Origin of the sequence: Streptomyces sp. NPDC020807 (assembly GCF_040641575.1) — a bacterium.
GTDB lineage: Bacteria > Actinomycetota > Actinomycetes > Streptomycetales > Streptomycetaceae > Streptomyces.
On the sequence record NZ_JBFADU010000010.1, the window covers coordinates 1 to 56,471 of the forward strand.

Consider the following 56,471-nt stretch of genomic DNA (forward strand, 5'->3'; position numbering starts at 1 on the left):
CGCCCGGTTACATTCCGAACCCGGAAGCTAAGCCTTTCAGCGCCGATGGTACTGCAGGGGGGACCCTGTGGGAGAGTAGGACACCGCCGAACAATATTTCAGGACCCTTGGTCCCAGCGTTCACGCTGGGACCAAGGGTCCTTTTGTTTTTCCTTGGATCTTTTCCGATGCGCGGCGGAGTGCCGGCTGCGCGAGAATGACTGCAGTACCCGAAGACAGGAGTCACCCACATGTCCACCAACTCTCCCGACGGCCGTCCGGAGCGCGAGCCGCGTCGCAACGACGGGGGCGGTGGCGACCGGGGCGGCTTCCGTGGGCCGCGCCGCGACGACAACCGTGGCGGCGGTGGCGGCGGGTACCGTCGCGACGACCGGCCTTCGTACCAGCGGGACGACCGTCGGGACGACAACCGTGGCGGTGGCTTCCGTCGGGACGACCGTCGGGACGACAACCGTGGCGGTGGCGGCGGCGGTGGCTTCCGCCGTGATGACCGGCGCGATGACAACCGTGGCGGTGGCTTCCGCCGCGACGACCGTCGTGACGACAACCGTGGCGGTGGCTTCCGCCGCGACGACAACCGTGGCGGTGGCGCCGGCGGTGGCTTCCGTCGCGACGACCGTCGCGACGACCGTCGCGACGAGCGTCCCTCGTTCCGTCGCGACGACCGGCCTTCGTACCAGCGGGACGACCGTCGGGACGACAACCGTGGTGGCGGCGCCGGTGGCGGCTTCCGTCGCGACGACCGTCGTGACGAGCGTCCCTCGTCGTTCCGCCGTGACGACCGCCGGGACGACAACCGCGGTGGCGGTTTCCGCCGTGACGACCGTCGTGACGACAACCGCGGCGGTGGCTTCCGTCGGGACGACAACCGTGGCGGTGGCGCCGGCGGTGGCTTCCGTCGCGATGACCGGCCCTCGTCGTTCCGTCGGGACGACCGTCGTGACGACAACCGTGGTGGCGGCGCCGGCGGTGGCTTCCGTCGCGACGACCGTCGTGACGAGCGGCCTTCGTTCCCGCGTGACGACCGCCGGGGTGACAACCGTGGTGGCGGTTTCCGCCGTGACGACCGTCGGGACGACAACCGCGGCGGTGGCTTCCGCCGTGACGACCGTCGTGACGACAACCGCCGTGACGACAACCGTGGTGGCGGCTTCCGTCGTGACGAGCGTCCCTCGTCCTTCCGTCGGGACGACCGGCCTTCGTTCCCGCGTGACGACCGTCGTGACGAGCGTCCCTCCTCCTTCCGTCGTGACGACCGTCGGGACGACAACCGTGGTGGCGGCTTCCGTCGGGACGACAACCGTGGTGGCGGTTTCCGCCGGGACGACCGTCGGGACGACAACCGCGGCGGGGGCTTCCGCCGGGACGACCGGCGTGACGGCGACCGAGGTGGGTTCCGTGGGCGGGACGACCGGGGTGGGTACGGGCGTCGGGACGACCGCGACCGGGACCGTGGGGACCGCGCGCCGCTCAAGCGGCTGCCGATCCCGCCGGAGGTCACCGGTGACGAGATCGACGACGATGTGCGCCAGGAGCTCATGAGCCTGCCCAAGGGGCTGGCCGAGGACGTTTCGCGCAACCTCGTCATGGTCGCCCAGCTGATCGATGAGGACCCGGAGCGGGCGTACGAGTACTCCCGCGTCGCCCTGCGGCTCGCCTCGCGTGTCGCGGCCGTGCGCGAGGCCGCCGGCTTCGCCGCGTACGCCACGCAGAAGTACTCCGAGGCGCTGGCCGAGTTCCGTGCCGCGCGTCGGATGAGCGGCGGTGTCGAGCTCTGGCCCGTCATGGCCGACTGCGAGCGCGGCATGGGCCGCCCCGAGCGAGCGCTGGCCATGGCCGGTGAGCCCGAGGTGCAGAAGCTGGACAAGGCCGGCCAGGTCGAGATGCGTCTCGTCGCCGCCGGTGCCCGCCGTGACATGGGTCAGCTGGACGCCGCCATCGTGACGCTCCAGAGCCCCGAGCTCGCCTCCGGCGCCGTGCACCCGTGGACCGCGCGTCTGCGGTACGCCTACGCCGACGCCCTCCTCGCCGCCGGGCGCGACGCCGAGGCGCGGGAGTGGTTCGCGAAGGCCCTGGAGGCCGACAAGGACGGCGCCACGGACGCCTCCGACCGGCTCGCCCAGATCGACGGTGTCGAGTTCGTCGACGCGTTCGACGACTCGGACGACGAGGACGAGGTCGAGGACGTCGAGGACGACCGTGACGAGGACGTCGAGGACGACCGCGAGGACGCGTCGGACGTCGTGTCGGACGACGACGTCGACCCCGACGAGCGGTGATCTCGTAGGACTGTGAAGAAGGGCGGCACCCGGTCGGGTGCCGCCCTTCTCGCGTTTCCGGCTCAGTCGAGCGCGAGGCTTCTCAGGACCAGGCCCGTCGCCGGCTTGGGGCCGAAGGAGGTCGACTTGCGGGGCATCGTGACGCCCTGGCGCGCGAGGTCCCGTACGACCTCCTCGCGTACCGGGTGCATGAGGACCGCCGTACCGCCGCGGCGTTCCGCCTGGGCGACCGCGGCCTCCGTGTCGTGGATGTAGGCGATGTCCTCGGGGGCGTCCGGGATGTGCCAGACGTGGTCCAGGAGGGTGGAGTGCAGGACCGTGGCGTCCAGGGTCCGCCAGGCCTCCGGGCGGTCCGCGCGGATCGTGCGGCTGAGCAGGTCCGGGTCCGGGCGGTCGACCAGGTGGAAGGCGCCGTCACCCGCGAGGAGGAACGCGTTGCCCTCGGCGGAGGCGGACTCCAGGGCTTCGAGGGCCGTCGGGAGCGGGCGCTCGATGCGGCGCACCCGGAAGGAGTCGCCGAGGGCCGCGAGGGCGTCGGCGACCGGGAGGCGGTTGAGGAGGCGGTGGATCGCGCGGACCCGCAGGGGGTAGCGGGCCGTGTCGATCAGGAGGACCAGACCGTAGTTCCAGGGGCCGGGCGCGGTGTGCTCCTCGCGCAGGCGCAGGTAGGTCGCCCAGCGGTGGTGGCCGTCGGCGATGAGGGCCTGGTGGCGGCGGAGCTCGCCGGCGGCGGCGGCCTGTTCGGCCGGGTCGGTGACCGCCCAGAGGCGGTGGTGGAAGCCGTCCTCCGTGGTGGTGGAGAGGAGGGGCTCCCCGAGGACCGCGCGGTCGATGACCTGGTCGGCGTCGTTGCCGGTGTCGCCGACGTAGGTCAGGAGGAGCGGTTCGAGGTTGGCCGCGGTGGTGCGCATCAGGGCGGCGCGGTCCTCGACCACGTGCGGCATGACGTCCTCGTGGGGGAGGACCACGCCCTCGTCCGGGGTGGAGAGCTCCAGGGCGCCGATGATCCCGCGCTGGAGGATGCCGTCGCCCTCCTGCTCGTACACGTAGAGCGCGGGCTCCCGGTCCGGGGCGAGGACGCCGTCCGCGAGCCAGCGGTCGAGGGTGACGGCGGCCTTGCGGTGGCGGGTGCCCGCGGTGATGGCCTGCGGGAGGATCAGGCGGACGATGTTGTGCGGGTCCGCCGACTCCAGATGGAGAAGGCCGTCAGGTCGTACGACGACGTCGTAGGGCGGGGACATCACGGCGGAGAGGCTGCCGACCCGCTCGGGGACGTAACGGAGTCCGCGGAACGGCGCCAGGCGCAGCCCGTCTGCGGCGTCGCGGACGTCTTCGGCCGCGTGACCTGAGGTGTTCATCTCGACATCGTATGTGTGCGCGGGCATGGGAGATGATCGGGGGAGCGGGGGAATTTCACCCGGTGATGTGAGGAGTGAGCGGTGACGACGCGAATCGGCCAGGAGCAGCGGAGCGGTGGCGGCAGGAGGGCTCCGGGTGGTAGCGCGACGCCGTTGAGCGAGGCGTACGACACGGCGCTGCTCGACCTGGACGGTGTCGTCTACGCGGGCGGTGAGGCGATCGCGCACGCCGTCGGCTCGCTCGGGACCGCGCGGGACGGCGGGATGCACCTGGCGTACGTCACCAACAACGCGCTGCGGACGCCTGACGAGGTCGCCGCGCACCTGACCGAGCTCGGGATTCCGGCGGAGCCCGGTGACGTCGTCACCTCCGCGCAGGCGGTGGCGCGGCTGGTCGCCGAGGACGTGCCGGCGGGGTCGCGCGTGCTGCTGATCGGCGGCGAGGGGCTGCGGGTGGCGCTGCGGGAGCGGGGGCTCGTGCCGGTCGACTCGGCGGACGACGACCCGGCGGCGGTCGTGCAGGGGTACGGCGGTCCGGGGATGCCGTGGGCGAGGTTCGCCGAGGCCGCGTACGCGGTCGGGCGGGGCGTGCCGTGGTACGCCTCGAACACGGACCTGACGATTCCCGGCGCGCGGGGGATCGGGCCGGGGAACGGTGCCGCCGTGGAGGTCGTACGGATCGCCACCGGTCACGCGTACGAGCCGAAGGTAGCGGGGAAGCCGCAGCCGCCGATGCACCGCGAGACGGTGCTGCGGACGGGGGCCGCCCGGCCGCTGGTGGTGGGGGACCGGCTGGACACGGACATCGAGGGCGCGTTCAACGGGGGTGTGGACTCGCTGCTCGTCCTGACCGGGGTGACGGACGTGGCGCGGCTGCTCGCCGCGGTGCCGGAGCACCGGCCGACGTATGTCGCGGAGGACCTCCGGGGGCTGTTGGTGGGGCAGCCGGAGGTGGTGGAGGGCCCGGACGGTGTCTTCGCGTGCGGCGGATGGCGGGCTTCCGCGAGCGGGGGCGAGCTGGTCGTGCAGGGTGCCGGGGGCGACGACATGGACGGCGTACGGGCGCTCTGCGGGGCCGCCTGGGCCGCCGCCGGCGACGGGGCCTGCGCTCTCGACGCGGGGAAGGCGCTCGCGCGGCTCGGACGGTGAGCTCCCGGGGGATGGTCGCGAGAGTTGGGTAGGCTAACCTAACCGCGTGTTGGTTGAGAGCACCACTTCCCGAGCGAGCGCGCCGTCGACGCCCGCCGCCCCGTCCCCGACGCGCCGGAACTCCGTGCGCGCCGTCGGGTTGGGGGCAGCCGTCCTCGCGCTGCTCCTGGTCTGCGTCCTGAGCATCATGATCGGCGCCAAGCCGGTGCCGCTCGGGGACGTGTGGCACGGCCTGTTCCAGAACAGCGGCGTCGGCAACGACATCGTCGTCCACGACGTCAGGGTGCCGCGCACCCTGCTCGGTCTGCTCGTCGGCCTCGCCCTCGGGCTCTCCGGGGCCGTGATGCAGGGGCTGACCCGCAACCCGCTCGCCGAGCCCGGGCTGCTCGGGGTGAACGCGGGGGCCGCGGCCGCCGTCGTCTCGGCCATCGCCTTCCTCGGCGTGGTCGACGTCAGGGACTACGTCTGGTTCGCCTTCGTGGGCGCGGCCGTCGTCGCCGTCGTCGTCTACGTGCTCGGCGGCAGCCGCAGCGCCACCCCCGTGCGGCTCGCGCTCGCCGGGACCGCCGCGACCGCCGCGCTCTACGGGTACGTCAACGCCGTCCAGCTGCTGAACTCGGCCGCCCTCGACCGGATGCGGTTCTGGACCGTCGGCTCGCTGGCCTCCGCCGACATGGCGACGGTCCGGCAGATCGCCCCCTTCATCCTCACCGGCGCCGTCCTCGCGCTGCTCATCGCGCGGCCCCTGAACGCCATGGAGATGGGCGACGACACCGCCCGGGCGCTGGGCGCGAACATCAACAGGACCCGGGCCGTCGCCATGGTGGCCGTGACCCTGATGTGCGGCGCCGCCACGGCCGCCTGCGGCCCCATCATCTTCCTCGGCCTGATGGTCCCGTACATGGTGCGGGCGGTCACCGGGCCCGACATGCGCTGGATCCTGCCGTACGCGGCCGTCCTCGCGCCCGTCCTGCTGCTCGGCTCCGACATCGTCGGGCGGCTCGTGGCGCGGCCCTCCGAGCTCCAGGTCGGCATCGTGACCGCGCTCATCGGCGGGCCCGTCTTCATCCGACTCGTCCGCCGCAAGAGGATGGCCCAGCTGTGACCACCAAGACCCTGCGGGCCGGCGGAGGCTTCTCCGTACGGTACGAGCCGCGGGCCGCGCTCTCCGTCCTCGGTCTGCTCGTGCTCACGGTCGCCGCCGCCGTCGTCCTCATCGGCACCGGGGACTTCCCGATGACGCCGACCGAGGTCGTCGACACGCTCCTCGGCAAGGGCACCGCCGTCCAGGAGTTCGCCGTCATGGACCTGCGGCTGCCGCGGGTCCTCGTCGCCGTCTTCGTCGGCGCGGCGCTCGCCGTCGGCGGGGCCGTCTTCCAGTCGATCTCCCGCAACCCGCTCGGCAGCCCCGACGTCATCGGCTTCGGTCAGGGCGCCAGCGTCGGCGCCCTCCTCGTCATCGTCCTCTTCCAGGGCAGCGCGGCCGCCGTCGCCGGCGGGGCCGTCGTCGGCGGGGTCGTCACCGGTCTGGCGATCTACCTGCTCGCGTGGAAGAAGGGCGTGCACGGCTACCGGCTCGTCCTCGTCGGCATCGGTGCCGCCGCCATGCTCACCTCGGTGGTCAACTACCTCATCACCAAGGCCAGCCTGGTCGACGCGACCCGCGCCACGGTGTGGCTGACCGGCTCCCTCGACGGGCGTGACTGGGCGCAGTTCTGGCCGCTGCTCGCCGTCTGCTGCGTCCTGCTGCCGCTCGTCCTCGGCCACGGGCGGGCCCTGCGCATGCTGGAGATGGGCGACGACGCCGCGTACGCCCTCGGAGTGAAGGTCGAGCGGACCAGGATCGTCCTCATGGCCTCGGCGGTGGTGCTCGTCGCCGTCTCCACCTCGGCCGCCGGGCCCATCGTCTTCGTCTCGCTGAGCGCGCCGCAGCTGGCCCGCCGCCTGACGGGGGCGCCGGGACCCAACCTCGCCGCCTCCGCCCTCATGGGCTCGGCGCTGCTGCTCGTCGCCGACTGGATCGCCACGAACGCCTTCGGCGACCGTCAGCTGCCCGTCGGCGTCGTCACCGGCATCCTCGGCGGCTGCTACCTGCTCTGGCTGCTCGTCACCGAACGCAAGGCGGGCCGGATATGACCACGAACAAGGAAATGGGGAGTACGGGTATGGGCGGTCGGCAGAAGCAGCGGCTGAGCGCGGAGTCGGTCACCCTCGCGTACGAGCAGCGGGTCATCGCCCGCGACCTGTCCGTCGAGATCCCCGACAACTCCTTCACGGTCATCGTCGGACCCAACGCCTGCGGCAAGTCGACCCTGCTGCGGGCGCTCTCCCGGATGCTCAAGCCCTCTCAGGGGCAGGTCCTCCTCGACGGAGCGTCGATCCACTCGCTGCCGGCGAAGAAGGTCGCCAAGACCCTCGGCCTGCTCCCGCAGTCGTCCATCGCCCCCGACGGCATCACCGTCGCCGACCTCGTCGCCCGCGGCCGCTACCCCCACCAGGGGCTGCTGCGCCAGTGGTCGCCGGAGGACGAGCGGGTCGTCCAGGAGTCGATGGCGTCGACCGGTGTCGCCGAGCTCGCCGAGCGGTACGTCGACGAGCTCTCCGGCGGACAGCGCCAGCGCGTCTGGATCGCCATGGCGCTGGCCCAGCAGACGCCGCTGCTCCTCCTGGACGAGCCGACGACCTTCCTCGACATCCAGCACCAGATCGACGTCCTCGACCTGTGCGCGGAGCTGCACGAGACGCAGGGGCGGACGCTCGTCGCCGTCCTGCACGACCTCAACCACGCGGCCCGTTACGCGACCCACCTCATCGCCGTGCGGGACGGCGAGGTCGTCGCCGAGGGCCCGCCGTCCGAGATCGTCACCGCCGAACTGGTCGAACGGGTCTTCGGGCTGCGTTGCCAGGTCATCGAGGACCCGGAGACGGGGACGCCGCTGGTCGTCCCGGCGGGGCGCCAGGCCAGGGCCCGGGGCCGTGCCGCCGCTGCCGCTGCCGACGCCGCCCCGGCCGTCGACCCGGCCGTAGGACAGGCGCCCGCGCTACAGAAGTGACCGCAGGCGCATCAGGTCGCGGAAGCCGGCCTCCAGCCTGACCCGGCCGGAGGCCCAGGCCTTCGCGAAGTTCAGCTCGCCGCCGACCATCGCCACCAGGTCGTCGCCGGTCATCGCGAGCCTGATCTGGGCTTTCGTCGCGGGCGGGCCGGCCGCCGTGTCCACCACCTCGATCCGGCCGTCGGAGAGACGGCCGGTGAAGGTCGTGTCCAGGTCCGTGACGTGGCAGCTCAGGGTGCGGTCGAACGCGGCCGCGCCGCGCACGCCGTCGTCGGCCCGCGCGAGGTTGTCCGACAGCCGGTCCAGTGCGTCCCGGCACTCAGTGATCGTCGCCATGGCCGTCGACCGTACCCCAGGGCTTCGCGATAGCGTCGTGGCATGAGCGACGAGACGCCCGAACCCGCCGGCCAGACCCCGGAACCCGCCGACCGGGCCCCGGAGCCGGAGACGCACGAGCCCGCCGCGCCCGCGCCGCTCGGCGTCCCGCGGGAGGCCACGGGGCACGAGGCCGTCGACGCCCACCTCGCGCGTCTCGCCGAGGTGGACGACCTCCCGGCGGACGGACACCTGGCGGTGTACGAGGATGTACACCGTGGACTGCGCGCCGAGCTGACCTCGCTGGACGCGCACCCCACCCCCCGTACGCACGACAACAGGAGCTGAACCGAACGTGGCAGGAGTGGCACGCCGCCGTCTCGACGCCGAGCTGGTCAGGCGCAAGCTCGCGCGCTCGCGCGAGCACGCCAGCCAGCTGATCGCCGCGGGTCGGGTGACCGTCGGCAAGACCGTCGCCACCAAGCCCGCCACCCAGGTCGAGACCGCCGCGGCCATCGTCGTCGTCCAGGACGACTCCGACCCCGACTACGTCTCGCGCGGCGGCCACAAGCTCGCCGGGGCCTTCGCGGCCTTCGTGCCCCAGGGGCTGCGGGTCGAGGGCCGGCGCGCCCTGGACGCCGGGGCCTCGACCGGCGGCTTCACCGACGTGCTGCTGCGCGCGGGCGCCGCGCACGTCGTCGCCGTCGACGTCGGCTACGGCCAGCTCGCCTGGTCGCTCCAGAGCGACGAGCGCGTCACCGTGAAGGACCGCACGAACGTCCGCGAGTTGACAGTCGACGCGATCGACGGCGTTCCCGTCGACCTCGTCGTCGGCGACCTTTCGTTCATCCCGCTCGGCCTCGTCCTGCCCGCCCTCGCGGCCTGCACGGCGCCCGACGCCGACCTCGTCCTGATGGTGAAACCCCAGTTCGAGGTGGGCAAAGAGCGGCTCGGCACCGGCGGAGTGGTCCGTTCCACCGAGCTGCGCGCGGACGCCGTCAAGAACGTGGCGCGTCAGGCCGCCGAGCTCGGTCTCGGTGTTCTGGGCGTCACCGCCAGCCCTCTGCCCGGCCCCTCCGGCAACGTCGAGTACTTTCTGTGGCTGCGGGCGGGTGCGCCCGCGCTCGATCCGGCGGATGTCGACCGCGCCGTGGCGGAAGGACCTCGTTGAGCTCAACGGCAGCACCACCAGAGACAGCAGCACCAGAGACAGCAAGCCGTACCGTCTTCCTGCTCGCGCACACCGGCAGACCCGCCGCCGTGCGCAGCGCCGAACTGGTCGTCCTGGGGCTGCTGCGCTGTGGCATCGGCGTCCGGGTCCTGGAGGCCGAGGCCTCGGACCTGCCGCTGCCGCCGTCCGTCGAGAAGGTGCCGGAGGCCTGCTCCGACGCCCTCGACGGCTGTGAACTCCTCATCGTCCTCGGCGGGGACGGGACGCTGCTGCGCGGCGCCGAGTTCTCCCGCGCCTCCGGGGTGCCGATGCTCGGCGTCAACCTCGGCCGCGTCGGCTTCCTCGCCGAGGCGGAGCGCGACGACCTCGACAAGGTCGTCGACCGGGTCGTGACGAAGGCGTACGAGGTCGAGGAGCGCATGACCCTCGACGTCGTCGTGTACGAGAACGGCGACGTCCTCCACCGCGACTGGGCGCTCAACGAGGCCGCCGTCCAGAAGGTCTCCCCGGAACGGATGCTGGAGGTCGTCCTCGCGATCGACGGCCGGCCGGTGACCGGATTCGGCTGCGACGGCGTGATCTGCGCGACACCCACGGGGTCGACCGCGTACGCCTTCTCGGCCGGCGGACCCGTCGTGTGGCCGGAGGTCGAGGCGCTCCTCATGGTGCCGATCGGCGCCCACGCGCTCTTCGCCAAGCCGCTGGTCACCACCCCCCAGTCGGTCCTCACCGTCGAGGTCGAGCCGCACACCCCGCACGGCGTGCTGTGGTGCGACGGGCGGCGGACCGTGGAGCTCCCGGCCGGGGCGCGGGTCGAGGTGCGGCGCGGAGCCGTCCCCGTCCGGCTCGCCCGGCTGCACCACGCCTCCTTCACGGACCGGCTCGTCGCGAAGTTCGCGCTGCCGGTGTCGGGGTGGCGGGGCGCTCCGCACTGACCCGCCCGGGCGCCGCGCAACGAGCGGCGCGCGGGAGGGTTACGCCCGGCCCGATGTCGCATCCGACCCGGGAAACCTCGTATGGTCTGGGGCGTGCTGGAGGAGATGCGGATACGGTCGCTCGGGGTCATCGACGACGCGGTGGTCGAGCTGTCGCCCGGCTTCACCGCGGTGACCGGTGAGACCGGCGCGGGCAAGACCATGGTCGTGACCAGTCTGGGCCTGCTGCTCGGCGGACGGGCCGACCCGGCCCTCGTACGGATCGGCGCGGGCTCCGCGGTCGTCGAGGGACGGATCAGCGTGCCCAGGGGCGCGCCCGCGGCCGTGCGCGCCGAGGAGGCGGGGGCCGAGCTCGACGAGGGCGTGCTCCTCGTCAGCCGCACCGTCTCCGCCGAGGGACGCTCGCGCGCCCACCTCGGCGGGCGTTCCGTGCCCGTCGGGCTGCTCGCCGAGCTCGCCGACGAGCTCGTCGCCGTCCACGGCCAGACCGACCAGCAGGGCCTCCTCAAGCCCGCCCGGCAGCGCGGCGCGCTCGACCGGTACGCGGGCGAGGCCGTCTCCGGGCCCCTCGCCTCCTACGGGGAGGCGTACCGGCGTCTGCGGGCCGTCACCGGCGAGCTGGAGGAGATCACCACCCGGGCGCGCGAGCGGGCCCAGGAGGCCGACCTGCTGCGGTTCGGGCTCGGCGAGATCGAGGCCGTCGCCCCGCTGCCCGGCGAGGACGTCGAGCTCGCCGCCGAGGCGGAGCGGCTCGGCCACGCCGAGGCGCTCGCCTCCGCCGCCGCGCTCGCGCACGGCGCGCTCGCGGGCAACCCGGAGGACCCGGAGGCCGTCGACGCGACGACCCTCGTCGCGGGCGCGGGACGGGCCCTGGAGGCCGTACGGTCGCACGACGCGGCCCTCGCGGCGCTCGCCGACCGGATGGGGGAGATCTCCATCCTGCTCGGCGACGTGGCCACCGAACTCGCCGGGTACGCCGACGACCTCGACGCCGACCCGCTGCGGCTCGCCGCCGTCGAGGAGCGGCGCGCGGCCCTCACCCAGCTGACCCGGAAGTACGGCGCCGACATCGCGGGCGTCCTCGCCTGGGCCGAGGAGAGCGCCGGACGGCTCGGCGAGCTCGACGGCGACGACGACCGCATCGAGGAGCTGACCGCCGAACGCGACCGGCTCCGCGACGAACTGTCCGTCCTCGCGCAGGCGCTCACCGACGCCCGCACGGAGGCCGCGGACCGGTTCGCCGCCGCGGTCACCGAGGAGCTCGCCTCGCTCGCCATGCCGCACGCGCGCGTGTCCTTCTCGCTCGCGCAGACCGAGGACCCGGAGGGCGTCGAGGTCGGCGGCCGGCGGGTCGCGTACGGGCCGTCCGGCGCCGACGAGGTCGAACTGCTGCTCGCGCCGCACCCCGGCGCGCCGCCGCGGCCGATCGCCAAGGGCGCGTCCGGCGGTGAGCTCTCCCGCGTGATGCTCGCCGTGGAGGTGGTCTTCGCCGGGGTCGACCCCGTGCCCACGTACCTCTTCGACGAGGTCGACGCGGGCGTCGGCGGCAAGGCGGCCGTGGAGATCGGGCGCCGGCTCGCCAAGCTCGCCAGGACCGCGCAGGTCGTCGTCGTCACTCACCTGCCGCAGGTCGCGGCCTTCGCCGACCGGCAGCTGCTCGTCGAGAAGACCCACGACGGCTCCGTGACCCGGTCCGGCGTCACGGTCCTGGAGGGCGAGGAGCGCGTACGGGAGCTGTCCCGGATGCTCGCGGGCCAGGAGGACTCCGAGACGGCCAGGGCCCACGCGGAGGAGCTGCTCGCGGCGGCCCGGGCCGACGCGTGAGGCGGGAGCCCGGGCGCATAGGCACCTTCGCCCTGGCGTTCGGGGCCACCCGGCTCGCGTACGCGGGGCTGCGGCAGCGGCCGCCTGGGAACTCCGACGGGTGGGAGCGGACCAATTTCGCCGGGCGGAAGGTCGCTCTCCAGGCCGGTCCCGCCGCCGCGTTCGGCTCGGCCGTCGCCGTGCTGCCCGGCGCTCCGGCGGCCGCGCTTGCCGTCGCCGCCGGGGCCGTCTGCGGGCGGTACGACGACCTGCGCGGCGACCACCGGCGGGGATTCCGTGCGCATCTGACGGCGCTTCGGGAGGGGGAGGCGACCAGCGGGGCCGTGAAGCTCCTCGGCATCGGGGCCGCGTCCCTGGTGGCGGGGGCGCTGCTCAAGGAGCGGCCGGTGGACAAGCTGCTCGCCGGTGTCGTCATCGCCGGCAGCACCCATCTGGTGAACCTCGTGGACGTACGGCCCGGGCGTGCCGGGCTCACCGTCCTCGCGCTCGGCGCGCCCGGGCTGCTGCGCGGCTCGCTCGCCGCCGCGCCCATGGGGGCCGCGGCGGCGGTCCTCGGCGACGACCTCGCGGAGCGCGCCATGCTCGGCGACGCGGGAGCGCACGCGCTCGGCGCGGCCGTCGGCGCGGCGATCGCCGTCGGGAACGGCAGGGCGGGGCTCGCCGCGCACGCGGCGGGGCTGGTCGCCGCGGCGGTGTGGGGAGAGCGGGCGACGGGCTCGGGCGTCTGAGGGGAGCGGGCGACCGGCTCGGGCACTCACTCGAGTGGGTGAACCCGTAACGGTGTCTTCGCGCCACGCCCCTTCCGTACAAGGGAACGACGCCGTTTCGGTGCCGGAACGTGCGTACGGTCGCGGGTGCGGGCTGGCATCCTGTGCACGTGACACAGCTCCGTACGGTTCAAGTGCTGGGCGGCGGCAGCGCTGGCAGTAGCGCGCACGTCCGATCACTCGCCTCGGGGCTGGTGGCGAGGGGCGTGCGGGTGACCGTGTGCGCCCCGGCGGCGCTCGACCGCGTCTACGACTACCTCGGCGCCGGCGCCCACTTCGTGCCGCTGCCGCGCCTCGGCGATCCCGCGACCGTCACCGCGCTCCGCAACGCCTGCATCGGCGCGCACGTCGTCCACGCGCACGGCCTGGCCGCGTCCGTACGGGCCGCGCTCGCGCTCTCCGGGGAGGCGCGCCCGCCGCTCGTGACCACCTGGCACAGCCGGAGCCATCTGGCGGGTGCGCGGGGCGGGATGCGGCGGCTCCTGGAGCGGCGGACCGTGCGCGCCTCCACCGTCGTCCTCGGCACGTCCTCCGAACTCGTCGACCGGGCCCGGCGCAGCGGCGCGCGGGACGCGCGGCTCGCGCCCGTGACCGTACCGCCCGCGCGCGGGCCCGTCTGCCTGCACGACGGCAAGGCGCGGGCCGAACTGGGCGCCGTCGACCGGCCGTTGCTGATGGCCGTCGGCGCGCTGGAGCGGGGGCGGGGGTACGACACGCTGCTCGACGCGGCGCGGGTGTGGCGGGACCTCGATCCGCAGCCGCTGCTCGTCGTCGCGGGGGAGGGGCGCGAGCGCGCCCCGCTGCAGCGGCGGATCGTCGCGGAGGGCCTGCCCGTGCGGCTCGTCGGGCGGCGCGACGACGTCGCGGAGCTCCTGGCGGCGGCGGACGTCGCGGTGCTGCCGTCGCGGTGGGAGGCGCGGTCGCTGCTCGCGCAGGAGGCGCTGCGGCTGGGGGTGCCGCTGGTCGCCACGGCGGTGGGCGGGGTGCCCGAACTCGTGGGGGACGCCGCGGAGCTGGTGCCGTACGGGGACGCGGAGGCGCTCGCCGGTGCGGTGCGAGGGCTGATGGAGGACGTGGAGCGGCGGATGGACCTCGCGGCCGCGGGGCGGGTGCAGGCGGGGACCTGGCCGACGGAGGACGAGACCGTCGCGCATGTCCTGAGCGTGTACGACGAGTTGGCGGGGCGGTAGCCCGTAGCGGGCGGTGGTGCGTCCGTCCGTCCGTGCCGGTTGCGGGGCGGGGATTCTTCCCCCCGCCCCTTCCCGTAACCCTGCCGGGGGCTGTTCGCGGGTGCGGGCCGGTGGGTGATTTGTGCCCACCCGTTCCGCCCCGGCGGAACGCATGCCCACAAACCGCCTACGTCGTGTGGCGGCGGGCCCTGAGGGCCAGGGAGAGGGCCAGGACCGTCTGGGGGTCGTCCAGGTCGGTGCCGAGGAGTTCGGAGATGCGGGCCAGGCGGTTGTAGAGGGTCTGGCGGTTGAGGTGGAGTTCGCGGGCCGTCTCCGCCTTGCGGCCCGCGTGGGCCAGGTACGTCTCCAGGGTGGGGAGCAGCGGCGGGCGCGAGGTGCGGTCGTGGTCGCGGAGCGGGCCGATCGCGCGGTCCACGAAGGCCGCGAGGTCCGGGTGGTCCCGCAGGCGCCACAGGAGCAGGTCGATGTCGAGGCGGCGGGCGTCGTGCCAGGGGCGGTCCGAGAGGCCCTGCGCGGCCGTCGCCGTCTCCGCCGCGTGGCGCAGGCCCGCCGAGGCGGCCGCCCAGCTGCCGGCGACGCCGACGACGACCACCGGCGGGTTGGCGCCGGAGCGCTCCAGGCCGGCCCGTTCCACGCCCGCGCGCAGCGCCGCCGCGACGCGGTCCGCGACCGCGGTGCGCTCGGACTCCGAGCGCAGGCCGAGGAGGAGCGGGACGCGGCCTTCCACGGGCCGTACGCCGAGGAGGACGGGTACGCCGACGGAGGAGAGCTCCTCCAGGACGGCGCGGGCCAGGAGGGCCCAGTTCCCCGAGGGGGAGAGTTCGGAGGCCAGGCGCATGACGACGGGGAGGAGGGGGCCGTCGCCGGGGCGGAAGCCGAGGACGCGGGCCTGGGCGGGCGCGGCCTCGGTCGTGATCCGCCCCTCGGCGAGGTCCGTCAGGAAGTCGCCCCGGCCGCGCGCGGCGAGCTCCTCCTCCTGGCGGGCCTGCATGAGGACCACCGCGAGGATGCCGGCGGCCCGTTCGGCCGCCATGCGGTGCACGGGGGAGAGGGCGCCGGAGACCGCGAGGAGGACGAGCCGGGCCCGTACCGAGCCCGTACCGGGTCCGCCGCCGGGGACGTCGACGATGACCGTGCCCGCGGGCGGGCCGGACTCGCGGGCCGCGCGCTGGCCGCGCATGCCGTCCCACACCTGGAGCGGGTCGGCGGGACCGGACTCGGTGCCCGCCGCGTACAGGAGCTGGCCGTCGGCGGTCTCCAGGAAGACGGGGTTCGCGGCGAAGTCGGAGAGGATCCGCAGGACCTGCGGGACGCCGCCGCCGCCGAGCAGCGCCTCGGTGCACTGGCGGTGGACCTCCTCCGCCTGGCGGAGGAGCGCGTAGTGCCCGTTGACGATCTCGGTGTGTATCTCCTCCGTGACCGCGACGAAGGGAACCTCGCGGTGCAGCTGGACCAGGGGCAGGCCGGCGGCCCGAGCGGTCTCCACTATGGTCGCCGGCAGCCGGGCGAAGCGCGGGCCGAGCTCGACGACGAGGGCCGCGATGCCCCGGTCCGCGAGGCGCCGGACGAAGGAGCGCTGCTCGGCCGGGCGGGTGCCCAGGCCGAGTCCCGTGGTGAGCAGCAGTTCACCGCCCTTGAGGAGCGACGCGATGTTCGGCACCTCGCCCGCGTGCACCCAGCGCACGGTGCGGTGCAGCCGGTCCGCGCCGGCCACGACCTCCGGGAGTCCGCCGCGCAGCCCCGGAAGCTCCAGCGCCCGCTGCACGGTGATCCCGCCCTGATTGTCCATGGGCCCGGACGCTACCCGCGTCTGTGTTCCGGGGACATCACCTCACGGTTACGGGAGGGGACACTTCGTACACCAGCGCGACAACTCGTCGTCCTGTGGCCGGAATTGTTTGACCGCATGTCGATTGTGGCTTGTGTCACACGCGAGGATGCTCCTGCGCCATGGCAACCAACTCCACCCCAGAGGTCAACCGACTCAAGGCGAACTCGGTCGGTCTCGTCGGCGTCGTCTTCATGGCCGTGGCCACCGCGGCCCCGATCACGGCGATGACCGGCAACCTCCCCATCGCCGTCGGCTTCGGCAACGGCGTCGGCGCTCCCGCCGGTTACCTCTTCGCGACGGTCGTCCTCACGGTCTTCTCGGTCGGCTACGTCGCCATGGCGAAGCGGATCACCGCCGCCGGTGCGTTCTACGGCTTCATCTCACACGGTCTCGGCCGCATCGCCGGCATGGCCTCCGGCATGCTCGCGGTCCTCGCGTACATCGTCTTCGAGGCCTCGATCGTCGGCGTCTTCGCGTACTTCGCCAAGACGACCGTCGTCGACCAGCTCGGCGTCGATCTGCACTGGATGGTCTACGCGGCGGTCATGCTGGCCGTCACGGCCGTCCTCTCGTACTTCGACATCAACCTGACCGCCAAGGCGCTCGGCGTGATGCTCGTCGCCGAGATCGCGGTCCTCTTCGCGGTCGCCACCGCCGTCCTGATCGCCGGGGGCGGCCCCGACGGCATCCCGACCGAGCCGATCAACCCGAAGAACGCCTTCACCGGCACCTCCGCGGGCCTCGGTCTCTTCTTCGCCTTCTGGTCCTGGGTCGGCTTCGAGTCGACGGCCATGTACGGCGAGGAGTCGCGCGACCCGAAGCGGGTCATCCCGCGCGCCACGCTGATCTCCGTCATCGGCGTCGGCCTCTTCTACATCTACGTCTCCTGGATGACGATCGCCGGCAACGGCCTCGACGAGTCCGTGAAGCTGTCCTCCTCCAGCTCCCCGCTCGACCTCTTCTTCGCCCCGACCCAGTCCTTCATCGGCGCCTGGGCCGTCGACGCCTTCCAGTGGCTGCTGCTCACCGGCTCCTTCGCCTGCGGCATGGCCTTCCACCAGTGCGCCTCCCGCTACCTCTACGCCATCGGCCGCGAGGGCTTCCTCCACCCGGCGCTCGGCCGCACCCACGCGAAGCACGGCTCGCCGTACATCGCCTCCTACGTGCAGAGCGTCATCGCGGTCGGGCTCGTCGTGGCCTTCTGGCTCACCGGCCAGGACCCGTACCTCCACCTGTACACCCTGCTCGCGATCCTCGGCACCATGGCGATCCTCATCGTCCAGACCCTCTGCTCCTTCGCCGTCATCGGCTACTTCCGCAAGAACCACCCCGAGGACCGGCACTGGTTCAAGACCCTCGTCGCCCCGCTCCTCGGCGGCGTCGGCATGGTCGCCGTCGTGATCCTCCTGATGATCAACATGGAGACCGCGGCCGGCGCCGCCGCCGACTCCTTCTTCTTCAAGGCGATCCCGTGGATCGTCGGACTCGTCTTCTTCGGCGGCCTCGGCCTCGGCTTCTACCTCAAGGCCCAGCGGCCCGAGCGCTACGAGATCATCGGCCGCATCGTCCTGGAGGACGCCGCCGAGCGCTCCGAGGACACCCCCGACGGGGCCCCCGACGCGACCCCCGACACCGATGCCGACGCCGCGACCGCCGCCGTGAAGAGCTGATCTCCCCAAGGGTTTCCCCACCCCCCACTTTCTTTCGTCTTCTTCTTCCTCGCAGGAGCGCCCCATGGCACGCACCAACCCGATGCACCTCCTGAAGCGTCTCGCCGCCGAGCACGCCGACGCACGACGACTGAACATCCCCGTGGACGAACTCCGCGGCATGAGGGCCGACACCCTCGGACGCCGCTCGCTCCTCAAGTACGCGGCCGCCGCCGGTGTCGCCGTCGGCGCCGGCGGAGCCGCCACCCTGGGCGGGGCCGTCCCCGCCCGCGCCGCCACCCTCGACCCGCCGATCAACAGCACCGCCCGGATCGCCGTCGTCGGCGCCGGCATCTCCGGCCTCACCGCCGCCCTGACGCTCCAGGACGCGGGCCTGCGCCCGACCCTGTACGAGGCCAACCCCTCCCGGGTCGGCGGCCGCATGTGGACGCAGCGCGGCCACTGGGCGTACGGACAGACCTCGGAGATCGGCGGCGAGCTGATCGACACGAGCCACAAGAAGATCCTGGAACTCTGCCGCCGCTTCGACCTCCAGGTCGAGGACTTCCTCGGCGGCGGCCCCAACGGGGCCGAGGAGGTCCTCTGGTTCGACGGCGCGTACTACCCGCGCCACCAGGCCGACGAGGACTTCAACGCCGTCTACCAGGCCCTGCGCCGCGACCTCTCCGAGGCCGGCGAGGTGTTCTGGAACCAGACGACGCCCACCGGCACCGCCCTCGACAACATGTCGATCCACCAGTGGATCGAGAGCCGCGTCCCCGGCGGACACACCTCCCCGCTCGGCAAGTTCATCGACGTCGCCTACAACGTCGAGTACGGCGCCGACACCACCGAGCAGTCCTCGCTCGCCCTCGTCCTGCTCATGGGCTACCAGACCAATCCCGGCAACTTCAACATCTGGGGCCTGTCCAACGAGCGCTACCACATCGTCGGCGGCAACGACCAGCTCCCCAACGCCATAGCGGGCGCGCTGACCGCCGGCACCCTGCGCCAGGGCTGGTCCCTGACGGCCGTACGGGCCAACGCGGACGGCACCCAGACGCTGACCTTCACCGAGGCCGGCGCCACCCGTACCGTCACCGCCGACAAGACGGTCCTCTGCCTCCCGCTGCCGATCCTCAAGCAGCTCGACCTCTCCCTCGCGGGCTTCGACCCGCTCATGAAGAACCTCCTGCGGGACGCCCGCATGGGCTACTGCACCAAGCTCAACATGCAGTTCGGCACCCGCCCCTGGCGCGGCACCGGCGCCTGGCCCGGCGTCTCCGCCGGTGACTGCTTCACCGACTCCGAGGTGCAGCAGACCTGGGACACCACGAAGATCCAGGGCGGCACGGGCGGCATCCTCATCCAGTACGGCGGCGGCAGCCTGGCCAAGAACCTGAACCCGGCCGGGCCGTTCTCCACCGAGTCCGACCCGTACGTCCGCTCCCTCGTCACCCGCTACCTGGCCGGCATCGACGCCTTCTTCCCCGGCACCTCCAAGGCGTACAACGGCCGCGCCCAGCTCTCCGCCTGGCACAAGAACCCGTACGCCCTCGGGGCGTACTCCTGTTGGCCCGTCGGCTACCTCCACCGCTACGCCGGGTACGAGGGCAAGGCCCAGGGCAACGTCCACATCGGCGGCGAGCACTGCTCGTACGACTTCCAGGGCTTCATGGAGGGCGGGGCCACCGAGGGCGAGCGGGCCGCCAAGGAGGTGATCGCCGCCCTGCGGTGAGCCCGGCGCGCCGGCTCACGAGGCAGGAGCGATGTTCTGGTTGAACCGGAACACGTTGTCGGGGTCGTAGGCGGCCTTCACGGCGGCGAGCCGGCGGTGGTTCTCCTCACCGAAGGAGGAGACGATCCGCTGCTCGCCCTCGGCCCCGACGAAGTTCAGATAGGTCGCGTCGAGCGCCCAGGGCCGTACGTCCTCCCGCACGTCGTGCACCCACTGCCTCGCGCGGTCGTCGTACGCCGGGTCCTCCCAGGTCGCGAACGGGTGCACCGCCCACGGAGCGGTGCGCCACGGCTGCGGGTACACGGAGGGCCCGGCGGCCACGGCCCCGCCCATCGGGAACAGCACGTGCTGGGTCGCCGTCGACGCGGGGATCCGCGCGCCCCGCTCGCAGAAGACGTCCACGACGGCGTCGGGGCACTCCCTCAGGTACTCGGCCGACCAGTAGTTCCGCAGTCCGGGCGGGTCGTCGATCATGCACTGCAGGTCGGCGTACGGGATGTCGGTGACCATCTCCACCACGGGGCCGACCGGGAACAGCGGCGCCGTGAGCTCGCGCACCTCGGAGACCGGGCCCGCGTACGTGAACAGGACGCCGCAGAGCAGCTTCCCGACCAGCTCCTCGGGGATGAACGGCTCCGGCGGCGCGGGCAGGTAGAGGGCGCCGCCGCCGATCCCGTCGGGCGCGGCCTCGATCAGGTCACGGTAGATCCTGACCACCTCGGGCGCCTTCTCCGGGGTGAAGAACAGCATCACCATGCTCATCCGGGGCAGCGGATGCAGCCGCAACGTCAGCGAGGTCGCGACCCCGAAGTTCCCGCCGCCGCCGTGCAGCGCCCAGAAGAGGTCCGGGTTCTCGTCCGCGTCCGTGTGGACGTGCTTGCCCTCCGCGGTGATCAGGTCGGCCGCCAGGAGGTTGTCGCTCGCGAGCCCGAACTTCCGCTCCAGCCAGCCCGAACCCCCGCCGAGCACGAACCCGCCGATCCCGGTCGTGGAGACCCGGCCGCCGGTGGTCGCCACGTGGAAGGGCTGGCACGCCCGGTCCAGGTGGGACATGGTCGCCCCGCCCTCGATGCGTACGGTCATGGCCTCGGGGTCCACGACGACGCCGTGCATCCGGCGGAGGTCGACGACGAGGGCGCCGTCGATCACCGAGGTCCCGGCGACGCTGTGGCCGCCGCCGCGCACCGCGATCGGCAGCCCGGTCTCCCGGCCGAAGCGGACCGCGTTGGAGACGTCGTCCTGGCCGGCGCACTGCGCGATCACCGACGGGCGGCGGTCGATCATGCCGTTGTGCACGGCACGGGCTTCGTCGTACCCGGGATCGCCGGGGAGGAGGACCTCGCCGGCCAGGTCGTCGACCAGTCCGGCCAGAGCGCTTTCGGAGACCTGGGGAGCCATGGGAGCCCCCCTTTCCGTACGGGGGACGGGACCCTCTCATCGTAGGTCCGGGTCCCGTCCCCCCGCGCCCCGTGGGCGGCGCCTCAGCCGCCGTACGCCCCGCTTGCCGTCAGGCGCAGGGCGGTGTCGATGAGGGGGACGTGGCTGAACGCCTGCGGGAAGTTGCCCACCTGCCGCTGGAGGCGGGAGTCCCACTCCTCGGCGAGCAGGCCCAGGTCGTTGCGGAGCGAGAGCAGCTTCTCGAAGAGCGTGCGGGCCTCGTCGACGCGGCCGATCATCGCCAGGTCGTCGGCGAGCCAGAAGGAGCAGGCGAGGAACGCGCCCTCGTCGCCCTCCAGGCCGTCGACGCCGGCCTCGTCGCCGGCCGTCGGGTAGCGCAGCACGAAGCCGTCCTCCGTGGACAGCTCCCGCTGGATCGCCTCGATCGTGCCGATGACCCGCTTGTCGTCCGGCGGCAGGAAGCCCATCTGCGGGATCAGCAGCAGCGAGGCGTCGAGCTCCTTGGAGCCGTACGACTGCGTGAAGGTGTTCCGCTCCTTGTCGTAGCCCTTCTCGCAGACGTCCCGGTGGATCTCGTCGCGCAGCTCGCGCCAGCGCTCCAGGGGGCCGTCGGCGTCGCCGGACTCGATGAGCTTGATCGTGCGGTCGACGGCCACCCAGGCCATCACCTTGGAGTGGGTGAAGTGGCGGCGCGGGCCGCGGACCTCCCAGATGCCCTCGTCGGGCTGGTCCCAGTGGGTCTCCAGGTACTTGATCAGCTTCAGCTGGAGCAGGGAGGCGTAGTCGTTGCGGGACAGGCCCGTCATGTGGGCGAGGTGCAGGGCCTCGGTGACCTCGCCGTACACGTCCAGCTGGAGCTGGTTGGCGGCGCCGTTGCCCACCCGGACCGGGCCGGAGTTCTCGTACCCGGGCAGCCAGTCGAGCTCCGCCTCGCCGAGCTCGCGCTCGCCGGCGATGCCGTACATGATCTGGAGGTTCTCCGGGTCGCCCGCGACCGCGCGGAGCAGCCAGTCCCGCCAGGCGCGGGCCTCCTCGCGGTAGCCGGTGCGCAGCATCGAGGAGAGGGTGATCGCCGCGTCCCGCAGCCAGGTGTAGCGGTAGTCCCAGTTCCGTACGCCGCCGATCTCCTCGGGCAGCGAGGTCGTCGGGGCGGCCACGATCCCGCCGGTCGGCGCGTACGTCAGCGCCTTCAGGGTGATCAGGGAGCGGATCACGGCCTCCCGGTAGGGGCCGTGGTACGTGCAGTGCTCGACCCACTCGCGCCAGAACTCGGCCGTCGCCTCCAGGGAGCCCTCGGGGTCGGGGAGCGGCGGCGCCTCCTTGTGGGAGGGCTGCCAGGAGAGGGTGAGGGTGACCCGGTCACCGGGGGAGACGGTGAACTCGGAGTACGTGGTGAGGTCCTCGCCGTGCGTCTCCGCGTCCGTGTCGAGCCACACCGAGTCCGGTCCCGCGACGGCGACCGTGCGCTCGCCGACCTTGTGGACCCAGGGGACGATCCGGCCGTAGCTGAACCGCATCCGCAGCGCGGAGCGCATCGGGACCCGGCCCGAGACGCCCTCCACGATCCGGATCAGCTGCGGGGCGCCGTCGCGCGGGGGCATGAAGTCCGTCACGCGGACCGTGCCGCGCGGGGTGTCCCACTCGGACTCCAGGATCAGCGAGTCGCCCCGGTAGCGGCGGCGGTCGGCGGGGGCCGGATCGGTGTCCCCGGGCCCGGCCGGGCCCACCCGCCAGAACCCGTGGTCCTCCGTGCCGAGGAGTCCCGCGAAGACCGCCTGGGAGTCGAAGCGTGGGAGGCACAGCCAGTCCACGCTGCCGTCCCGGCAGACCAGGGCGGCGGTCTGCATGTCTCCGATGAGTGCGTAATCCTCGATGCGCCCGGCCACGTGCTTCACTCCAGTCGAACGGCCACGTCCGCCCCGAGCGGGGCGCTTGCTCCAGTTACCCGAATGTCAGCGGTCTAAGGGGTCGTCGCCGAGCTCGCGGTCCGGTTGACGGGCGGGGTGGTGCCGCTGGCCGGCCGGCTCGGCGGGCAATGTCCGAGCAGGATACGACGCACCCTAGTGACCCGGTGATCACTCGGGTAACGGCGCTGCTCCGATCGGGTGAACACGCTCTCGGCGGTGAAAACCGAACTTCGCCGAACATACTCCGAACATATTCCGAACGTATTTCGTCCGGTCGCCGAGCCGTCGGAGGCGGGCGTTCCCGCGGGTCTCCGCGCGTGTCGCGGACCGCGGCCACCCGACTGCCACGCGTGGCCGGAAGCGGCCTCCCGATGTCGCTGATACCCTGGTACCCCGTGGACCGGTGGGAAACGGCGACAGCCGAGGACCCCGAAACCGCAGCGACGGCACCCCCCGATTCTTCCGGAGGGGACGCCGGAACGCACCTCCAAACGCGACCACGGGAGCCCCCTCTTGGCGATGCCGCCCAACACCACGACGACCAAGCACATCTTCGTCACCGGGGGTGTCGCCTCCTCCCTCGGCAAGGGCCTGACCGCCTCCAGCCTGGGTGCGCTCCTCAAGGCCCGCGGTCTGCGGGTCACGATGCAGAAGCTCGACCCGTACCTGAACGTCGACCCGGGCACGATGAACCCCTTCCAGCACGGTGAGGTGTTCGTCACCAACGACGGCGCCGAGACCGACCTGGACATCGGCCACTACGAGCGCTTCCTCGACGTCGACCTCGACGGCTCGGCCAACGTCACCACCGGCCAGGTCTACTCGCAGGTCATCGCCAAGGAGCGGCGCGGCGAGTACCTCGGCGACACCGTCCAGGTCATCCCGCACATCACGAACGAGATCAAGTCCCGGATCCGCCGCATGGCGACCGACGACGTCGACGTCGTCATCACCGAGGTCGGCGGCACGGTCGGCGACATCGAGTCGCTGCCGTTCCTGGAGACCGTCCGCCAGGTCCGCCACGAGGTCGGCCGCGACAACGTCTTCGTCGTGCACATCTCGCTGCTGCCCTACATCGGCCCCTCCGGCGAGCTGAAGACCAAGCCGACCCAGCACTCGGTCGCCGCCCTCCGCAACATCGGCATCCAGCCCGACGCGATCGTGCTGCGCGCCGACCGCGAGGTCCCGACCGCCATCAAGCGCAAGATCTCCCTGATGTGCGACGTCGACGAGGCCGCGGTCGTCGCCGCGATCGACGCCAAGTCGATCTACGACATCCCGAAGGTCCTGCACACCGAGGGCCTGGACGCCTACGTCGTCCGCAAGCTCGACCTGCCCTTCCGCGACGTGGACTGGACCGTCTGGGAGGACCTCCTCGACCGCGTCCACAACCCCGTCCACGAGGTCACGGTCGCGCTCGTCGGCAAGTACATCGACCTGCCCGACGCCTACCTGTCGATCACCGAGGCCATGCGCGCCGGCGGCTTCGCCAACAAGGCCCGCGTCAAGGTCAAGTGGGTCACCTCCGACGACTGCAAGACGCCGGCCGGCGCGGAGAAGCAGCTCGGCGACGTCGACGCGATCCTCATCCCCGGTGGCTTCGGCGACCGCGGCGTGAACGGCAAGATCGGCGCGATCCAGTACGCCCGCGAGAAGAAGGTGCCGCTGCTCGGCATCTGCCTCGGCCTCCAGTGCATCGTCATCGAGGCCGCGCGGAACCTGGCGGACATCCCCGAGGCGAACTCCACCGAGTTCGACCCGGCGACCGCGCACCCCGTCGTCTCGACGATGGAGGAGCAGCTCGCGTACGTCGAGGGCGCCGGCGACCTGGGCGGAACGATGCGCCTCGGCCTCTACCCGGCGAAGCTCGCCGAGGGCTCGGTCGTGCGCGAGGCCTACGGCGACGAGCCGTACGTCGAGGAGCGCCACCGTCACCGCTACGAGGTGAACAACGGTTACCGCGCCGAGCTGGAGAAGAAGGCCGGTCTGGTCTTCTCCGGCACCTCCCCGGACAACAAGCTCGTCGAGTTCGTCGAGTACCCGCGCGAGGTCCACCCCTACCTGGTCGCCACCCAGGCGCACCCGGAGCTCAAGTCGCGTCCGACCCGCCCGCACCCGCTCTTCGCGGGCCTGGTCAAGGCGGCCGTGGAGCGCAAGACCGCCAAGTAGCACGGCGCGTTAACGTAGCCGGGGTACGGGTCCCTCACCGGGACGCGCACCCCGGCTTTCGTGTGTTTTCGTAGGTCACGTTCGGAGGACAGTGATGCAGGTGCAGGACACCCCGGAGCAGTGGCAGGTCGTCGCCACCGCGACCCCCTTCCAGGGCAACAAGACCAGCGTCCGCACGGACGACGTCGTGATGCCGGACGGCTCCGTCCACCGTCGCGACTACCAGGTCCACCCCGGGTCGGTCGCCGTCCTCGCCCTCGACGAGGAGGACCGCGTCGTCGTCCTGCGCCAGTACCGGCACCCCGTGCGGCAGAAGCTCTGGGAGATCCCGGCCGGCCTCCTCGACGTGCCCGGGGAGAACCCGCTGCACGCGGCGCAGCGGGAGCTGTACGAGGAGGCGCACGTCAAGGCGGAGGACTGGCGGGTGCTGACGGACGTCTACACGACGCCGGGCGGGTGCGACGAGGCCGTGCGGATCTTCCTCGCGCGGGACCTCGCGGAGGCGGAGGGGGAGCGGTTCGAGGTCGCCGAGGAGGAGGCGGACATGGAGCTGGCGCGGGTGCCGCTCGCGGAGCTCGTCCGCGGGGTCCTCGCCGGCGAGCTCCACAACAACTGCCTGGTGGTCGGCGTCCTCTCGCTCGCCGCGGCCCGGGCGGCCGACGCCCTCGACACCCTCCGCCCGGCCCAGGCCCCCTGGCCGGCGCGCCCGTTCGAGGCCTAGGGCGTGTGTGGTGTGACCATCGGCTGATCCGATCGGGGGACGTGTCCGTCGTGCTCCGCCGGGGCGCGCGCGGGGGCTGAACTACGCTCGGGAACGCCCGGGAGGAGATCCTCGCGGGATCGGCTCGTGCGCAGGTGGACGGGAGCGTGGCCCGTGACGGATCAGGCGGTGGCGGCGGCCGTGGGTCGCCGGTTCTTCGGCCGGCAGCGGGAGTTGAAGGCCCTGCGCGCCGACATCGAGCGCACCGGCCTCGACACGCTCACGGGCCGCAAGGCCCCCCGCGCCCGGGTCCTGCTCGTCGCGGGGAAGCCCGGCTCGGGCCGTACCGCGCTCGCCGACGAGCTCGCCGCGGCCGTCGCCGACCGGTACCCCGACGGGGTGTTCCGGGCCCGGCTGAGCGAGCCCGGCGGGGAGCCGGTCCCCGCGGCCCGGGTCGCGCAGGAGCTGCTCGCCGCGCTGGGGGTCGCCGAACCCCCCGGAGCCGCCGAGGACGAGCTGACCGAGCTCGTGCGCGGCGCGCTCGCCGAACGGCGGGCGGTGCTGATCCTCGACGACGCCGTCGACGCCGAACAGGCCGACCCGTTGATCCCGGACGATCCCGGCGTGCTCGTGGTCGGGGTTTCCACGGGGCCCCTCACCGGCATTCCGGACGTCCGCCCCTGCACGCTCGGCGGCCTCGACCCCAAGTCCGCCATCGAGCTGCTCACCGGCTTCACCGGCTCCGTACGCGTCACCGTCGACCCGCAGGCCGCCGAGTCGCTCGTCGAGGCCTGCGGCGGACTGCCCGGGGCCGTCGTCCTCGCGGGCGGCTGGCTCGCCGCCCGGCCGAAGGCCTCCGTCGCCGATCTCGCCAAGCAGCTGCGCGGGCTCACCGGCGATCCGCTCACCCGGGCCTTCCTCGTCGCCCACGAGGGCCTGCCGGGGACCGCCGCCCGGATACTGCGCTACCTCTCCCTCGCCCCGCTCGGCCGCGCCGACGCGCACACCGCCTCCGCCCTGGCCGGCTGCTCGGTCTCCGCCGCGGCGACCACCCTCGCCGACTTCGCCGCCATGGGGCTCGTCTCCGCCGGCGAGGACGGGCAGTACGAGGTCCCCGGCCACCTCGTCCCCCTGCTCCGCGCCCAGCTGGAGGAGCGCGACCGGCCCGCCGAGGTGCAGCTCGCCCGGGCCCGGATGCTGGAGCGGACCGTACGGCTCCTCCAGTCGTGCCGTGCGGTCACCGAGCCCGAGGGCTCGGCCGCCCACCGGAAGCTGGCCGGGCTGCCCCGCGCCCTGCGCTTCGCCGGCGCCGAGGCGGGCGCGGAGTGGCTGCGGTCTCGCCAGGCCGTCCTGCTCGCCTCCGCCCGGATCGCCGTCGCCGACGGCGAGCTGGACACCCTGGCCCGCCGCCTCATCGCCTCCCTGGTGCGCGCGCTCGCCGCCCACCGCGGCGCCGAGGCCGCCGCACCGGAGCTGTACGGCCTCCACCGGCTCGTCCTGGACGTGGCCGAGCGGCGCGGGCTGCACCGGGAGCGGGCCGCGGCCCTCCTCAACCTCGCCGATCTCGATGCGGGCACCGGACGGACGAAGGAGGCATTGCTGCGATATCGGTTGGCTTTGGAGGCCGGAAGAGAAGCAAATGATCCGTACGCCACCGGTCGCGCAATGGAATCCGTAGGTGGCGCGTACCAGGAGCTGGGAGACTGGATGCGGGCCGGCGACTGGTACGGGCGGGCGCTCGCGCAGCGCCTCGCCCGCGACGAGCGCGCCGACCAGGCCCGGCTCTACGCCCGCCTCGGCGCCGTGCAGACCTACGCCGGGCGGTACGGCGAGGCGCTGCGCCACTGGCGGGCCGCCGCGGCCGGGTACCGCAGGCTCTCCGATCTCCCTGGATACGCGCGGGCGTTGAGCGAGGCGGCGCGCGTGCAGGAGTACGCGGGCCGTCCCGAGGAGTCGCTGCGGACCTGCGAGGAGGCGGTGGAATGGGCCCGCAGGGCCGAGGACGTACGGCTCCAGGCAGCGCTCCGGATGAGGCTCGCGGACACGCTGGACAGGCTCGGCGACCCCGCCGCGGCCCGGCTCCACAGGGTCGCTGCCGAACGATTGCTGGAATCTGACGCCACAGCCTGCGAAATCCGCAGTGGGTTCGAGAAAGATTAGTACTTTGAAAGGCTAGACACCGGGAACTCCTTCATTAAACTGGGTCCGCCGCGTTCGAACGTGGTCTGCCCCGGTGCGCCGCAGTGCATCCGGGTATGTATCGCAGTACCCCAGTTGTCCCCCCAGATTCAAGGACCGTGATCGACGATGAAGGTCGGCATCCCCCGCGAGGTCAAGAACAACGAGTTCCGCGTGGCCATCACCCCTGCTGGTGTCCACGAGCTCGTCCGCAACGGCCACCAGGTCTTCATCGAGCAGAACGCCGGTGTCGGCTCCTCGATCACGGACGCCGAGTACGTCGCCGCCGGCGCCGAGATCCTCGCCACCGCCGACGAGGTCTGGGCCACCGCCGACCTGCTGCTCAAGGTCAAGGAGCCCATCGCGGAGGAGTACCACCGCCTCCGCAAGGACCAGACCCTCTTCACCTACCTGCACCTCGCCGCCTCCCGCGAGTGCACGGACGCGCTGCTCGAGTCCGGCACCACCGCCATCGCGTACGAGACGGTCGAGACCGCCAACCGCGCGCTCCCGCTCCTCGCCCCGATGTCCGAGGTCGCGGGCCGCCTGGCCCCGCAGGTCGGCGCCTACCACCTGATGCGCTCGGCCGGCGGCCGCGGCGTCCTCCCCGGTGGCGTCCCGGGCACCCACGCCGGCAAGGCCGTCGTCATCGGCGGTGGCGTCTCCGGCTGGAACGCCGTGCAGATCGCCGTCGGCATGGGCTTCCACGTGACCCTGCTCGACCGTGACATCAACAAGCTCCGCGAGGCCGACAAGATCTTCGGCACCAAGGTGCAGACGGTCGTCTCCAACGCCTTCGAGCTCGAGAAGGCCGTCGTCGAGGCCGACCTCGTCATCGGCGCCGTCCTCATCCCGGGCGCCAAGGCCCCGAAGCTGGTCACCAACGAGCTCGTCGCCAAGATGAAGCCCGGAAGTGTCCTTGTCGACATCGCGATCGACCAGGGCGGCTGCTTCGAGGACTCGCACCCGACCACCCACGCCGAGCCGACCTTCCAGGTCCACAACTCGGTCTTCTACTGCGTCGCCAACATGCCGGGCGCGGTTCCGAACACCTCCACCTACGCCCTCACCAACGCCACGCTGCCCTACATCGTGTCGCTGGCGAACAACGGCTGGGTCGAGGCGCTGCGCCGCGACTCCGCGCTCGCCCTGGGCCTCAACACCCATGACGGCAAGGTCGTTTACAAGGAGGTCGCCGAGGCCCACGGTCTCGAGCACGTCGAGCTGAGCACCCTCCTCGGCTGACCGTCAACGCGAGTCGTCAATGCCACACACCCGGCCGGACCTTGTTCGACAAGGTCCGGCCGGCTGTGTCTCCGGCCACGCCAAAACGTTCGGCCAACTCGCCTCGAACGTAACTGTTTAACCGTTTCGCGCACCCCTGAAACGTACGGATGCATGCCCGCGCACCCTTGACAGAGGGGTGTTCGGTTGCCGACACATCGGGCCGGGTCCGGCGGATTGTGTTGCTGCGGACCGGTGACACGCCATAGAGTCGCCAACCGTCGGCATGGTGCCACGCTGACCTATCGATAAATGTTCCTGGTGACATCCAAGGAGGTAAGACGACTTGTGAATGAGTCGACAATTACTCCCGGGAGCCGCGCGCCAGGTGCCCACACGATGAAGACGATGGACGGCCTACACGTGAACGCCACGGCCGGCAACGAGATGGGCCGAGAGTCCACCCACTTCGCCGCCTTTGACGAGGTGCCCGAGGGGCACTTCTACGACCCCGACGCCGAGTACGAGCCCGACCCGGAGTACGCGGCCACCCTCGCACCCGACGCTGCCCGCCAGCGCCGCGAGCGGATCGGCCCCACCGGACGGCCGCTGCCGTACTTCCCGATCCCGGGTCCGCTGACCGACCACGGACCCGCGAAGATCATCGCGATGTGCAACCAGAAGGGCGGCGTCGGCAAGACCACGTCGACCATCAACCTGGGTGCCGCGCTCGCCGAGTACGGCCGACGGGTGCTGCTCGTCGACTTCGACCCGCAGGGAGCCCTGTCGGTCGGCCTCGGCGTGAACCCGATGGAGCTCGACCTCACCGTCTACAACCTGCTCATGGAGCGGGGCATGTCGGCCGACGAGGTCCTCCTGAAGACCGCCGTCCCCAACATGGACCTGCTGCCGAGCAACATCGACCTCTCGGCCGCCGAAGTCCAGCTGGTCAGCGAGGTCGCCCGCGAGTCGACGCTCCAGCGTGCCCTCAAGCCGCTGATGAACGACTACGACTACATCGTGATCGACTGTCAGCCCTCGCTCGGCCTGCTGACCGTGAACGCCCTGACGGCGGCTCACAAGGTCATCGTGCCGCTGGAATGCGAGTTCTTCGCCCTCCGCGGCGTGGCCCTGCTGACCGAGACCATCGAGAAGGTCCAGGAGCGGCTCAACCCCGAGCTCGAACTCGACGGCATCCTCGCCACGATGTACGACTCCCGGACGGTGCACAGCCGTGAGGTCCTGGCGCGCGTCGTCGAGGCCTTCGACGACCACGTCTACCACACGGTCATCGGGCGGACCGTGCGCTTCCCGGAGACCACGGTCGCCGGCGAGCCCATCACCACCTACGCCTCCAACTCCGTGGGCGCCGCCGCGTACCGCCAGCTCGCCAGGGAGGTGCTCGCCCGGTGTCACGCCGAGTGAGTCTGCCCGGCGCCGACGAACTCTTCCGTACGACCGGGGGGATGGCGCTCCAGTCGTCCTCACCCCGCCGGGCCGTCCCGGCCCCGGCGGGCGAGAGCGACACGGCGGCGGCCGAGGGACCCGCGGAGCACACGGCTGCGGACTCCGAGGCGGCCGAGCCGCGCGCCCGGACGGCGGAGCCGGAAGGCCCCGCCCCCAAGGCCGCGCCCGCTGCGGCGGTCCCCGCCCCGGGCACCCGGCGGCGCGGCGGCCGGACCCCGAGCAGGCGGCCCAGCGGCCGCGAGCGCCACGACGAGAAGATCACGGTCTACGTCTCCGCCGAGGAGCTCATGGACCTGGAGCACGCCCGGCTCGTGCTCCGCGGCGAGCACGGGCTCGCCGTCGACCGCGGCCGGATCGTCCGGGAGGCGGTCGCCGTCGTCCTCGCGGACCTGGAGTCCCGGGGCGACGCGAGTATCCTCGTCCGCCGTCTGCGCGGCCGCTGACGGTAGCCTGCGGGCTGCCGCGCTCCCCGTACCACCTGGACATCCATGCACCACGCCTCTGACGAAACGTCCCGCCCGCCGGGCCGCCGCCCCCTGGGCAGCGGCCCGGGCGAGACGCCGGGGGCCGTGCCCCCCGCCGCCGACGAGCGGTTCACCGTCCGGCTCGCGAACTTCGAGGGCCCCTTCGACCTGCTCCTCCAGCTGATCACCAAGCACAAGCTGGACGTGACCGAGGTCGCCCTCTCCCAGGTCACCGACGAGTTCATGGCGCACCTCCGCGCCCTGGGCCCCGACGGCGACCTCGACCAGACCACCGAGTTCCTCGTCGTCGCCGCCACCCTGCTCGACCTCAAGGCCGCCCGCCTGCTGCCGGTGGCCGACGTGGAGGACGAGGCCGACCTCGCCCTCCTGGAGGCCCGCGACCTCCTCTTCGCCCGCCTCCTCCAGTACCGCGCCTACAAGCGGATCGCGGAGATCCTGGACGACCGCTGGGACGGCGAGGCCCGCCGCCGTCCCCGTACCGTCGGCCTCGAACCGCACCACGCGGCCCTCCTCCCCGAGGTCGTCATCTCCATCGGCCTGGAGGGCTTCGCGAAGCTCGCCGCCAAGGCCATGCAGCCCCGGCCCGCGCCCGAGGTCTACGTCGACCACATCCACGCCCCGCTCGTCAGCGTCCGCGAGCAGGCCTCCGTGGTCGTCGCGCTGCTCCGCGAGCGCGGCACGGCCGTCTTCCGCGAGCTGATCGAGGACGCCGGGGACACCCTCACCGTCGTCGCCCGCTTCCTCGCCCTCCTGGAGCTCTACCGGGAGCGGGCCGTCGCCCTCGACCAGGAGACCGCCCTGGAGGACCTCACGGTCTCCTGGACCGGCGGCGAGACCGACCCCTCCGGCGCCGTGACCGACGAATTCGACCAGGAGGCCACCGCAGCGTGAGCGACCTCAAGCCCGCCCTCGAAGCCGTCCTCATGGTCGTCGACGAGCCGGCCACCGAGAAGGACCTCGCCAAGGTCCTCCACCGCACCCCCGACGAGGTCTCCGACGCCCTGCGCGAGCTCGCCGACGAGTACACCGCCCAGAACCGCGGCTTCGAGCTGCGGTACGTCGCCGGGGGCTGGCGCTACTACACCCGCCCCGCCCACGCGGCGGCCGTCGAGGCCTTCGTCCTGGAGGGCCAGCACGCCCGTCTCACCCAGGCGGCCCTGGAGACCCTCGCCGTCGTCGCGTACCGCCAGCCCGTCAGCCGTTCCCGCGTCTCGGCGGTCCGCGGAGTCAACTGCGACGGCGTCATGCGGACCCTCCTCCAGCGGGGTCTGGTGGAGGAGGCGGGCGCGGAACCCGAAACAGGTGCGATCCTGTACAGGACGACGAACTACTTCCTGGAGCGGATGGGCCTGCGAGGCCTGGACGAACTCCCCGAGCTCGCGCCCTTCCTCCCCGAGGCGGAGGCGGTCGAGCCGGACTCCCTCGAAGGCGTACCGTCGTTCGATCCGGACGCAGACGTAGACGACAAGACGGAAATGTGATGCGAAGCAGCAGCGGCAGGAACAGCAGCGGAAACAACGGCGGGAGCCGTGGTGGCAACAGCGGCGGCCGCGGCGGCAGCAGCGGCGGAGGCCGTGGCAACAGCGGCGGTGGCGGCGGGCGCGGGAACTACCGCGGCGCCGGCAACGGCCGCGACGACCGCCAGGGCGGCGGCCGTCCCGGTCAGGGTGGCGGCCGTCCGGGCCAGGGCGGCGGCGGCCGTCCCGGTCAGGGCAGCGGGCGCCCCGCGCAGGGCGGCGGCCGGCCGACCGGCGCCGGCTCGCGCAACGCGCGCCCGGAGGAGCGTACCTACGACGAGCGCTACAGCCCCGGCGGCTCCTCGCAGGGCCCCAAGAGCGGCCGCGGCGCCTCGGCGCGCGGTGGCGCCAAGGGCGGCCCCCGGCAGTCCCCGCAGCGCGGCGGCGGCCGCACGGCCCCGGCCCGCTCGCGCGAGTACGACGCCCGTACGGAGGAGCGGAACCGGGAGCGGTACGCCGGCAAGCCCGAGATCAAGCTCCCCAAGACCTTCCCCGGCGCCGAGCAGGAGGGCGAGCGCCTGCAGAAGGTCCTCGCCCGCGCCGGCATGGGCTCGCGCCGCACCTGCGAGGAGCTGATCGAGCAGGCGCGCGTCGAGGTCAACGGCGAGATCGTCATGGAACAGGGCATGCGCGTCGACCCGGAGAAGGACGAGATCAAGGTGGACGGCCTCACCGTCGCCACCCAGTCGTACCTGTTCTTCGCGCTGAACAAGCCGGCCGGCGTCGTCTCCACCATGGAGGACCCGGACGGCCGCCAGTGCCTCGGCGACTACGTCACCAACCGCGAGACCCGGCTCTTCCACGTCGGCCGTCTCGACACGGAGACCGAGGGCATCATCCTGCTCACCAACCACGGCGAGCTGGCCCACCGCCTCACGCACCCCAAGTACGGCGTGAAGAAGACCTACCTCGCCGCCATCACCGGCCCGCTGCCCCGCGAGGTCGGCCGCCGCCTCAAGGACGGCATCGAGCTGGAGGACGGGTACGCCCGCGCCGACCACTTCCGCGTCGTCGAGCAGACCGGCAAGAACTACCTCGTCGAGGTCACCCTCCACGAGGGCCGCAAGCACATCGTCCGCCGGATGCTGGCCGAGGCCGGCTTCCCGGTCGACAAGCTGGTCCGCACGGCCTTCGGCCCGATCGGCCTGGGCGACCAGAAGTCGGGCTGGCTGCGCCGCCTGACCAACACCGAGGTCGGCATGCTGATGAAGGAAGTCGGGATGTAGTTCCCGCCTCCCCGCAACCTCCTTGCGGTTCGGGCCCACCCCCCTTAGAGTCAAACTGACGCTAAGGGGGGTGGGCCCCTTTGGCGACCGGAAGGGCGGCCCCGCATGAACCTCGCACGCACCGCGACCAAGCAGGCCGCGACCGGGGCCCTGATCGGGCTCGCGCTCGGCGACGCCCTCGGGTTCCCCACCGAGTTCAACGACGTCCCGGCGATCCTCGCGAAGTGCGGACCCTGGCGGGAGATGGCCCTGCCCGTCAAGAACAAGAAGGCGTACGTCACCGACGACACCCAGATGACCCTCGCCTTCGCCCGGGGCATCCGCACCGCCATGGACCGGGGCGTCCTCGCCCCGCTGCGCCTCGCCCGGCCCGTCCGCGACGAGTTCGTCGACTGGTACCACTCCCCGGAGAACAACCGCGCCCCCGGCAACACCTGCCTGCGCGCCTGCATGCTCCTCGACGGCGACCGGCCCTGGCAGGACGCCAGCCAGATCCACTCCAAGGGCTGCGGCGCCAACATGCGGGTCGCGCCCATCGGCCTCGTCCCCGGACTGAGCGAGGAGCAGCGGGCCGGTGCCGCGCAGCTCCAGTCGGCGCTGACCCACGGCCACCCCACCGCCCTCGCCGCCTCCGACCTCACCGCGCGGGCCGTGTACCTCCTCGCCCAGGGCGTGGACCCGGCCGGGCTCGTCGGACAGCTGCGCTCGTACGCGTACGAGAACCGCGACGTGTACCACGAGCACTGGCTCGGCGACCTCTGGACCCGCTCCCAGGACCCGAGCGCCCTGTCCTTCGTCCGGCGGGGCTGGGACGAGTGCCTGGCCGTCCTGGAGCGGCTCGACGCCGTCCAGCGCACGGCCGACCCGGAGCTCGACCCGTGCGAGTACACCGGCGACGGCTGGATCGCCGAGGAGGCCCTCGCGACCGGTCTCCTCTGCTTCCTGCTCTTCCCCGACGAGCCGCTCACCGCGCTCCGCCGGGCCGCCTGCACGCGGGGCGACTCCGACTCGATCGCGGCCCTCGCGGGCGCGTTCGCCGGGGGCCACCTGGGCGCGGCCGCCTGGCCCTCCGAGTGGGCGGACGTCGTCGAGTACCGGTCCGAGCTGGTGACCTTCGGGGCGCTCTGGGACGCGTGACCCTCAGGCGAGGGCGGACGCGCGGCGCGTACGGACCAGGAAGTCCTGCACGCGCGCGTGGTCCGGGGCTGCCGGGAGCGGGCTCGTGTCGTGGGCCCGGTCGGCCTCGTCCTGGAGGCGGTTCATCCAGGACTCGACCCCGGACCACGCGACCTCGCCGCGCTTCACCGCGAGGAGGCGCTCGCGCTCCTCGCCGACGTCGACCCGGAGCTCGCCCGTGCGCAGCAGGTCGCGGCAGCTCGTCAGGAGCCGCAGCAGGTGCATCGCGTGCTTCCAGCGCGGATGCCCGTACTGGCGGACGTCCGCCTCCAGCTTGCGGCGCTGCCCGCCGGCGTACCGGACGAAGGTCTGGTGGGCCTGGCGGGAGAGGAAGGCGTCGCGGAGGGCGAGGAGTTCGCGGCCCGTGTCGTCGACCTGCTCGACGAGGGGGGAGTGGAGGCACTCCAGGACGTTCGGGTTGTTGCGCAGGGCCAGTTCGCAGAAGCGTTCCAGCTCCCAGCTGAACTGCTCGTCGGCCGGGCCCTCGACATGGGCCGGGGGCTTCTCGAAGCGCCAGAACAGCGGCGTGGGCGCGAGGTAGACCCCCCGTACGTCCGTGTCGCTGTCCTCGGTCGCGAGACCGAAGGCGCGCGAACCCATGACGCAGGAGTAGATCGTGTGGTCGCGCACCAGCTCTTCGGGAGTCATGCGCGGCAGGCTATGCCAGGGTGATCGTTTCGTCCGACACAATAATCGGCTCCTCGGGGAGCGGGCGGGGAGCCGGACCCGCCGCCACCGAGCCGTCGGCGACCCGGTACCTGGAGCCGTGGCAGGGGCAGTCGATGGTGCCGTCCGCGACCTTGTTCACCAGGCAGCCCTGATGGGTGCAGACCGCTGAGAAGGCCCGGAAGTCGCCCTCGGTGGGCTGGGTGACCACGATCTTCCGGTCGGCGAAGACCTTGCCGCCGCCGACCGGGATCTCCGAGGTCTTCGCGAGCGGGGCCCCGTCGGCGCCGCTCGGCGCCGCGCTCGCGGGCTCCTCGGTGCCCGTACCGCCGTCGCTTCCCTCCCCGCCGCCCGAGCCGCAGCCCGCCGTGAGGGCCGCGGTGGCGAACAGGGCGGTGACGGTACGGCGCGGGGGCATGGCGCGGGAAGTCATGGCGCCAGCTTGGCGGCGCCCGGGGCGGAGATCCCGCAACACGCCCGCGCGTACTCCGAGTGGCGGAGCATCCCGGTCTGGGTGAGATTGGGCGTGTTCCGGTTCGGACGAAAGGCAGGATCGACCATGGCGGGTAACGACCTCGGCAGTCTCCTCGGCCGCCTCCTCGGAGGCGGCGGGCAGGGCGGCAGCGGCGGCGGTGGCGCCGGAGGCGTCCTCGGCTCCCTGCTCGGCGCCCTCATGGGCGGCGCGGGCGGCGGCGCGGGCGGAGGCGGCGGAGCGGGCGGCTCCAACCCGCTCGGCGGACTCCTCGACATGCTCACCAAGTCCGGCCTCGCCGACCAGGCCCAGTCCTGGATCGGCACCGGCGACAACCAGTCCGTCAGCGGCGCCGAGATCGCCCGGGCCCTCCCCGACGAGACCCTCCAGAAGGTCGCGGCCGAGGCCGGCGTCAGCCCGGAGCAGGCCGCCGACGAGCTCGCCCGGTCGCTGCCGCAGGCCGTCGACAAACTCACCCCCGGCGGCTCGGTGCCGAGCGGCTCCCTGGAGGACATCATCCGGCAGCAGCAGCTCTGACGGCCGCCCCCGACCGTCCCGCGACGCCCGCCCGCCGTCTCGGAGGGCGGGCGCCGCGACGAGCGGGCCCCGGCGCTGACTACGCTGGTCGGGGCACCCGACACAGGTGCCGCAGGTGACGCAGGCGAAGGAGTACGACGTGGCGGTACGAGCGGTCCGAGGCGCCGTCCAGCTGGAGCGGGACGAGGCCGGGCACATGCGCGAGCAGGTCGAGGAGCTCCTCACCGCCGTCCTCGCCCGCAACGAGCTCACGCCCGACGACCTCATCAGCATCTGGTTCACGGCCACGCCCGACCTGCACAGCGACTTCCCCGCCGCCGCGGCCCGCGAGATCGGCATCGTCGACGTGCCCCTCATCTGTGCCCAGGAGCTCGACATAGAGGGCGCGATGCCCCGGGTCGTCCGGCTCCTCGCCCACGTCGAGACCGAGCTCCCCAAGTCCGACGTCGCACACGTCTACCTCGGCGCCGCGGCCGCCCTCCGCAAGGACATCGCCCAGTGAGAACAGCGCTCGTCATCGGCACCGGCCTCATCGGCACCTCCGCCGCCCTGGCCCTCCAGAGCCGGGGCGTCACCGTCCACCTCCGCGACCACGACCCGGCGCGCGCCCGCACGGCGGCGGCGCTCGGCGCCGGCACCGACGAGGCGCCCGAGGGCCCCGTGGACCTCGCCGTCGTCGCCGTACCCCCCGCGCACGTCGCCGCGACCCTCGCCGACGCGATGAAGGCCGGGCTCGCCCGCGCCTACCTCGACGTCGCCAGCGTCAAGGGCGGGCCGAAGCGCGAGCTGGAGGCGCTGGGCCTCGACCTCACCGCGTACATCGGCTCCCACCCCATGTCCGGCAAGGAGCGCTCCGGCCCCCTCGCCGCGACCGCCGACCTCTTCGAGGGGCGGCCCTGGGTCCTCACCCCGACCCGGGACAGCGACACCGAGGTCCTCAACCTCGCCCTGGAGCTCGTCGCCCTCTGCCGCGCCGTACCCGTCGTCATGGACGCCGACGCCCACGACCGGGCCGTCGCCCTCGTCTCCCACACCCCGCAGCTGGTCTCCTCGATGGTCGCCGCGCGCCTGGAGGAGGCCGACGAGTCCGCCGTACGCCTCTGCGGGCAGGGCATCCGCGACGTCACCCGGATCGCCGCCTCCGACCCGCGCATGTGGGTCGAGATCCTCTCCGCCAACCCGGGCCCCGTCGCCGACGTCCTCGCCGGCGTCGCCGCCGACCTCGACGAGACCGTCCGCGCCCTGCGGTCCCTCCAGTCCGACGACGCCGACGAGCGGCAGGACGGCGCCACGGGCGTCGAGGACGTCCTGCGCCGGGGCAACGCCGGCCGCGCCCGCGTCCCCGGCAAGCACGGCGCCGCGCCCACGACGTACGAGACGGTCGCCGTCCTCATCAGCGACCAGCCCGGCGAACTGGCCCGGATCTTCGCCGACGCGGGCCGCGCGGGCGTCAACATCGAGGACGTCCGCATCGAGCACGCGACCGGCCAGCAGGCCGGCCTCGTCCAGCTCATGGTCGACCCGAAGGCCGCCCCGGCCCTGGGCGAGGCCCTGAAGGAACGGGGCTGGGCGCTGCGCGCGAGCTGACGCCGGGGCGACCGGCGGGGGGCCGATACGGAGCCCCCGTGCCCCGGCGGGCACGGGCTGGGCCGAACGGGTGCGTGGGACTCGGTAACCTTGTGGGGGTCCCCGCAACCCCGCCGGGCCCCTGCACGCTCCCCCAGGAAGGTGTTCCCACCGTGGAATCCGTGATCGTCGCCATCGACGGGCCCTCTGGCACGGGCAAGTCGAGCACCTCGAAGGCGGTCGCCGCCAAGCTGGGGCTCAGCTACCTCGACACCGGCGCCCAGTACCGCGCGATCACCTGGTGGATGATCAGCAACGGTGTGGACGTGCACGACGCCGACGCCGTCGCCAACGCGGCCTCGAAGCCGGTCATCGTCTCCGGCACCGACCCGGCCCGCCCGACCATCACGGTCGACGGCGCCGACGCCTCCGGCCCGATCCGCACCGAGGAGGTCACCTCCAAGGTCAGCGCCGTCAGCGCCGTCCCCGAGGTGCGGACGCTCATCACCGAGCTCCAGCGGTCCATCGCCAAGGGCGCCGAGCTCGGCATCGTCGTCGAGGGCCGGGACATCGGCACCACCGTCCTGCCCGACGCCGACCTCAAGGTCTTCCTCACCGCCTCGCCCGAGGCCCGCGCCGCCCGCCGCTCCGGCGAGCTCAAGGGCGCCGACGTGCACGCCACGAAGGAAGCCCTGATCAAGCGGGACGCGGCCGACTCCAGCCGCAAGACCTCCCCGCTCGCCAAGGCCGACGACGCCGTCGAGGTCGACACCACCGAGCTCACGCTCGACCAGGTCATCGAGTGCGTCGTCACCCTCGTCGAGGAGAAGAGGGCGGCCGCGAAGTGACCCCGCCCTCCGAGAGGGGCGCCGCGGTCGGCAGACGCATCGGCATCGGCCTGATGTACGGCTTGTGGAAGCCGCGCGTCCTCGGCGCCTGGCGGGTGCCGGCCTCCGGCCCCGTCATCCTCGCCGTCAACCACGCGCACAACATCGACGGCCCCATGCTCATGGGCACCGCACCCCGCCCGGTGCACTTCCTCATCAAGAAGGAAGCCTTCGTCGGACCCCTCGGGTCCTTCCTGGAGGGCATCGGGCAGGTCAAGGTCGACCGCGACAGCACCGACCGGAACGCGATAGGCAACGCCCTGGGCGTCCTGGAGCAGGGCGGCGTCCTCGGCATCTTCCCCGAGGGCACCCGCGGCGAGGGCGACTTCGCCTCGCTGCGCGCGGGCCTCGCGTACTTCGCCGTACGGAGCGGGGCGCCGATCGTCCCCGTCGCCGTCCTGGGAAGCACCGAGCGCCGGGGACGGTTGGTCAAGGCACTGCCTCCGCTGCGCGGCCGCGTCGATGTCGTCTTCGGTGACGCCTTCGACGCGGGCGACGGCTCGGGGCGCCGCACCCGCAAGGCGCTCGACGAGGCCACCGTACGGATCCAGGAGCGGCTCACCGGCCACCTGGAAAACGCCAGGCGCCTCACCGGGCGCTGAGCGAGACTTTCAGTAGTGGGCCCCGCCGTCCGGGGACCCACCGACCACGAATGATCAAGGAACGGACTTCATGAACGACCAGCACGACCACGGGGCACTTGGCGACGCCGAGTACGCGGAGTTCATGGAGCTCGCCGCGGAAGAGGGCTTCGACGCGGAGGACGTCGAGGGCGCGATCGAGGAGGCCGGGCACGGCCCGCTCCCCGTCCTCGCCGTCGTCGGCCGTCCGAACGTCGGCAAGTCGACCCTGGTGAACCGCATCATCGGCCGCCGCGAGGCCGTCGTCGAGGACAAGCCGGGCGTCACCCGCGACCGCGTCACCTACGAGGCCGAGTGGGCCGGCCGCCGCTTCAAGGTCGTCGACACCGGCGGCTGGGAGCAGGACGTCCTCGGGATCGACGCCTCCGTCGCCATCCAGGCGGAGTACGCGATCGAGGCCGCCGACGCCTGCCTCTTCGTCGTGGACGCCACCGTCGGCGCCACCGACACCGACGAGGCCGTCGTCAAGCTCCTGCGCCGCGCCGGAAAGCCGGTCGTCCTCGCCGCCAACAAGGTCGACGGCCAGTCCGGCGAGGCCGACGCCGCCACGCTCTGGTCCCTGGGCCTCGGCGAGCCGTTCCCCGTCTCCTCGCTCCACGGCCGCGGCACCGGCGACCTCCTCGACGAGGTGCTCCGCAAGCTGCCCGAGGCCCCCGAGCAGCGCTTCGGCAACGCGGTGGGCGGCCCGCGCCGCATCGCCCTGATCGGCCGTCCGAACGTCGGCAAGTCCTCCCTCCTCAACAAGGTGGCCGGCGAGGACCGCGTCGTCGTCAACGAGCTGGCCGGCACCACCCGCGACCCGGTCGACGAGCTCATCGAGCTCGGCGGCGTGACCTGGAAGTTCGTCGACACCGCCGGCATCCGCAAGAAGGTCCACCTCCAGTCGGGCGCGGACTACTACGCCTCGCTGCGGACCGCGGCCGCCATCGAGAAGGCGGAGGTGGCCGTCATCCTCATCGACACCACCGACAACATCTCGGTCCAGGACCAGCGCATCATCACGACGGCGGTCGAGTCCGGCCGTGCCATCGTCATCGCCTACAACAAGTGGGACGAGCTGGACGAGGAGCGCCGCTACTACCTCGAGCGCGAGATCGAGACCGAGATGCAGCAGGTCGCCTGGGCGCCCCGGGTCAACGTCTCCGCCAAGACCGGCCGCCACATGGAGAAGCTGGTCCCGGCGATCGAGACCGCCCTCGCCGGCTGGGAGACCCGCGTCCCCACCGGTCGGCTCAACGCCTTCCTCGGCGAGATCGTCGCGGCCCACCCGCACCCGATCCGCGGCGGCAAGCAGCCCCGCATCCTCTTCGGCACGCAGGCGGGCACCAAGCCGCCCCGCTTCGTGCTCTTCGCCTCCGGCTTCCTGGAGGCGGGCTACCGCCGCTTCGTCGAGCGCCGCCTCCGCGAGGAGTTCGGCTTCGAGGGCACCCCGATCCACATCTCGGTGCGCGTGCGCGAGAAGCGCAGCCGCAAGAAGTAGGACCCGCGGAAGCAGGACCGGCGAGGGCCGGGACCCGCGGGAAGCAGGACATGGCCGAGGGCCGGGACCCGTGGAGTCCCGGCCCTCGGCCGTTCTCAGATTCCCCTGCGGGGGCCCGGCGGGAGTGCCGCCGGGGCGTGGTGCTGCGGTGCCGTCCACATCGGCTGGTACGCGGTGGAGTGCCGGTACCCGAGTCCGTTGCCGCCCGCGGGCCCGTGGCCGTACGGCGGGGCGGCGTAACCGCCTCCGATCCCGTTCCCGCTCCCGGTCCCGCTTCCGTACAGTCCGGTGCTCGCGGTCGTGCCGAAGGCCCGGAACGGGACCTCCTCCTCGCCGCTGCGGTCACCCGGCAGCGTCCGGAACGACCGGCTGTACTCCGCGTACAGGGCGTCGAAGATCGGCGTGGCCGACTGGCCGGCCGTGACGTCCTGCGCCGGGCGCATGGCGGGGATCTGGCTCGGATACGGCTGGAGGAATGGGTCGTATGGGTGCACGTACGTGCCAACGACCCCGCCGCCCGTCGGATGCGGGCGGCTCTCCGAAAGAGGCGCGCGCCGGGGGTGCGGGACGGTCGCCCCGCTCCGTCCCGTCGCGCCGCCCGGGCCGGCGGGCCCGCTCAGGTCCCCGAGCAGCTCCTCCAGCCTGCCCAGGTCGCCCAGGCCCCCCGGGGTGGGGCCCGTACGGCCTCCGGGGGCCCGTACGGGCTCTATGCCCGGCCGGCCGTCCTCCATCAGGTGCCGGCCAGCGGCATCGCGGCAGCCACCAGGCGGCCGTTGGCCGCGGCCTTCTCCAGGGCGTCGCGGAGCAGGTCCTCGCGCGGCTGCTGGCCGATGGAGCCGACCGGAGCGGCGAAGACCAGCACCGTGTGCGACTTGTTGGCGGCCGCACGCCAGCCCTCGGTGACCTGGAGCGGCTGGTGGGCCTGCCACCACGCGGCCTGACCGGCGCCGTTCGGCCCCGGCTGGAGGACGGAGTGCAGCTGGCCCATGGCCACCAGCACCGACCAGCCCGGCAGCGTCGCCGGCTTCTCCTCGAGACCGGAGACCGGCTGGAAGCCCTGCTCGGCGAGGAGCGACAGGAACTCGTCGACCTGGCCGTCCGTGCCCGGACGCGCCACGGGGGCGGTCGGCTCCACGACCAGCGCCGGGTGCAGCTCGCCGTCGATCAGGACCAGGCCGCTGGTGACGCCGAGCACCGCCTGCTCGGGGTGGGCGGCGGACAGCTCGTCGGCGGCGTCGGCCGCGGCGATGGAGGCGACGGCGCCCTGGAGCTGGTCCTCCGAGACGCGGACGACCTGCGAGGGGATGCAGGTCGCGTGGGCGAACGCGAGGACCGCGGTCTCCACGCCGACGAACAGCACCGTGCTGGTGCGCTCCCGCTGGGAGTCACCCGGCGTGCGGCAGGAGGTGCAGTCGTAACTGCCCGGGGCACTGTCGCCCTCGAGCAGCCGATTGGCTTCTTCGTCGCCGATCTCGGCGCGTACGTCCTCGCTGACGTCGAGCATGCGCGGCACGGGTGGCTCCCTGACTAGGAACGGGGGGACGCCGGGCCGTTCCCGGGCGCCTCATGCCGAGTTCAACGGGTCAGGATCGGCCGGGGTCACGCGTGGAAGCGGGGCAACTTGCCACGGGCGTGTGCGACGGGTGCGCGGGGGTGTCCGTGACTCCGACCGGGTGGGGTGTTGACACTGTTCCGCGCGGCACGGGCCGGGCCCGCGGGGCGGCTGCCTAGCCTGCCCCGATGTCGAAGATCCGATTTTGGACGACGGCCGGTTCCCTCCTCGCGGCCGTGACGCTGACGTCCGGGAGCGCGGTCGCCGGTACGGCGGACACGGCGGCGTCCGGGACCGTCCCGGCGGCCGTCTCCGCCGCCGCGGCTTCCTCCGCCGCCGTGGCTTCCTCTTCCGCTGTGGCCTCCTCCGCCGACGCCGTACGGGCCGCGGCCAACGTGCCGGACTACCCGTGCGCGGGCGACCAGTGGCCGTGGGGGTGCGTCGCCGACTGCGAGAGCAGCGGCCGCTGGCACGTCAACACCGGGAACGGCTTCTACGGCGGGCTCCAGTTCTGGCAGCCGACCTGGGTCGAGCACGGCGGACAGAAGTTCGCCAAGCGCGCCGACCTGGCCACCCGGCCGCAGCAGATCACGACCGCCGAGGAGGTGCTGCGCACCCAGGGGTGGGGCGCGTGGCCCGTCTGCTCCAAGCGGTACGGACTGAGCGGGCGCGTCCACACCGTGCAGCCGGGGGACTCGCTCGGCTCGGTCGCGCGCCGGTTCGCGGTGAAGGGCGGCTGGCAGGCGCTGTACGCGGCCAACCGGAGCGTCATCGGGGCCGACCCGAACCGGATCGTGGTCGGGACGATGCTGCGGATCGCCCCGCTCTGACCACGGGGCCCCTCCTCGTCCCGTGGTCAGTCCGACGTGAACTCGTACGGTTCCCCGCTGGCGGCGAGGGAACCGCGCCGCAGCTCGTGCACGACCGTGCCGCGCGGCAGGCCCGGCGGCACGCGCCGCTCGGCCAGGACGACCGCCGCCCCGGCGTCCCCGGCGAGCGCCGCCAGGAGGCCGTACGTCCGCGCCGCGACCGCCGGGGCCAGGCCGAGCGACGGCTCGTCGACGAGCACCACGCGCGCGCGTGCCAGCAGGGCGCGGGACAGCGCCAGCATCCGGCGCTCGCCGCCGGAGAGCGTCCCCGCCGGGCGGGACAGGAGCGGGACCAGTTCGGGGTACGGGGGAGGGGCGCCCTCCGGCGCCGTGAGCGCGAGGTTCTCGGCGACGGTGAGCCCCTCGTACACCGCCCGCCGGTCCGGTACGAAGCAGAGCCCGCGGCGCGCCCGCTCGTCGGCCCGGAGCCCGGTCACGTCGGCGCCCCGCCACACCACCCGGCCGGCCGAGAGCCGTACCGTCCCCGCGAGGGCCCGCAGGGCCGTCGTGCGGCCCGCGCCGTTCCGGCCGAGCAGCACGGTCACCGTGGCCGCGGGGACGGGCAGGTCGAGGCCGTGCAGGGCCTCCAGGGGGCCGTAGCGGACCCGGGCGGCGCGCAGGGCGATCTCTACGGTCATGACAGGAGCCGGCCGCCTTCCATCGAGTGCACGGTGTGCGCGATCCCGGCGACGATGTCCGGGTCGTGCTCCACGACGAGGACGGTCAGGCCGTCGGCGGCGAGCGCGGAGAGGATCCGCGCCAGCGCGGCGGTCTCGGCGGCGTCCAGGCCGGCGGCGGGTTCGTCCAGGAGCAGCGTGTGCGGGCGCGCGGCGAGGGCGCGGGCGAGCTCGACGCGGCGGAGGGTGCCGGTGGGGAGGCCGGCGGCGGGGTGGTGGCGGACGGGGCCGTCGAGGGCGAGGAGGCGGAGGGCCTGCTCGACGGCGGTGGCGGTGGCGGTGGTGCCGGCTATGCGGACGCTTCCGTCCGCGCCGAGGCGGACGTTCTCCTCGACCGAGAGCGAGGGGAAGACGGCGAGGCGCTGGAAGGTGCGGGCGATCCCCAGGCGGGACCGCGCGTGGGCCGGGAGGGCGGTGATGTCGATGCCGTCGAGGGTGACGCCGCCCTGGCCCCTGCGGGGCCGCAGCGTGCCGGCGAGGCAGTCGAAGAGCGTGCTCTTCCCGGCGCCGTTCGGGCCGACGAGGGCGGTGACGCGGGCGGGGGCGAGGGCGAGGGTGACGTGGGAGAGGGCGGTGACGCCCCCGGGGTAGGTGAGCGTGAGGTCACGGACGCGGAGCCTCGGAGGGTCACTCGTGCGGGTGGCGCCGACGCGGCGCGGCGCGGCGGGCCGGGGGGCGTCGGCGGCCTGGGCGCGGTGGTGGTGCGTCCGTCCTTCGGCCGGACCGGGGTTCCCACCCGCACCGCCCGTGCGGGTGGGTGCGTCGGGTGCGGGTCCTCCCGTGGGGGGCTCGGCGCCGTCGGCGGCCGGCTGGCCGGGGTGCCTACGGCCTGCGGCCGTGCCACGGTGGCCTGCTGGGCCTGCTGGGCCTGCTGGGCCTGCTGGGCCTGCTGGGCCTGTCGGGCCTGTCACGTTTGCCGGGCTTGCCGGGCCTCCTAGGCCTCCTGGGTCTGCCGGGCCTGGCGGTGCTGCCTGGTTCGTCGGGCTTGCAGGTATTGCCAGGTCTGCCGGGGCTCCCCGGCCTGCCCGGCCTGCCCGGCCTCCCCGACCTCCCCGGCCTGCCCGGCCTGCTCGGCCTGCCCGGTCTGCCGTGGGCCGGCGTGTCGTTCGAGTGGGGGGAGGGTGGCGGGGCGTGGGACGGGGTGGGCGGCGGGCTGTCCGGGTGGCCAGGAGGCCGATCAGGGCCGCTGCCGTGCCTGCTTGGGGGCCTGCCTCCAGCGTGGCCAGGAGGGTGGCCGCGAGGAGCGGGGTCAGGAGGCTGTCCGCGCCCAGGACCAGGACCGCGGCGAACCACAGCAGGCCGCGTACCGGGTCGTACGCCTCCGGGTCGAAGGCCCGCCCTCCCAGGCTCAGCAGCGCCCCGCCCAGGGCCGCGAGCGCGGCCCCCAGCGTGAAGGCCCCCAGCTTCAGCGCGGCCGCCGGGACGCCCGCCGCCTCCGCGCCCGGCTCGTGGTCCCGCAGCGCCGCGAGGGCCCGGCCCGTCCGGCCCCGGCGCAGGGCCCCCACGACGACCAGGCAGCCCGCCAGGGCCGCCAGTTCCAGGGCGTAGAACGCGCGGTCGTCCGCGAAGCCCGCCGGGCGCTCCACCGACAGACCCGTCGTCGCGTACGGCTGCGTCAGGACGAAGCGGCTCACCGCCACCCCCGTCGCGAGGGTCGCCAGCGCCAGCGCCAGGCCGTGGCGGCGGATCGCCGGCCAGGCCGTCAGGGCGCCCACCGCCGCAACCGCCGGGACCGCGAGGCCCAGCGCCGCCAGGACCGGGACGCCCCGCGCCGCCAGCAGCCCCGTCAGCAGTGCCCCCAGGCCCGCGTACGCCGCCTGGCCCAGCGCGATCTGGCCTCCTCGGCCCGTCACCACCACCAGGGACAGCAGGATGACGGCGAGGGCCGGGATCCGCAGTGTCGTGTGCAGGTCCTCGCCCGCCGGCGCGAGGGGGAGGAGGAGCAGGGCTCCGACCAGGAGCCGGACCGCCGGCGGCACCCGGCGCCGGCCCGTCGGCGGCGGCAGCGCGTCCCTGCCCCTGCCGCCCACCCCAGGCAGCGCGAGCGCCGCCACCAGCAGGGCCACCACGAACAGGTTCGCCGCCACCGCCCGTACCAGCGGCTCCGCCCAGCCGCCCGGATGGAGGCGGGTCAGCTGGGCCTGGGCCACGCCCAGGGCCACCGCCGCCACCACCGCGACCGTCAGCGACCGCATCCGGGCGATGACCGCCACCGCGATCACCTCCACGACGAGGAGCGGCATCCCGTACGGGTCGAGCCGGACGTACGGCGCCAGGAGCACGCCCGTCAGTCCCGCCGTGAACGCGCCGAACGCCCACCCCGCCGCCGCCACCCGGTCCGCCCGCACCCCCGACAGGACGGCCAGCGGGCGGTTGTCCACCACCGCCCGCAGCTCACGCCCGAACGGCGTCCACCGCGTCACCGCCGTCACCAGGCACGCGAGGGCGACCACCGCCCCCAGCTGCGCCCACGGATCGTCCCCCAGCAGCGCCGGAGCGTCGTCCCGTGCCCCCGGCCCCCACAGCAGCGTCGCTCCGCCGACGAGCAGCACGAACACGCCGGTCGAGGCCACCAGCGTCCGCGCCGGGTCGGAGCCGAGGAGCGCGAGCGGACGGAAGACCCCCCGGTCCAGGACCAGGCCGAGGCCCGGGGCCACGAGCAGCAGCGTGACCAGGGCCCCCACCGGGAGCGGCCAGCCCCAGTCGACGACCAGCTGCCGCAGGACGTACGCGCAGACCATCGCCACCGCGCCGTGCGCGAGGTTCAGCACCCCCGTCGCCCGGTACGTGACGATCAGGCCGATCCCGGTCAGCGCGGCCGCGCTGCCGATCGCCAGCCCCGCCAGCGTCAGCTCGTACGTCAGGGAGGCCACGGCTCACACACCGGGCAGGGGGAGAGGGACGTGGGCGGCGGGTCCTCGACCTCGCGCGCCTCCGGTCTGCCCACGACCAGGGGACAGTCCGGGCGGTGGGCCAGCGTCCCGCCGGGGAGGTGGAGGGGCGGCCCGGTGGAGGAGGGCGGAGGCGTGCCCCGCCACTCCTCCACCGGGGGCGGTTCGGGGGCCGGAGGGGGTACGGGGGAGGTCAGCGCCGCCGCCACCAGGACCGCGCCCGACACGAGGAGCGCCGCCCCCGGTACCACGCACGACGCCAGGTACGGCAGCTGTCGTTCGACGTACCGCTCGCCGGAGATCCCGTACCAGCCCAGCACGCACAGCACCGCGCCCCCGGCGGCCGCGACGGCGCCGGACCAGAGGAGCAGGCGGACGCGGGATGTCGGCACGAGAGGTTCCCCTTCCTCCCCTCCGCTCTCTTCCTTGCACTATGACCCGTTCCGTCCCACCCTGGAAGCATCAGGCCGAACGGCCCGGTGAGACACCCGGTGGTGAGCCAGATGGTTCTGACACGACTCGGCGGACGCTCCCGGCTCGCTGCACTCGCGGCCGCCGCCGTGCTCGCCCTCGCGCCCGCCGTAGCGGGCTGTTCCGACGACGACACGGGCCAGGCGGACACCGGCAACCAGGTCGCGTCGAACCCGCCGCCCGGGATGACGGCCCAGCCGCCGGACGGCGACGAACCCGACGACCCCGACGCGGCCAGGGCCGAGGTCACCAAGAACTGGGAAACCTTCTTCGACCCCGGGACCCCGACCTCCGAGCGGGTGGAACTCCTGGAGAACGGCCCGGAGATGGAGGCGGTCCTCGCCGCCTTCGCCGGGAACGAGAACGCGGCCGGGACCTCGGCCGAGGTCACCGAGGTCGACTTCACCTCCGACAAGGACGCCGACGTCACCTACGACCTGCAGGTCAACGGCGCACCCGCGCTGCCCGACGCCGAAGGCACCTCCGTCCTCCAGAACGACACCTGGAAGGTCTCCGTCAAGACCCTCTGCGGCCTGGTCGAGCTGAGCGGTGTCACCGTTCAGGGCTGCTGAGGCGGTCGCGGCGCTCCTCCTGGCCGCGCTGCTCGCCCTCCTCGCGGGGTGCGGCAGCCGGCTCCCGGACAGCGCCTTCGAGACGCGGCCCACCGTCACCCCCTCCGGCGGTGAGCCGCTCCGCGTCGGGATCGTCACCAGCGCCACCAGCGCGGTCGGCGGCACGGCGCTCACCGGGCCGCGCGACGGCGCCCGCGCCTACTTCGACGCCCTCAACGCCCGAGGCGGGCTCGACGGACGCCGGATCGAGGTCGAGACCTGCGACGACGGCGGCAGCGGCGTCGGCAACAACGCGTGCGTCCACCGGCTCCTCGACGAGCGCCGGGTCTTCGCCCTCGTCGCCACCACCGCCCTGAACTACGCGGGCGCGCCCCGCGTCGCCGAGGCCGGCGTCCCCGACGTCGGCGGCCAGCCCCTCACCCCCGCGTACGACACCCATCCGCACCTCTACGGGATCTACGGCAGCCTCGCCCCGCGCACCGGTGCCGCGCCCGGCTGGAACGGCACGCTGTACGGCGGGACCGAGGTGTACCGGTACTTCGCCCGCGAGCGGGGCGCGCGGACCGCCGCCGTCGTCTCGTACAACCAGGCCGCCTCCGCCGCGTACGCGCGGCTCGTCGCGCGGGGGCTGCGCGCCGAGGGGTACCGCGTCGTCGACGAACAGGTCGACTTCGCGCTGCCGAACTTCCGGGCGGTCGCCGCCGACCTGCGGGAGCGCCGTGTCGACGTGCTCTTCGACGCGATGGACGCCCACGGGAACGCGCGGCTGTGCGAGGCGATGGAGGCGCTCGGCGTACGGGTCGACGCCAAGGTGACCCACGTGCAGAACTGGTCCTCCTCGGTCGCGCGCGACTACGCCCGCGCCCCCGGCTGCCTGCGCGCGCTGTGGGCGACCGGGTCCAGCCGCAACCACCAGGACACCGCCCACCCGGCCGTCCGGGAGTTCCGGGAGGGCATGGCCCGAGCGGGCCAACGGGAGCTCTCGCAGTGGCAGTTGGAGGGGTGGGCGGCGGCCATGTGGTTCACCGACGCCGCCCGGTCCTGCCTGGGCGAGGGGGAGCTCACCCGCGCCTGCGTCGAGCGGTACCTCGACCGGCCGGAGCCGTACACCGCCCGCGGCCTGCTGCTGCCGGTGCGCTTCGCGCACCTCGCCCGGCCGCCGGCGACCCGGCACACCTGTCTGTCCGTGGCCCGGTGGGAGGGCGGGCGCGGCTGGGTGTCGCAGGGGGAGATGACCGAGAACTGCGCGACCGTGCCCCAGCTGGGCTATCGGCCGTGAACTGCCTTGCCCGTCACGGCAGTACAGTCGGCGCGACCGGCTGACTGACCGACAGGCCGGGAGACCGACTGACCGACTGACCGGGGGGAACCGGCAGCACGATGCGAATTTCCTTTCTGCTCCACAACGCCTACCACTACGGCGGCACGATCAGGTCCACCTTCACGCTCGCCGAGGAGCTCGCCGCGCGTCACGAGGTGGAGATCGTCTCGGTGTTCCGCCACCGCGACCGGCCGATCCTCGGACTTCCCGCAGGAGTGACGATCCGCCACCTGGTCGACCTGCGCCGGGACAGCCCCGGCTACGACGGCGACCATCCCGACTTCCACCGGCCCGCCGAGGTCTTCCCCCGCGGCGACGGCCGCTGGAAGCAGTACAGCGCGCTGACCGACGCGCGGATCGGCGAGCACCTGGGCGGGGTCGAGGCGGACGTCCTCGTCGCCACCCGGCCGGGGCTCAACGTGCAGCTCGCCCGGCAGGCCCGCCGGGGGCCGGTCCTCGTCGGGCAGGAGCACCTGATCCTGGACGGCCACAGCTTCCGGCTGCGGCGGGACATCGGCCACGAGTACGGACTCCTCGACGCCGTCACCACCGTCACCGAGGCCGACGCCCGCGCCTACCGGAGGCTCCGGCTGCCCGGCGTACGGATCGAGTCCGTGCCCAACAGCGTCCCGGCGTCCACGCTGCCGCCGGCCGACCCGGCGGCCAGGACCGTCGTCGCGGCCGGCCGGCTGACCAGGGTCAAGCGGTACGACGTGCTGATCGACGCCTTCGCGGAGATCGCGGCCGACCACCGCGACTGGCGGCTGCGGATCTACGGCAGCGGGGACGCCGTCCAGGACCTCAGGGGCGCGCTCGCCCGGCAGATCGAGGAGCGGGGCCTCGGCGAGCAGGTCTTCCTCATGGGGACCGTCTCCCGGATGGAACCGGAGTGGGTGAAGGGCTCGATCGCCGCGGTGACCTCGCAGCGGGAGTCCTTCGGGATGACGATCGTGGAGGCGATGCGCTGCGGCCTGCCGGTGGTCGCCACCGACTGCCCGCACGGGCCGCGCGAGATCATCGAGGACGGGGTCGACGGGCGGCTCGTGCCGGTCGACGACGTGGCGGCGGTGGCGGGGGCGCTGCGCGGGCTCGTCGAGGACGAGGAACTGCGGGCGAAGGCGGCACGGGCGGCGCTCGCCGCGTCGGAACGCTTCGACCCGGCGCGGACGGCGGTCCGGCACGAGGCGCTCTGGTCGGACCTGGTCGCGCGGGGCGCGAGCGGCAGGACCCACCCGCCGGCACGGGTGCGGTGGCACCGGGCGGTGGGGCGGGCCGTCGACGGGGTGTACGGCCTGAAGGCACGGGTGGGGCGCGCGGTCCGCGCCCTGCGGTGAGCGCCGGCGCCGGGACGCCGGGTGCCGTCGCGGCCTCAGCGTCCCGGCGGGGGGCTCGTGACGCGCATGCGCTCGTACGCGGCGAACTCCGGGTGGTGCAGGTCGAAGGCGGGGGACTCGGAACGGATCCGCGGCACCGCGTCGAAGTTGTGCCGGGGCGGCGGGCAGGAGGTCGCCCACTCCAGGGACCTCCCGAAGCCCCACGGGTCGTCGACCTCCACCTTCTCCCCGTACCGCCACGTCCGCCACACGTTGTACAGGAACGGCAGCGTGGACGTGCCGAGGAGGAAGGCGCCGATCGTCGACACGGTGTTGAGCGCGGTGAACCCGTCGGCGTCGAGGTAGTCGGCGTACCGCCGGGGCATCCCCTCCGCGCCCAGCCAGTGCTGGACGAGGAAGGTCAGGTGGAAGCCGGTGAAGAGGGTCCAGAAGTGGATCTTCCCGAGCCGCTCGTCGAGCATCCGGCCGGTGAACTTCGGCCACCAGAAGGAGAAGCCGGCGAAGGTCGCGAAGACGACCGTCCCGAAGACCGTGTAGTGGAAGTGGGCGACGACGAAGTACGAGTCGGTGACGTGGAAGTCCAGCGGCGGCGACGCGAGGATCACGCCGGTCAGACCGCCGAAGAGGAACGAGACGAGGAAGCCGACCGCCCACAGCATGGGCGTCTCGAAGGAGAGCGAGCCGCGCAGCATCGTGCCCGTCCAGTTGAAGAACTTCACCCCGGTCGGGACCGCGATGAGGAACGACAGCATCGAGAAGAACGGCAGCAGCACCGCACCCGTCGCGAACATGTGGTGAGCCCACACGACCACCGACAGGCCGGTGATCGCCGTCGTCGCAGCGATCAGCGTCGTGTACCCGAAGAGCGGTTTGCGCGCGAAGACCGGGATGATCTCGCTGACGATGCCGAAGAACGGCAGCGCGATGATGTACACCTCGGGGTGGCCGAAGAACCAGAAGAGGTGCTGCCACAGCAGCGCCCCGCCGTTCCCCGCCTCGAAGACCACCGAGCCGAGCCGCCGGTCCGCCTCCAGGACGAGCAGCGCCGCGGCGAGGACCGGGAAGGCGACGATCACCAGGACCGCGGTGAACAGGACGTTCCAGGTGAAGATCGGCATCCGGAACATGGTCATGCCCGGCGCCCGCATGCCGATGATGGTGACCATGAAGTTGACCGAGGCCAGGATCGTGCCGAAGCCGGAGAGCGCGAGGCCCATGATCCACAGGTCGACGCCGACGCCGGGGGAGCGCTCCGGGCTGTTGAGCGGGGTGTAGGCGGTCCAGCCGAAGGCCGCGGGGCCGTCGGGGGTGAGGAGCGAGCCGACCACCATGAGGCCGCCGAAGAGGAACAGCCAGTAAGAGAACATGTTCAGCCGCGGGAAGGCCACGTCGGGTGCCCCGATCTGCAGCGGCACGAGCTCGTTGGCGAAGCCCGCGAAGGTCGGGGTGGCGAAGAGCAGCAGCATGATCGTGCCGTGCAGGGTGAAGGCCTGGTTGAAGGTGTTGTTCGAGACGAGCTGGAGGCCCGGCCTGGCCAGCTCGGCGCGCATGAGCATCGCCATGATCCCGGCGAGCAGGAAGAAGACGAACGAGGTGGCCAGATAGAGGTGACCGATCTTCTTGTGGTCGGTCGTGGTGATCCAGTCGACCAGCAGCCGGCCGTGTCGCTGCCGGGCCGACTCGACGGTCGCGGCCGGTGTCTCGGTGCCCATCCCTGCCTCCGCCCCGCCCCACGCTCGCCGGGCGTCCGGACATGATGCGCGCGGGCGGCCGGGGGAGTCGGGAGGCGGATCGGGCGCTGCTCCGATCAGCGCACACGCCGCCGGCGAAGCGGGGGTAAGCATTCCGTAAGGGAAGCGTGGGGGTCTCGCACGGGGGTGCGGGGGCAATTCACCGGGAGCGGCAAAGGGCGGGCAATTTCCCCTGTTCGCGGCGGCTCCGGAACCCCGCGGGAAGTCTTCGTGCGAACTGCCGGAAGCGCCGGGGAATTACCGGAGAATCGGCCGGAAAGTGTCCCTTCGAGTGACCGTGGGCGTGTCAAACATATGTCGAGAACTTGTGACACAAGCGTGACCGCCGAGGGACTAACGTGAGGTGCATGTCACCCACATCGCGCACTCCCGAACCGCCCCGCGACGCTCCCGAGTCCTATGTGGGCCTCGACGCGGAAGGCGCCGCCGCCCTCGCCAGGACACGGGGCTGGACGGTCGTCAGGTCCCTGCCGCCCGGCACGTTCGTCACCATGGAGTACCTGGCGGGACGCATCAACTTCGAGGTCGAGGACGGCACCGTCACCCGCTGCTGGCTCGGCTGACGGCCGCGGAGCCGTACGCGCGAAGAGCCCCGGTCGACGACGACCGGGGCTCTTCGGCGGTGGAACGAGGGGTGGCGGCCGGCGGGCGCCTCAGCCGCGCGTCGCGGTGGCGCGTCCGCGCGCGACGCCCACGGGCTCCCGGACGGTCTCCCTGGCCGGCTCCTCGGCGGAGGCCGGGCGCGGCGGGAAGAAGCCGGGGCGCGGACCGCCGGAGGCCACCGGCAGCGAGGGCACCAGGCGGCGGCGGTCGCGCATCCGGTCCCGCACGCGGTCGCGCTGGTCGAGGATCCAGGCCTCCGCCACGGCGAGGGCCGGCTCGCACCACGGCAGCGCCAGGAGCACCAGGAGGCCGGCGGCCCAGCCCAGCAGGATGTCGCTCAGCCAGTGGGTGCCCAGGTAGACGGTGGTCAGGCCGACGCCGAGCGCGACCACGGCCGACAGGGCCGACAGGTAGCGCCTGGCCCGCGGGGTGGTCGCCAGGTAGGCGAGGATTCCCCAGGTCACGACCGCGTTGGCGGTGTGGCCCGAGGGGAATATGTCGCCGCCGGCGAAGAGCTCGGCCGAGCCGATCTGGGTCGCGTAGTGGGGGCCCGCCCGGCCGAGGCCGAGCTTCACCGCGCCCACCGAGACGTTCAGGAGCAGCAGCGCGGCGCCGAGACACAGCAGGGGCCGCAGGGTGTGCTGACGCCAGGAGCGCCAGCCCAGCCACGCGGCCACCATGACGGCCGTGGGGCCGCGCTGACCGAGGACGACGTAGTAGTCGAGGAGGCCGTGGATCCCGGGCCACTGCTCGTACGGCCGGAAGAGCATGATCTTCCAGTCGAGGGTCACGAGCCAGGACGAGAGCAGGACCGCGACGACGATGGCGAGATAGAACGCCAGCGTCCCGCCGAAGAGGGCGAGACGCGTGCGGGTCATCCGCGGGACCTCTATCTTCGGCGGTTCCGGCTCCCGGTCCAGCCGGGCAAAGATGTCGGTACGCACCCAATCGACGTTACAGGGAGTGAGAAGCCGCCCCGGTCGATCCGGCGTCTTCGTGATGACCATGTGATGTGGAGTAGGTCTCAGTGGTCGGCCCATTCCGGGCGTCCGTCGGGAAATCCGATGACCTTCAGCCCTATTGTCGAAGCGCTTTCTTCGGAAGAGTGTTTGAACGCACCCGAATTGTCTTACGCGGACGCCGGTAAGGAATTCCATGCGACGCGCGGGTGCGGCCGAGTGGCGTACGCCACACAGGACGGCCCGCCGGGGTGAGAGCTGCACCACGCGCTCGGCGCGTGAACTCGCGTACGCTGACGGCTCACTCGCCCGTCGATGTCGGGGTGCCACGGGGACATAAGCCCTGGTCGGCGCCTGCCGAGCGCGAGAGCTTCACTGGAGGTACGTACATGTCGCGGACGATCACGGCCCGAGCACGTTCCCGTGCCGCCGACGGCGGAGCCAACCGCTGGGTCGTCCTCGTCGTCCTCTGCGTCAGCCTCCTCCTGGTCGCCCTCGACGCGACCATCCTCCACGTCGCCGTCCCCTCGCTCACCGAGGACCTGCGGCCCAGCTCCACCCAGCTGCTCTGGATCGTCGACGCCTACCCCCTGGTCTGCGCCTCGCTCCTCATCCTCTTCGGCACACTCGGCGACCGCGTCGGCCGACGGCGGGTCCTCCTCCTCGGCTACGTGCTCTTCGGCGTCGCCTCCGCCGTCGCCGCCCTCGCGACCGAGCCGGGCGTCCTCATCGCCGCCCGCGCCCTGCTGGGCGTCGGCGGCGCGATGATCATGCCCGCGACGCTCTCCATCATCCGCGCCGTCTTCCCCGACCGCGCGGAACGCGCCACGGCGATCGGCGTCTGGACCGCGACCGCCGCGATCGGCGCCGCCACCGGACCCGTCCTCGGCGGCTTCCTCGTCGAGAACTACTGGTGGGGTTCCGTCTTCCTCATCAACATCCCGCTGATGGCGCTGATCCTGCCGCTCGGCCGCAGGCTCCTGCCCGAGTCCCGGGGCGGCGCCGACGGCCCGTGGGACGTCCTCGGCGCGCTGATGGCCGCCGCCGGAGTCCTCCTCTGCGTCCTCGGGGTCAAGCACATCGGGTCCGGCGGCTCCCCCCTCGCGCTCGCGAGCGCGGGACCGCTGCTCCTCGGCGCCGCGTTCCTCGTCCTCTTCGTGCGGCGGCAGAAGAGGCGGCCGCACCCGCTCATCGACATGCGGCTCTTCTCCCGGGCGGCCTTCACCACCTCGGTCGGCTGCATCGTCATCGGCATGCTGGCCCTGGTCGGCCTGGAGCTCATCGCCGTCCAGTACCTCCAGCTGGTCCTCGGCCTCAGCCCCCTGGAGACCGGCCTCCGGCTCCTGCCGCTCACCTTCGCCGCGATGGCGGCCGGCGCCACCGGCTCGTACACCCTTCGCAGGATCGGTCCGCGCCGGATGGTCGGCTGGGGCTTCACGCTCACCGCCGCCGCCGTACTGCTGCTCACCCTCATGGGGCAGCACGACCGGCCCGTGCTCCTCACCGTAGGCTTCGTGCTGCTCGGCTTCGGCCTGCAGACGACGCTCTTCTCGGCGTACGAGTCGATGCTCAGCGAGGCGCCGCAGGACAGTGCGGGCGGCGCGGCGGCGATCGGCGAGACCTCGTACCAGCTCGGCGCGGGCATGGGCATCGCCCTGCTCGGCAGCGTCATGAACGCGGCGTACGCCCCCGGGCTCGCCTCGGTCCCGGGCGTGCCGACGAGCGCGAGCGACGCCGCGGCGAACTCCCTCGGGGAGGCCTATCAGGTGGCCGAGCAGCTCGGCGGCGCGGCGGGCGACGCCCTGCACCAGGCGGCCAGGCACGCCTTCGTGCACGGTCTGCACGTCACGCTCTGCGTGAGCGCCGCGCTGCTGCTCCTGGGCGCGGTGATGGCGCGGCGGCTGCCGCGGGTCATGGAGTGCCCGGCGGCGGAGTATCCGGCGGCGGAGTGCCCGGTGGTGGAGACCGACGCGGCGGCCGGTGAGGCCCTTGTGCCCGACGAGGGCCGCGTGTCCGGTGAGGCCCACGTGACCGATGAGGTTCGTGGGTCCGGTGCGGTCGCCGGGGCGGTTGCTGCGGGTGGGGTCGCTGCGGCGGACACCGCTGTCGCGCCCGCGGGGGCGCCGCGGGTGCCCGCGACTCGGGAAGCCGTCGAGCCCGCCGGCTCTGGACGCCCCGGGCACTGACCCGAATCCTCGGGTGGTGCCCGGCGGGCGGGAGACCGGCGGACCCGCTCAGCTCTGGTTGAAGAAGCCGTCCTGCCGGTTCCGGCGGTTCTCCCCGCCGACGATCTGGGTGTCCGCGGGGGTCAGCAGGAAGACCCGCGTCGCCACGCGCTCGATCGAACCGCGCAGGCCGAAGGCGAGACCGGCGGCGAAGTCGACGACCCGCTTGGCGTCGTCCGGCTCCATCGCGGTCAGGTTCACGATCACCGGCACGCCCTCACGGAAGAGCTCGCCGATGCCCCGGGCGTCCCGGAAGCCGTCGGGGGAGACGGTGGCGATCCGACGGCCCGC

Annotated in this window: 50 protein-coding genes, 1 rRNA gene and 1 pseudogene (1 of these 52 running past the window's edge); 37 read left to right on the top strand and 15 right to left on the bottom strand. The window is 73.2% G+C overall.

The annotated features are described in order from the left end of the window. From rrf to AB0G79_RS17145, 3 genes and pseudogenes are all read left to right on the top strand, one after another. A 5S ribosomal RNA gene (gene rrf, locus AB0G79_RS17135) occupies nt 1-92 on the top strand; the annotation flags it as partial. 285 nt (nt 93-377) lie between these two features. After that, nucleotides 378-1,214: pseudogene (locus tag AB0G79_RS17140) on the top strand (hypothetical protein); the annotation flags it as partial. A 264-nt stretch (nt 1,215-1,478) separates the two neighbouring features. Beyond that, a complete protein-coding gene (locus AB0G79_RS17145; protein WP_360807405.1) occupies nt 1,479-2,279 on the top strand; it encodes a hypothetical protein in 801 nt (266 codons plus the stop codon). Nucleotides 2,280-2,341: 62 nt separating this feature from the next. Here the strand turns inward: AB0G79_RS17145 and AB0G79_RS17150 are convergent, their stop codons facing one another. Beyond that, nucleotides 2,342-3,637, bottom strand: a complete 1,296-nt coding sequence (locus AB0G79_RS17150) for a DUF1015 domain-containing protein (RefSeq protein ID WP_360807085.1) — start codon at nt 3,635-3,637, stop codon at nt 2,342-2,344. Between the two features lie 93 nt (nt 3,638-3,730). Between AB0G79_RS17150 and AB0G79_RS17155 the strand changes: the two genes are divergently transcribed. From AB0G79_RS17155 to AB0G79_RS17170, 4 genes are all read left to right on the top strand, one after another. Then, nucleotides 3,731-4,786 carry an HAD hydrolase-like protein gene (locus tag AB0G79_RS17155; protein ID WP_360807407.1) on the top strand — a complete coding sequence of 352 codons (1,056 nt, stop codon included), beginning with the start codon at nt 3,731-3,733 and terminating at the stop codon, nt 4,784-4,786. 187 nt (nt 4,787-4,973) lie between these two features. Beyond that, nucleotides 4,974-5,891, top strand: coding sequence for an iron chelate uptake ABC transporter family permease subunit (locus AB0G79_RS17160; protein WP_360807409.1), 918 nt, complete (start codon nt 4,974-4,976; stop codon nt 5,889-5,891). Beyond that, a complete protein-coding gene (locus AB0G79_RS17165; protein ID WP_360807087.1) occupies nt 5,888-6,922 on the top strand; it encodes an iron chelate uptake ABC transporter family permease subunit in 1,035 nt (344 codons plus the stop codon). The genes AB0G79_RS17160 and AB0G79_RS17165 overlap by 4 nt, the downstream gene beginning before the upstream one ends. Next, on the top strand, nt 6,919-7,839 hold the full coding sequence (locus tag AB0G79_RS17170) for an ABC transporter ATP-binding protein (RefSeq protein ID WP_360807089.1): 921 nt from the start codon (nt 6,919-6,921) through the stop codon (nt 7,837-7,839). Before AB0G79_RS17165 ends, AB0G79_RS17170 begins: the two co-directional genes overlap by 4 nt. On the opposite strand, the gene AB0G79_RS17175 is transcribed toward AB0G79_RS17170, so the two are convergent. Next, nucleotides 7,828-8,175, bottom strand: coding sequence for an SCP2 sterol-binding domain-containing protein (locus AB0G79_RS17175; protein ID WP_360807091.1), 348 nt, complete (start codon nt 8,173-8,175; stop codon nt 7,828-7,830). The two genes, AB0G79_RS17170 and AB0G79_RS17175, sit on opposite strands and share 12 nt — an antisense overlap. Nucleotides 8,176-8,217: 42 nt before the next feature. On the opposite strand from AB0G79_RS17175, the gene AB0G79_RS17180 reads away from it, so the two are divergent. The 6 genes from AB0G79_RS17180 (at nt 8,218) to AB0G79_RS17205 (ending at nt 14,041) form a co-directional block, all read left to right on the top strand. Next, nucleotides 8,218-8,502 carry a hypothetical protein gene (locus tag AB0G79_RS17180; protein WP_360807093.1) on the top strand — a complete coding sequence of 95 codons (285 nt, stop codon included), beginning with the start codon at nt 8,218-8,220 and terminating at the stop codon, nt 8,500-8,502. Nucleotides 8,503-8,509: 7 nt separating this feature from the next. Then, nucleotides 8,510-9,325, top strand: coding sequence for a TlyA family RNA methyltransferase (locus AB0G79_RS17185; protein WP_360807095.1), 816 nt, complete (start codon nt 8,510-8,512; stop codon nt 9,323-9,325). Beyond that, a complete protein-coding gene (locus AB0G79_RS17190; protein ID WP_360807097.1) occupies nt 9,322-10,260 on the top strand; it encodes an NAD kinase in 939 nt (312 codons plus the stop codon). The genes AB0G79_RS17185 and AB0G79_RS17190 overlap by 4 nt, the downstream gene beginning before the upstream one ends. A gap of 81 nt (nt 10,261-10,341) precedes the next feature. Further along, nucleotides 10,342-12,084 carry a DNA repair protein RecN gene (gene recN / locus AB0G79_RS17195; protein WP_360807099.1) on the top strand — a complete coding sequence of 581 codons (1,743 nt, stop codon included), beginning with the start codon at nt 10,342-10,344 and terminating at the stop codon, nt 12,082-12,084. Further along, nucleotides 12,081-12,812: a hypothetical protein gene (locus AB0G79_RS17200; RefSeq protein ID WP_360807101.1), complete on the top strand. Its 732-nt coding sequence runs from the start codon at nt 12,081-12,083 to the stop codon at nt 12,810-12,812. Before recN ends, AB0G79_RS17200 begins: the two co-directional genes overlap by 4 nt. A 149-nt stretch (nt 12,813-12,961) precedes the next feature. Then, the gene (locus tag AB0G79_RS17205; RefSeq protein WP_360807103.1) at nt 12,962-14,041 is read left to right on the top strand and encodes a glycosyltransferase family 4 protein; all 1,080 of its coding nucleotides are present in this window, start codon (nt 12,962-12,964) and stop codon (nt 14,039-14,041) included. Nucleotides 14,042-14,207: 166 nt separating this feature from the next. Here the strand turns inward: AB0G79_RS17205 and AB0G79_RS17210 are convergent, their stop codons facing one another. Further along, nucleotides 14,208-15,830 (bottom strand): PucR family transcriptional regulator, encoded by a 1,623-nt coding sequence (locus AB0G79_RS17210; RefSeq protein ID WP_360807105.1) that lies wholly within the window; start codon nt 15,828-15,830, stop codon nt 14,208-14,210. A gap of 161 nt (nt 15,831-15,991) precedes the next feature. On the opposite strand from AB0G79_RS17210, the gene AB0G79_RS17215 reads away from it, so the two are divergent. Next, complete coding sequence (locus tag AB0G79_RS17215; protein ID WP_360807107.1) at nt 15,992-17,542, top strand: APC family permease; 1,551 nt, start codon at nt 15,992-15,994, stop codon at nt 17,540-17,542. Between the two features lie 64 nt (nt 17,543-17,606). Next, nucleotides 17,607-19,259, top strand: coding sequence for an NAD(P)/FAD-dependent oxidoreductase (locus AB0G79_RS17220; protein WP_360807109.1), 1,653 nt, complete (start codon nt 17,607-17,609; stop codon nt 19,257-19,259). 15 nt (nt 19,260-19,274) lie between these two features. Here AB0G79_RS17220 and AB0G79_RS17225 read toward each other — a convergent pair whose 3' ends face one another. Continuing rightward, complete coding sequence (locus tag AB0G79_RS17225) at nt 19,275-20,657, bottom strand: FAD-binding oxidoreductase (RefSeq protein WP_360807111.1); 1,383 nt, start codon at nt 20,655-20,657, stop codon at nt 19,275-19,277. A gap of 83 nt (nt 20,658-20,740) precedes the next feature. Continuing rightward, complete coding sequence (locus AB0G79_RS17230; RefSeq protein ID WP_360807113.1) at nt 20,741-22,543, bottom strand: glycoside hydrolase family 15 protein; 1,803 nt, start codon at nt 22,541-22,543, stop codon at nt 20,741-20,743. Nucleotides 22,544-23,083: 540 nt separating this feature from the next. Between AB0G79_RS17230 and AB0G79_RS17235 the strand changes: the two genes are divergently transcribed. The 10 genes from AB0G79_RS17235 (at nt 23,084) to AB0G79_RS17280 (ending at nt 34,667) form a co-directional block, all read left to right on the top strand. Continuing rightward, nucleotides 23,084-24,733, top strand: a complete 1,650-nt coding sequence (locus tag AB0G79_RS17235; RefSeq protein ID WP_360807411.1) for a CTP synthase — start codon at nt 23,084-23,086, stop codon at nt 24,731-24,733. A 94-nt stretch (nt 24,734-24,827) separates the two neighbouring features. Then, nucleotides 24,828-25,454 carry an NUDIX hydrolase gene (locus AB0G79_RS17240; RefSeq protein WP_360807115.1) on the top strand — a complete coding sequence of 209 codons (627 nt, stop codon included), beginning with the start codon at nt 24,828-24,830 and terminating at the stop codon, nt 25,452-25,454. 153 nt (nt 25,455-25,607) lie between these two features. Further along, entirely contained in the window at nt 25,608-27,593 is a 1,986-nt protein-coding gene (locus tag AB0G79_RS17245; protein ID WP_360807117.1) for an AAA family ATPase, read from the top strand. A gap of 147 nt (nt 27,594-27,740) precedes the next feature. Then, complete coding sequence (gene ald / locus AB0G79_RS17250) at nt 27,741-28,856, top strand: alanine dehydrogenase (protein ID WP_360807119.1); 1,116 nt, start codon at nt 27,741-27,743, stop codon at nt 28,854-28,856. A gap of 378 nt (nt 28,857-29,234) precedes the next feature. Continuing rightward, nucleotides 29,235-30,260 (top strand): ParA family protein, encoded by a 1,026-nt coding sequence (locus AB0G79_RS17255; protein ID WP_037637819.1) that lies wholly within the window; start codon nt 29,235-29,237, stop codon nt 30,258-30,260. Further along, nucleotides 30,245-30,745 carry a hypothetical protein gene (locus tag AB0G79_RS17260; protein ID WP_360807121.1) on the top strand — a complete coding sequence of 167 codons (501 nt, stop codon included), beginning with the start codon at nt 30,245-30,247 and terminating at the stop codon, nt 30,743-30,745. Before AB0G79_RS17255 ends, AB0G79_RS17260 begins: the two co-directional genes overlap by 16 nt. A gap of 45 nt (nt 30,746-30,790) precedes the next feature. Further along, nucleotides 30,791-31,678, top strand: a complete 888-nt coding sequence (locus AB0G79_RS17265) for a segregation/condensation protein A (protein ID WP_360807123.1) — start codon at nt 30,791-30,793, stop codon at nt 31,676-31,678. Between the two features lie 32 nt (nt 31,679-31,710). Then, complete coding sequence (scpB, locus tag AB0G79_RS17270) at nt 31,711-32,268, top strand: SMC-Scp complex subunit ScpB (protein ID WP_360807413.1); 558 nt, start codon at nt 31,711-31,713, stop codon at nt 32,266-32,268. After that, nucleotides 32,268-33,530, top strand: a complete 1,263-nt coding sequence (locus AB0G79_RS17275; RefSeq protein ID WP_360807125.1) for a pseudouridine synthase — start codon at nt 32,268-32,270, stop codon at nt 33,528-33,530. Before scpB ends, AB0G79_RS17275 begins: the two co-directional genes overlap by 1 nt. Before the next feature lie 105 nt (nt 33,531-33,635). Next, nucleotides 33,636-34,667 (top strand): ADP-ribosylglycohydrolase family protein, encoded by a 1,032-nt coding sequence (locus tag AB0G79_RS17280; protein ID WP_360807127.1) that lies wholly within the window; start codon nt 33,636-33,638, stop codon nt 34,665-34,667. A 3-nt stretch (nt 34,668-34,670) separates the two neighbouring features. On the opposite strand, the gene AB0G79_RS17285 is transcribed toward AB0G79_RS17280, so the two are convergent. Then, a complete protein-coding gene (locus tag AB0G79_RS17285; protein ID WP_360807129.1) occupies nt 34,671-35,354 on the bottom strand; it encodes a nucleotidyltransferase domain-containing protein in 684 nt (227 codons plus the stop codon). A gap of 10 nt (nt 35,355-35,364) precedes the next feature. Further along, the gene (locus AB0G79_RS17290; protein ID WP_360807131.1) at nt 35,365-35,805 is read right to left on the bottom strand and encodes a Rieske (2Fe-2S) protein; all 441 of its coding nucleotides are present in this window, start codon (nt 35,803-35,805) and stop codon (nt 35,365-35,367) included. A 126-nt stretch (nt 35,806-35,931) separates the two neighbouring features. On the opposite strand from AB0G79_RS17290, the gene AB0G79_RS17295 reads away from it, so the two are divergent. The 6 genes from AB0G79_RS17295 to der all read left to right on the top strand — a co-directional run bounded on the left by AB0G79_RS17295 (nt 35,932) and on the right by der (nt 40,955). After that, on the top strand, nt 35,932-36,381 hold the full coding sequence (locus tag AB0G79_RS17295; RefSeq protein WP_360807133.1) for a YidB family protein: 450 nt from the start codon (nt 35,932-35,934) through the stop codon (nt 36,379-36,381). A 139-nt stretch (nt 36,382-36,520) separates the two neighbouring features. Continuing rightward, a complete protein-coding gene (gene aroH / locus AB0G79_RS17300; protein ID WP_360807415.1) occupies nt 36,521-36,883 on the top strand; it encodes a chorismate mutase in 363 nt (120 codons plus the stop codon). Beyond that, complete coding sequence (locus tag AB0G79_RS17305) at nt 36,880-37,968, top strand: prephenate dehydrogenase (RefSeq protein WP_360807135.1); 1,089 nt, start codon at nt 36,880-36,882, stop codon at nt 37,966-37,968. Before aroH ends, AB0G79_RS17305 begins: the two co-directional genes overlap by 4 nt. Nucleotides 37,969-38,120: 152 nt before the next feature. After that, nucleotides 38,121-38,795 (top strand): (d)CMP kinase, encoded by a 675-nt coding sequence (gene cmk, locus AB0G79_RS17310; protein ID WP_360807137.1) that lies wholly within the window; start codon nt 38,121-38,123, stop codon nt 38,793-38,795. Continuing rightward, nucleotides 38,792-39,436 (top strand): lysophospholipid acyltransferase family protein, encoded by a 645-nt coding sequence (locus AB0G79_RS17315; protein WP_360807139.1) that lies wholly within the window; start codon nt 38,792-38,794, stop codon nt 39,434-39,436. The genes cmk and AB0G79_RS17315 overlap by 4 nt, the downstream gene beginning before the upstream one ends. A gap of 70 nt (nt 39,437-39,506) precedes the next feature. Further along, entirely contained in the window at nt 39,507-40,955 is a 1,449-nt protein-coding gene (gene der, locus AB0G79_RS17320; RefSeq protein WP_360807141.1) for a ribosome biogenesis GTPase Der, read from the top strand. 95 nt (nt 40,956-41,050) lie between these two features. Here der and AB0G79_RS17325 read toward each other — a convergent pair whose 3' ends face one another. Together AB0G79_RS17325 and AB0G79_RS17330 are read right to left on the bottom strand one after the other, a co-directional pair. Then, nucleotides 41,051-41,398, bottom strand: a complete 348-nt coding sequence (locus AB0G79_RS17325) for a hypothetical protein (protein WP_360807143.1) — start codon at nt 41,396-41,398, stop codon at nt 41,051-41,053. 287 nt (nt 41,399-41,685) lie between these two features. After that, nucleotides 41,686-42,468, bottom strand: coding sequence for a hypothetical protein (locus AB0G79_RS17330; RefSeq protein ID WP_360807145.1), 783 nt, complete (start codon nt 42,466-42,468; stop codon nt 41,686-41,688). Between the two features lie 227 nt (nt 42,469-42,695). Between AB0G79_RS17330 and AB0G79_RS17335 the strand changes: the two genes are divergently transcribed. Next, complete coding sequence (locus tag AB0G79_RS17335; protein ID WP_360807147.1) at nt 42,696-43,337, top strand: transglycosylase family protein; 642 nt, start codon at nt 42,696-42,698, stop codon at nt 43,335-43,337. Nucleotides 43,338-43,363: 26 nt separating this feature from the next. On the opposite strand, the gene AB0G79_RS17340 is transcribed toward AB0G79_RS17335, so the two are convergent. From AB0G79_RS17340 to AB0G79_RS17350, 3 genes are read right to left on the bottom strand one after another with little or no spacing between them, the layout of a single operon-like run. Further along, nucleotides 43,364-44,014, bottom strand: a complete 651-nt coding sequence (locus AB0G79_RS17340) for an ATP-binding cassette domain-containing protein (RefSeq protein ID WP_360807149.1) — start codon at nt 44,012-44,014, stop codon at nt 43,364-43,366. Then, nucleotides 44,011-46,926, bottom strand: a complete 2,916-nt coding sequence (locus AB0G79_RS17345; RefSeq protein WP_360807151.1) for an ATP-binding cassette domain-containing protein — start codon at nt 46,924-46,926, stop codon at nt 44,011-44,013. Before AB0G79_RS17345 ends, AB0G79_RS17340 begins: the two co-directional genes overlap by 4 nt. After that, nucleotides 46,914-47,336 (bottom strand): hypothetical protein, encoded by a 423-nt coding sequence (locus tag AB0G79_RS17350; protein ID WP_360807153.1) that lies wholly within the window; start codon nt 47,334-47,336, stop codon nt 46,914-46,916. Before AB0G79_RS17350 ends, AB0G79_RS17345 begins: the two co-directional genes overlap by 13 nt. Before the next feature lie 111 nt (nt 47,337-47,447). Between AB0G79_RS17350 and AB0G79_RS17355 the strand changes: the two genes are divergently transcribed. The 3 genes from AB0G79_RS17355 (at nt 47,448) to AB0G79_RS17365 (ending at nt 50,642) form a co-directional block, all read left to right on the top strand. Further along, the gene (locus tag AB0G79_RS17355) at nt 47,448-47,987 is read left to right on the top strand and encodes a hypothetical protein (protein ID WP_360807155.1); all 540 of its coding nucleotides are present in this window, start codon (nt 47,448-47,450) and stop codon (nt 47,985-47,987) included. Then, nucleotides 47,965-49,266 (top strand): ABC transporter substrate-binding protein, encoded by a 1,302-nt coding sequence (locus AB0G79_RS17360; RefSeq protein WP_360807157.1) that lies wholly within the window; start codon nt 47,965-47,967, stop codon nt 49,264-49,266. The genes AB0G79_RS17355 and AB0G79_RS17360 overlap by 23 nt, the downstream gene beginning before the upstream one ends. A 101-nt stretch (nt 49,267-49,367) precedes the next feature. Continuing rightward, nucleotides 49,368-50,642, top strand: coding sequence for a glycosyltransferase (locus tag AB0G79_RS17365; RefSeq protein ID WP_360807159.1), 1,275 nt, complete (start codon nt 49,368-49,370; stop codon nt 50,640-50,642). A 35-nt stretch (nt 50,643-50,677) separates the two neighbouring features. Here AB0G79_RS17365 and ctaD read toward each other — a convergent pair whose 3' ends face one another. Continuing rightward, a complete protein-coding gene (gene ctaD, locus AB0G79_RS17370) occupies nt 50,678-52,354 on the bottom strand; it encodes a cytochrome c oxidase subunit I (protein ID WP_360807161.1) in 1,677 nt (558 codons plus the stop codon). A 386-nt stretch (nt 52,355-52,740) separates the two neighbouring features. Between ctaD and AB0G79_RS17375 the strand changes: the two genes are divergently transcribed. Then, a complete protein-coding gene (locus AB0G79_RS17375) occupies nt 52,741-52,956 on the top strand; it encodes an I78 family peptidase inhibitor (protein WP_360807163.1) in 216 nt (71 codons plus the stop codon). Between the two features lie 90 nt (nt 52,957-53,046). Here AB0G79_RS17375 and AB0G79_RS17380 read toward each other — a convergent pair whose 3' ends face one another. Continuing rightward, a complete protein-coding gene (locus tag AB0G79_RS17380; RefSeq protein ID WP_360807165.1) occupies nt 53,047-53,940 on the bottom strand; it encodes a phosphatase PAP2 family protein in 894 nt (297 codons plus the stop codon). 404 nt (nt 53,941-54,344) lie between these two features. Here AB0G79_RS17380 and AB0G79_RS17385 point away from each other — a divergent pair, with 404 nt between their 5' ends. After that, nucleotides 54,345-56,141, top strand: coding sequence for an MFS transporter (locus AB0G79_RS17385; protein ID WP_360807167.1), 1,797 nt, complete (start codon nt 54,345-54,347; stop codon nt 56,139-56,141). Nucleotides 56,142-56,189: 48 nt separating this feature from the next. Here AB0G79_RS17385 and sepF read toward each other — a convergent pair whose 3' ends face one another. Next, nucleotides 56,190-56,471, bottom strand: partial view of a cell division protein SepF gene (sepF, locus tag AB0G79_RS17390; RefSeq protein WP_360807169.1) — the 3' portion only. It continues 156 nt past the right edge of the window; the window shows 282 of its 438 coding nt (coding positions 157-438); its start codon lies off the right edge, out of view; its stop codon occupies nt 56,190-56,192.

Coding starts and splice junctions, on each gene's coding strand:
- AB0G79_RS17150 (WP_360807085.1), bottom strand. CDS start 3,637: ATGAACACCTCAGGTCACGCGGCCGAAGACGTCCGCGACGCCGCAGAC.
- AB0G79_RS17160 (WP_360807409.1), top strand. CDS start 4,974: ATGATCGGCGCCAAGCCGGTGCCGCTCGGGGACGTGTGGCACGGCCTG.
- AB0G79_RS17170 (WP_360807089.1), top strand. CDS start 6,919: ATGACCACGAACAAGGAAATGGGGAGTACGGGTATGGGCGGTCGGCAG.
- AB0G79_RS17175 (WP_360807091.1), bottom strand. CDS start 8,175: ATGGCGACGATCACTGAGTGCCGGGACGCACTGGACCGGCTGTCGGAC.
- AB0G79_RS17180 (WP_360807093.1), top strand. CDS start 8,218: ATGAGCGACGAGACGCCCGAACCCGCCGGCCAGACCCCGGAACCCGCC.
- recN (WP_360807099.1), top strand. CDS start 10,342: ATGGTCTGGGGCGTGCTGGAGGAGATGCGGATACGGTCGCTCGGGGTC.
- AB0G79_RS17210 (WP_360807105.1), bottom strand. CDS start 15,830: ATGGACAATCAGGGCGGGATCACCGTGCAGCGGGCGCTGGAGCTTCCG.
- AB0G79_RS17215 (WP_360807107.1), top strand. CDS start 15,992: ATGGCAACCAACTCCACCCCAGAGGTCAACCGACTCAAGGCGAACTCG.
- AB0G79_RS17220 (WP_360807109.1), top strand. CDS start 17,607: ATGGCACGCACCAACCCGATGCACCTCCTGAAGCGTCTCGCCGCCGAG.
- AB0G79_RS17225 (WP_360807111.1), bottom strand. CDS start 20,657: ATGGCTCCCCAGGTCTCCGAAAGCGCTCTGGCCGGACTGGTCGACGAC.
- AB0G79_RS17235 (WP_360807411.1), top strand. CDS start 23,084: ATGCCGCCCAACACCACGACGACCAAGCACATCTTCGTCACCGGGGGT.
- AB0G79_RS17240 (WP_360807115.1), top strand. CDS start 24,828: ATGCAGGTGCAGGACACCCCGGAGCAGTGGCAGGTCGTCGCCACCGCG.
- ald (WP_360807119.1), top strand. CDS start 27,741: ATGAAGGTCGGCATCCCCCGCGAGGTCAAGAACAACGAGTTCCGCGTG.
- AB0G79_RS17255 (WP_037637819.1), top strand. CDS start 29,235: ATGAAGACGATGGACGGCCTACACGTGAACGCCACGGCCGGCAACGAG.
- AB0G79_RS17265 (WP_360807123.1), top strand. CDS start 30,791: ATGCACCACGCCTCTGACGAAACGTCCCGCCCGCCGGGCCGCCGCCCC.
- scpB (WP_360807413.1), top strand. CDS start 31,711: ATGGTCGTCGACGAGCCGGCCACCGAGAAGGACCTCGCCAAGGTCCTC.
- AB0G79_RS17275 (WP_360807125.1), top strand. CDS start 32,268: ATGCGAAGCAGCAGCGGCAGGAACAGCAGCGGAAACAACGGCGGGAGC.
- AB0G79_RS17280 (WP_360807127.1), top strand. CDS start 33,636: ATGAACCTCGCACGCACCGCGACCAAGCAGGCCGCGACCGGGGCCCTG.
- AB0G79_RS17285 (WP_360807129.1), bottom strand. CDS start 35,354: ATGACTCCCGAAGAGCTGGTGCGCGACCACACGATCTACTCCTGCGTC.
- AB0G79_RS17290 (WP_360807131.1), bottom strand. CDS start 35,805: ATGACTTCCCGCGCCATGCCCCCGCGCCGTACCGTCACCGCCCTGTTC.
- AB0G79_RS17295 (WP_360807133.1), top strand. CDS start 35,932: ATGGCGGGTAACGACCTCGGCAGTCTCCTCGGCCGCCTCCTCGGAGGC.
- der (WP_360807141.1), top strand. CDS start 39,507: ATGAACGACCAGCACGACCACGGGGCACTTGGCGACGCCGAGTACGCG.
- AB0G79_RS17325 (WP_360807143.1), bottom strand. CDS start 41,398: ATGCGCCCGGCGCAGGACGTCACGGCCGGCCAGTCGGCCACGCCGATC.
- AB0G79_RS17335 (WP_360807147.1), top strand. CDS start 42,696: ATGTCGAAGATCCGATTTTGGACGACGGCCGGTTCCCTCCTCGCGGCC.
- AB0G79_RS17340 (WP_360807149.1), bottom strand. CDS start 44,014: ATGACCGTAGAGATCGCCCTGCGCGCCGCCCGGGTCCGCTACGGCCCC.
- AB0G79_RS17355 (WP_360807155.1), top strand. CDS start 47,448: ATGGTTCTGACACGACTCGGCGGACGCTCCCGGCTCGCTGCACTCGCG.
- AB0G79_RS17365 (WP_360807159.1), top strand. CDS start 49,368: ATGCGAATTTCCTTTCTGCTCCACAACGCCTACCACTACGGCGGCACG.
- ctaD (WP_360807161.1), bottom strand. CDS start 52,354: ATGGGCACCGAGACACCGGCCGCGACCGTCGAGTCGGCCCGGCAGCGA.
- AB0G79_RS17375 (WP_360807163.1), top strand. CDS start 52,741: ATGTCACCCACATCGCGCACTCCCGAACCGCCCCGCGACGCTCCCGAG.
- AB0G79_RS17385 (WP_360807167.1), top strand. CDS start 54,345: ATGTCGCGGACGATCACGGCCCGAGCACGTTCCCGTGCCGCCGACGGC.